At 67.9% G+C, this 54,295-nt stretch carries 60 protein-coding genes (2 of these 60 running past the window's edge); 30 read left to right on the top strand and 30 right to left on the bottom strand.

Annotation, left to right across the window (positions count from 1 at the left end):
- From ligD (AC3ANK_RS11300) to AC3ANK_RS11285, 4 genes are all read right to left on the bottom strand, one after another.
- On the bottom strand, positions 1-188 hold the 5' end (the start) of the coding sequence (ligD, locus tag AC3ANK_RS11300) for a non-homologous end-joining DNA ligase (protein ID WP_206860894.1). Its footprint begins 679 nt before the window's first position; 188 of the gene's 867 nt are visible here — the first part of the coding sequence; the start codon lies at positions 186-188; its stop codon lies beyond the left edge, outside the window.
- A gap of 28 nt (positions 189-216) precedes the next feature.
- On the bottom strand, positions 217-1,110 hold the full coding sequence (gene ku, locus AC3ANK_RS11295; protein WP_484171197.1) for a non-homologous end joining protein Ku: 894 nt from the start codon (positions 1,108-1,110) through the stop codon (positions 217-219).
- A gap of 97 nt (positions 1,111-1,207) precedes the next feature.
- Positions 1,208-1,738, bottom strand: coding sequence for a hypothetical protein (locus tag AC3ANK_RS11290; RefSeq protein WP_484171196.1), 531 nt, complete (start codon positions 1,736-1,738; stop codon positions 1,208-1,210).
- Positions 1,739-1,901: 163 nt separating this feature from the next.
- The gene (locus AC3ANK_RS11285) at positions 1,902-2,603 is read right to left on the bottom strand and encodes a pirin family protein (protein ID WP_484171195.1); all 702 of its coding nucleotides are present in this window, start codon (positions 2,601-2,603) and stop codon (positions 1,902-1,904) included.
- A gap of 117 nt (positions 2,604-2,720) precedes the next feature.
- On the opposite strand from AC3ANK_RS11285, the gene AC3ANK_RS11280 reads away from it, so the two are divergent.
- Positions 2,721-3,638, top strand: a complete 918-nt coding sequence (locus tag AC3ANK_RS11280; RefSeq protein WP_484171194.1) for a LysR family transcriptional regulator — start codon at positions 2,721-2,723, stop codon at positions 3,636-3,638.
- Between the two features lie 157 nt (positions 3,639-3,795).
- Here AC3ANK_RS11280 and AC3ANK_RS11275 read toward each other — a convergent pair whose 3' ends face one another.
- Both AC3ANK_RS11275 and ligD (AC3ANK_RS11270) read right to left on the bottom strand, forming a co-directional pair.
- Entirely contained in the window at positions 3,796-5,172 is a 1,377-nt protein-coding gene (locus tag AC3ANK_RS11275) for a S8 family peptidase (RefSeq protein ID WP_484171193.1), read from the bottom strand.
- A gap of 350 nt (positions 5,173-5,522) precedes the next feature.
- Positions 5,523-8,078: a DNA ligase D gene (ligD, locus tag AC3ANK_RS11270; protein ID WP_484171192.1), complete on the bottom strand. Its 2,556-nt coding sequence runs from the start codon at positions 8,076-8,078 to the stop codon at positions 5,523-5,525.
- A 167-nt stretch (positions 8,079-8,245) separates the two neighbouring features.
- Here ligD (AC3ANK_RS11270) and AC3ANK_RS11265 point away from each other — a divergent pair, with 167 nt between their 5' ends.
- From AC3ANK_RS11265 to AC3ANK_RS11250, 4 genes are all read left to right on the top strand, one after another.
- On the top strand, positions 8,246-8,875 hold the full coding sequence (locus tag AC3ANK_RS11265; protein ID WP_484171191.1) for a glutathione S-transferase family protein: 630 nt from the start codon (positions 8,246-8,248) through the stop codon (positions 8,873-8,875).
- Positions 8,872-9,693 carry a hypothetical protein gene (locus AC3ANK_RS11260; protein ID WP_484171190.1) on the top strand — a complete coding sequence of 274 codons (822 nt, stop codon included), beginning with the start codon at positions 8,872-8,874 and terminating at the stop codon, positions 9,691-9,693. The genes AC3ANK_RS11265 and AC3ANK_RS11260 overlap by 4 nt, the downstream gene beginning before the upstream one ends.
- 234 nt (positions 9,694-9,927) lie before the next feature.
- The gene (locus tag AC3ANK_RS11255; protein WP_206860886.1) at positions 9,928-11,559 is read left to right on the top strand and encodes a POT-type proton-dependent oligopeptide transporter; all 1,632 of its coding nucleotides are present in this window, start codon (positions 9,928-9,930) and stop codon (positions 11,557-11,559) included.
- Between the two features lie 21 nt (positions 11,560-11,580).
- Complete coding sequence (locus AC3ANK_RS11250) at positions 11,581-12,189, top strand: rhomboid family intramembrane serine protease (protein ID WP_206860885.1); 609 nt, start codon at positions 11,581-11,583, stop codon at positions 12,187-12,189.
- A 111-nt stretch (positions 12,190-12,300) separates the two neighbouring features.
- Here AC3ANK_RS11250 and AC3ANK_RS11245 read toward each other — a convergent pair whose 3' ends face one another.
- Positions 12,301-12,483: a hypothetical protein gene (locus AC3ANK_RS11245; RefSeq protein WP_206860884.1), complete on the bottom strand. Its 183-nt coding sequence runs from the start codon at positions 12,481-12,483 to the stop codon at positions 12,301-12,303.
- Between the two features lie 206 nt (positions 12,484-12,689).
- Here AC3ANK_RS11245 and AC3ANK_RS11240 point away from each other — a divergent pair, with 206 nt between their 5' ends.
- From AC3ANK_RS11240 to cfa, 5 genes are all read left to right on the top strand, one after another.
- Positions 12,690-13,349: a histone H1-like repetitive region-containing protein gene (locus tag AC3ANK_RS11240; protein ID WP_484171189.1), complete on the top strand. Its 660-nt coding sequence runs from the start codon at positions 12,690-12,692 to the stop codon at positions 13,347-13,349.
- Between the two features lie 106 nt (positions 13,350-13,455).
- On the top strand, positions 13,456-13,734 hold the full coding sequence (locus AC3ANK_RS11235) for a GNAT family N-acetyltransferase (protein ID WP_206860882.1): 279 nt from the start codon (positions 13,456-13,458) through the stop codon (positions 13,732-13,734).
- 257 nt (positions 13,735-13,991) lie between these two features.
- The gene (locus AC3ANK_RS11230; protein ID WP_206860881.1) at positions 13,992-14,705 is read left to right on the top strand and encodes a pseudouridine synthase; all 714 of its coding nucleotides are present in this window, start codon (positions 13,992-13,994) and stop codon (positions 14,703-14,705) included.
- Between the two features lie 83 nt (positions 14,706-14,788).
- The gene (locus tag AC3ANK_RS11225) at positions 14,789-15,670 is read left to right on the top strand and encodes a DUF3298 and DUF4163 domain-containing protein (RefSeq protein ID WP_484171188.1); all 882 of its coding nucleotides are present in this window, start codon (positions 14,789-14,791) and stop codon (positions 15,668-15,670) included.
- Positions 15,671-15,756: 86 nt separating this feature from the next.
- A complete protein-coding gene (cfa, locus tag AC3ANK_RS11220; RefSeq protein WP_484171187.1) occupies positions 15,757-16,884 on the top strand; it encodes a cyclopropane fatty acyl phospholipid synthase in 1,128 nt (375 codons plus the stop codon).
- Between the two features lie 163 nt (positions 16,885-17,047).
- Here the strand turns inward: cfa and AC3ANK_RS11215 are convergent, their stop codons facing one another.
- The 15 genes from AC3ANK_RS11215 to asnS all read right to left on the bottom strand — a co-directional run bounded on the left by AC3ANK_RS11215 (position 17,048) and on the right by asnS (position 30,222).
- The gene (locus AC3ANK_RS11215) at positions 17,048-17,734 is read right to left on the bottom strand and encodes a DUF2461 domain-containing protein (RefSeq protein WP_484171186.1); all 687 of its coding nucleotides are present in this window, start codon (positions 17,732-17,734) and stop codon (positions 17,048-17,050) included.
- Positions 17,735-17,886: 152 nt separating this feature from the next.
- The gene (sbcB, locus tag AC3ANK_RS11210; protein ID WP_484171185.1) at positions 17,887-19,329 is read right to left on the bottom strand and encodes an exodeoxyribonuclease I; all 1,443 of its coding nucleotides are present in this window, start codon (positions 19,327-19,329) and stop codon (positions 17,887-17,889) included.
- Between the two features lies 1 nt (position 19,330).
- The gene (locus tag AC3ANK_RS11205) at positions 19,331-20,698 is read right to left on the bottom strand and encodes an FAD-dependent oxidoreductase (protein WP_484171184.1); all 1,368 of its coding nucleotides are present in this window, start codon (positions 20,696-20,698) and stop codon (positions 19,331-19,333) included.
- Between the two features lie 82 nt (positions 20,699-20,780).
- Positions 20,781-22,070, bottom strand: a complete 1,290-nt coding sequence (kynU, locus tag AC3ANK_RS11200) for a kynureninase (RefSeq protein WP_484171183.1) — start codon at positions 22,068-22,070, stop codon at positions 20,781-20,783.
- 4 nt (positions 22,071-22,074) lie between these two features.
- Complete coding sequence (locus tag AC3ANK_RS11195; RefSeq protein WP_484171182.1) at positions 22,075-22,443, bottom strand: 5-carboxymethyl-2-hydroxymuconate Delta-isomerase; 369 nt, start codon at positions 22,441-22,443, stop codon at positions 22,075-22,077.
- Positions 22,444-22,453: 10 nt separating this feature from the next.
- Positions 22,454-23,464 (bottom strand): amidohydrolase family protein, encoded by a 1,011-nt coding sequence (locus AC3ANK_RS11190; RefSeq protein ID WP_206860873.1) that lies wholly within the window; start codon positions 23,462-23,464, stop codon positions 22,454-22,456.
- A gap of 16 nt (positions 23,465-23,480) precedes the next feature.
- Positions 23,481-24,011 carry a 3-hydroxyanthranilate 3,4-dioxygenase gene (locus AC3ANK_RS11185; protein WP_484171181.1) on the bottom strand — a complete coding sequence of 177 codons (531 nt, stop codon included), beginning with the start codon at positions 24,009-24,011 and terminating at the stop codon, positions 23,481-23,483.
- A gap of 2 nt (positions 24,012-24,013) precedes the next feature.
- The gene (locus AC3ANK_RS11180; protein ID WP_206860871.1) at positions 24,014-24,466 is read right to left on the bottom strand and encodes a RidA family protein; all 453 of its coding nucleotides are present in this window, start codon (positions 24,464-24,466) and stop codon (positions 24,014-24,016) included.
- On the bottom strand, positions 24,463-25,134 hold the full coding sequence (can, locus tag AC3ANK_RS11175) for a carbonate dehydratase (RefSeq protein WP_206860870.1): 672 nt from the start codon (positions 25,132-25,134) through the stop codon (positions 24,463-24,465). Before can ends, AC3ANK_RS11180 begins: the two co-directional genes overlap by 4 nt.
- Before the next feature lie 5 nt (positions 25,135-25,139).
- Positions 25,140-26,564 carry an aldehyde dehydrogenase gene (locus tag AC3ANK_RS11170; RefSeq protein WP_484171180.1) on the bottom strand — a complete coding sequence of 475 codons (1,425 nt, stop codon included), beginning with the start codon at positions 26,562-26,564 and terminating at the stop codon, positions 25,140-25,142.
- Positions 26,565-26,683: 119 nt separating this feature from the next.
- Positions 26,684-27,469 carry an SDR family oxidoreductase gene (locus AC3ANK_RS11165; RefSeq protein WP_484171179.1) on the bottom strand — a complete coding sequence of 262 codons (786 nt, stop codon included), beginning with the start codon at positions 27,467-27,469 and terminating at the stop codon, positions 26,684-26,686.
- A 1-nt stretch (position 27,470) separates the two neighbouring features.
- Positions 27,471-28,106 (bottom strand): FMN-binding negative transcriptional regulator, encoded by a 636-nt coding sequence (locus tag AC3ANK_RS11160; RefSeq protein WP_484171178.1) that lies wholly within the window; start codon positions 28,104-28,106, stop codon positions 27,471-27,473.
- An 8-nt stretch (positions 28,107-28,114) separates the two neighbouring features.
- Positions 28,115-28,423, bottom strand: a complete 309-nt coding sequence (locus tag AC3ANK_RS11155; protein ID WP_206860866.1) for a hypothetical protein — start codon at positions 28,421-28,423, stop codon at positions 28,115-28,117.
- Positions 28,420-28,725 carry a hypothetical protein gene (locus tag AC3ANK_RS11150; RefSeq protein WP_206860865.1) on the bottom strand — a complete coding sequence of 102 codons (306 nt, stop codon included), beginning with the start codon at positions 28,723-28,725 and terminating at the stop codon, positions 28,420-28,422. The genes AC3ANK_RS11155 and AC3ANK_RS11150 overlap by 4 nt, the downstream gene beginning before the upstream one ends.
- 96 nt (positions 28,726-28,821) lie before the next feature.
- A complete protein-coding gene (gene asnS, locus AC3ANK_RS11145; RefSeq protein WP_484171177.1) occupies positions 28,822-30,222 on the bottom strand; it encodes an asparagine--tRNA ligase in 1,401 nt (466 codons plus the stop codon).
- Between the two features lie 117 nt (positions 30,223-30,339).
- On the opposite strand from asnS, the gene AC3ANK_RS11140 reads away from it, so the two are divergent.
- Positions 30,340-30,678, top strand: coding sequence for a HesB/IscA family protein (locus AC3ANK_RS11140; protein ID WP_206860863.1), 339 nt, complete (start codon positions 30,340-30,342; stop codon positions 30,676-30,678).
- A gap of 142 nt (positions 30,679-30,820) precedes the next feature.
- Positions 30,821-32,377, top strand: coding sequence for a fumarate hydratase (locus AC3ANK_RS11135; protein ID WP_484171176.1), 1,557 nt, complete (start codon positions 30,821-30,823; stop codon positions 32,375-32,377).
- Between the two features lie 385 nt (positions 32,378-32,762).
- Here AC3ANK_RS11135 and AC3ANK_RS11130 read toward each other — a convergent pair whose 3' ends face one another.
- The 3 genes from AC3ANK_RS11130 to AC3ANK_RS11120 form a co-directional block, all read right to left on the bottom strand.
- Entirely contained in the window at positions 32,763-33,719 is a 957-nt protein-coding gene (locus AC3ANK_RS11130; protein WP_206860861.1) for a patatin-like phospholipase family protein, read from the bottom strand.
- A 116-nt stretch (positions 33,720-33,835) separates the two neighbouring features.
- Complete coding sequence (locus AC3ANK_RS11125) at positions 33,836-35,005, bottom strand: phospholipase A (RefSeq protein ID WP_484172869.1); 1,170 nt, start codon at positions 35,003-35,005, stop codon at positions 33,836-33,838.
- Positions 35,006-35,075: 70 nt separating this feature from the next.
- The gene (locus tag AC3ANK_RS11120; RefSeq protein ID WP_206860860.1) at positions 35,076-35,561 is read right to left on the bottom strand and encodes a DUF456 domain-containing protein; all 486 of its coding nucleotides are present in this window, start codon (positions 35,559-35,561) and stop codon (positions 35,076-35,078) included.
- Positions 35,562-35,777: 216 nt separating this feature from the next.
- On the opposite strand from AC3ANK_RS11120, the gene AC3ANK_RS11115 reads away from it, so the two are divergent.
- A complete protein-coding gene (locus tag AC3ANK_RS11115) occupies positions 35,778-35,987 on the top strand; it encodes a cold-shock protein (protein ID WP_206860859.1) in 210 nt (69 codons plus the stop codon).
- Positions 35,988-36,132: 145 nt separating this feature from the next.
- On the opposite strand, the gene AC3ANK_RS11110 is transcribed toward AC3ANK_RS11115, so the two are convergent.
- Complete coding sequence (locus AC3ANK_RS11110; protein WP_206860858.1) at positions 36,133-36,615, bottom strand: glycine zipper 2TM domain-containing protein; 483 nt, start codon at positions 36,613-36,615, stop codon at positions 36,133-36,135.
- A gap of 146 nt (positions 36,616-36,761) precedes the next feature.
- The gene (locus AC3ANK_RS11105; protein WP_484171175.1) at positions 36,762-37,196 is read right to left on the bottom strand and encodes a hypothetical protein; all 435 of its coding nucleotides are present in this window, start codon (positions 37,194-37,196) and stop codon (positions 36,762-36,764) included.
- 79 nt (positions 37,197-37,275) lie between these two features.
- Between AC3ANK_RS11105 and AC3ANK_RS11100 the strand changes: the two genes are divergently transcribed.
- Positions 37,276-38,124, top strand: a complete 849-nt coding sequence (locus AC3ANK_RS11100; protein ID WP_484171174.1) for a tRNA threonylcarbamoyladenosine dehydratase — start codon at positions 37,276-37,278, stop codon at positions 38,122-38,124.
- On the opposite strand, the gene AC3ANK_RS11095 is transcribed toward AC3ANK_RS11100, so the two are convergent.
- Entirely contained in the window at positions 38,121-38,888 is a 768-nt protein-coding gene (locus tag AC3ANK_RS11095) for a TatD family hydrolase (RefSeq protein WP_484171173.1), read from the bottom strand. The two genes, AC3ANK_RS11100 and AC3ANK_RS11095, sit on opposite strands and share 4 nt — an antisense overlap.
- 6 nt (positions 38,889-38,894) lie before the next feature.
- Positions 38,895-39,107 (bottom strand): DUF6116 family protein, encoded by a 213-nt coding sequence (locus AC3ANK_RS11090; protein WP_206860854.1) that lies wholly within the window; start codon positions 39,105-39,107, stop codon positions 38,895-38,897.
- A 163-nt stretch (positions 39,108-39,270) separates the two neighbouring features.
- Here AC3ANK_RS11090 and AC3ANK_RS11085 point away from each other — a divergent pair, with 163 nt between their 5' ends.
- The 6 genes from AC3ANK_RS11085 (at position 39,271) to asnB (ending at position 46,875) form a co-directional block, all read left to right on the top strand.
- Positions 39,271-40,077, top strand: coding sequence for a glycine zipper 2TM domain-containing protein (locus AC3ANK_RS11085; protein WP_305062066.1), 807 nt, complete (start codon positions 39,271-39,273; stop codon positions 40,075-40,077).
- A gap of 153 nt (positions 40,078-40,230) precedes the next feature.
- Positions 40,231-41,394, top strand: a complete 1,164-nt coding sequence (locus tag AC3ANK_RS11080; RefSeq protein WP_484171172.1) for an acyl-CoA dehydrogenase family protein — start codon at positions 40,231-40,233, stop codon at positions 41,392-41,394.
- A gap of 13 nt (positions 41,395-41,407) precedes the next feature.
- Positions 41,408-41,965 (top strand): GNAT family N-acetyltransferase, encoded by a 558-nt coding sequence (locus AC3ANK_RS11075; RefSeq protein ID WP_484171171.1) that lies wholly within the window; start codon positions 41,408-41,410, stop codon positions 41,963-41,965.
- A complete protein-coding gene (locus AC3ANK_RS11070) occupies positions 41,962-42,603 on the top strand; it encodes a glutathione S-transferase family protein (protein WP_484171170.1) in 642 nt (213 codons plus the stop codon). Before AC3ANK_RS11075 ends, AC3ANK_RS11070 begins: the two co-directional genes overlap by 4 nt.
- Positions 42,604-42,660: 57 nt before the next feature.
- Positions 42,661-44,928 carry a thiamine pyrophosphate-dependent enzyme gene (locus tag AC3ANK_RS11065; RefSeq protein WP_484171169.1) on the top strand — a complete coding sequence of 756 codons (2,268 nt, stop codon included), beginning with the start codon at positions 42,661-42,663 and terminating at the stop codon, positions 44,926-44,928.
- Between the two features lie 3 nt (positions 44,929-44,931).
- Positions 44,932-46,875: an asparagine synthase (glutamine-hydrolyzing) gene (gene asnB / locus AC3ANK_RS11060; protein WP_484171168.1), complete on the top strand. Its 1,944-nt coding sequence runs from the start codon at positions 44,932-44,934 to the stop codon at positions 46,873-46,875.
- Between the two features lie 103 nt (positions 46,876-46,978).
- Here asnB and ygfZ read toward each other — a convergent pair whose 3' ends face one another.
- Positions 46,979-47,848, bottom strand: coding sequence for a CAF17-like 4Fe-4S cluster assembly/insertion protein YgfZ (gene ygfZ / locus AC3ANK_RS11055; protein WP_484171167.1), 870 nt, complete (start codon positions 47,846-47,848; stop codon positions 46,979-46,981).
- Here ygfZ and AC3ANK_RS11050 point away from each other — a divergent pair.
- The 10 genes from AC3ANK_RS11050 to lolD all read left to right on the top strand — a co-directional run.
- A complete protein-coding gene (locus AC3ANK_RS11050) occupies positions 47,843-48,034 on the top strand; it encodes a DUF1674 domain-containing protein (protein WP_320415164.1) in 192 nt (63 codons plus the stop codon). The genes ygfZ and AC3ANK_RS11050 overlap by 6 nt on opposite strands.
- 88 nt (positions 48,035-48,122) lie before the next feature.
- Positions 48,123-48,530 (top strand): succinate dehydrogenase, cytochrome b556 subunit, encoded by a 408-nt coding sequence (sdhC, locus tag AC3ANK_RS11045; protein ID WP_484171166.1) that lies wholly within the window; start codon positions 48,123-48,125, stop codon positions 48,528-48,530.
- Entirely contained in the window at positions 48,527-48,925 is a 399-nt protein-coding gene (gene sdhD / locus AC3ANK_RS11040; protein WP_206860847.1) for a succinate dehydrogenase, hydrophobic membrane anchor protein, read from the top strand. The genes sdhC and sdhD overlap by 4 nt, the downstream gene beginning before the upstream one ends.
- A gap of 4 nt (positions 48,926-48,929) precedes the next feature.
- The gene (gene sdhA, locus AC3ANK_RS11035) at positions 48,930-50,720 is read left to right on the top strand and encodes a succinate dehydrogenase flavoprotein subunit (RefSeq protein WP_157030483.1); all 1,791 of its coding nucleotides are present in this window, start codon (positions 48,930-48,932) and stop codon (positions 50,718-50,720) included.
- Positions 50,721-50,735: 15 nt separating this feature from the next.
- A complete protein-coding gene (locus AC3ANK_RS11030) occupies positions 50,736-51,518 on the top strand; it encodes a succinate dehydrogenase iron-sulfur subunit (protein WP_206860846.1) in 783 nt (260 codons plus the stop codon).
- Positions 51,519-51,596: 78 nt separating this feature from the next.
- A complete protein-coding gene (locus tag AC3ANK_RS11025) occupies positions 51,597-52,019 on the top strand; it encodes an MAPEG family protein (protein ID WP_484171165.1) in 423 nt (140 codons plus the stop codon).
- Positions 52,016-52,270, top strand: coding sequence for an FAD assembly factor SdhE (locus AC3ANK_RS11020; RefSeq protein ID WP_206860844.1), 255 nt, complete (start codon positions 52,016-52,018; stop codon positions 52,268-52,270). Before AC3ANK_RS11025 ends, AC3ANK_RS11020 begins: the two co-directional genes overlap by 4 nt.
- Before the next feature lie 25 nt (positions 52,271-52,295).
- Entirely contained in the window at positions 52,296-52,670 is a 375-nt protein-coding gene (locus AC3ANK_RS11015; protein WP_484171164.1) for a hypothetical protein, read from the top strand.
- A gap of 6 nt (positions 52,671-52,676) precedes the next feature.
- A complete protein-coding gene (locus AC3ANK_RS11010) occupies positions 52,677-53,921 on the top strand; it encodes a lipoprotein-releasing ABC transporter permease subunit (RefSeq protein ID WP_206860842.1) in 1,245 nt (414 codons plus the stop codon).
- Positions 53,914-54,295, top strand: partial view of a lipoprotein-releasing ABC transporter ATP-binding protein LolD gene (lolD, locus tag AC3ANK_RS11005; RefSeq protein WP_484171163.1) — the 5' portion only. It continues 341 nt past the right edge of the window; only the first 382 of its 723 coding nucleotides appear in the window; the start codon lies at positions 53,914-53,916; its stop codon lies beyond the right edge, outside the window. Before AC3ANK_RS11010 ends, lolD begins: the two co-directional genes overlap by 8 nt.

The raw sequence follows: 54,295 nt of genomic DNA, 5'->3' as shown, positions 1-54,295 counted from the left end.
TGCTTCTGGAAGAAGCAAGAGCCCGCCAGGCCATCGGGGCAACGCACCAGCGAGAGCGGGCGGCGCACGAGTTCCGGCAGCATCCATCGCGACACCGCGCGGTAGTAATCGGCGACGTCGGCCTTGGTGATCGCCGCGTCGGGATAGACCACGCGATCGGGACTGGTGAGCCGGGGCGTCGTGGACATGCGTCAGCACCGCATGCGGGCGGCCCCGTCAGGCCGACTTGCGCCCCGTGCGCTTGCGCGCGGTGGTCTTCTTCGCCGCGGTTTTCTTCGCCGCCTTCTTGGCCGGCGCGGGCTTTCCGCCGCCCTTCTTTTCCAGGCTGCGCTTGAGCAGGTCGGCGAAGTCGATGACGTTGGTGGCGGCGTTCTCGGGCAGGTTGTCCTCGTCGGTCGCGGCCTTGCGCACGACGTTCTTGGACTTCACCCGATCCTCGATCACCTTCGACAGCCGTTCGCGGAAATCGTCCTTGTAGTCCTCCGGCTTCCAGTCCGAACTCATCGACTGGATGAGCTGCTTGGCCATGTCGATCTCGCGCGTGGTGATCTTCCATTTCTCCAGGCTGCCCTCGGGCAGCTTGTAGTCGGCCGGATCGACGAGTTCCTGCGCGAACCGCAGGATCAGCAGCATCAGCGCTTCGTCCTTCGGCACCACGGCGGCGAGGTATTCGCGCGTGCGGATCACCACGCGGCCCACGCCCGCCTGGCCGGTGCGCTTGAGCACCTCACGCAGCAGCACGTAGCCCTTCTCGGCTTTCTTGCCCGGTTCGAGGATGTAGGGCTTCTCGAAATACTCCGGACCGATCGCCTCCAGGTCGACGAAGGTGTCGATGTCCACCGACTCCTTGTGGTCGGGCGCGGCGTTGGCGATGTCGGATTCCTCCAGCACGACGTAGCTGCCCTTGTCGTACTCGAAGGCCTTCACGATTTCCTTCCACGGCACTTCCTCGCCGGTCTCGGCGTTGACGCGCTCGTAGCGGATCGGCGCGTTGTTGCGGCTGTCGAGCATGCGGAAGGACAGATCGACGCGGCGCTCGCCGGTCATCAGTTTCACGGGGATGTTGAGCAGACCGAACGACAGCGTGCCGGTCCAGATGGGGCGGGCCATGGGACACCTCTATCTACCGGATGGATCAGGCCGGAGGACTAAGGACTTTCCGGGGAACGGCGTCGGCGGGCGGTGAAAGCGCCCGCCGCCGGGACGTTCACCCCTCGCGCTGCGCCCGCAGGGACGGCGCCAGCCGCCGGGCCGCTCCGCGCACCCGCCATGCCTGCCACGCGACGGCCACCAGGTAGGCCACGAAGGCGCTGCCGATGGGCCCGAACAGGCGCGGGTCCTCGGGCCCTGTGGCGTAGGGGGAGCCGAGCGGGAGGCGGGTCAGCGTCTCGACGAACGCCGGGATGAAGTGGAAGAACAGCGCGGTGACGTAGAGCAGCGGTGCTGCATACGCGGAAAGACCGCCCAGGGCCCGGCGGCGTTCCGCGAACCAGCCCAGCGCGAGCACCACCAGCGTGAGCACGCTGAGCACGTGCGGCGCGCCGAATCCGCCGCGCCGGAAGATGAAGAGCCCGGTGATCGCGGCGCCGATCGTGAACCAGAAGAACACCGCGCCGGCGCGCGAAGCCACGCGGATTTCGCGATGCAGGACGAGCGCGGCGAAGCCGGCAAGGGCGCCGACGATCGCGATTGCGGTGTGCAGCGCACCGAAGGCGGTGATGTCGAGCAGCTCGAGCATGACGTTTACCTCGCGGGGAAGGGGGCCGCCGGCGGCGGTCCCTCGGAGGAGAACGCGAAAGCGCGGATGGAACGGCACAAAGCGGTCGAACGGGCTGGAAAACGCGAAAGGCCCCTCTCCGGAAGGAGAGGGGCCCCGGTGCTCATCTTGCGACCGGCGGCGCTTACGGCGCCGAGTCCACCAGCACGACTTCGGCGTCGTCCAGCGCCTTCACGGTGATCGCGCCTTCGTTGCGGATCGCCGCGCCGTCGCGGGCTTCGAGCCGCACGCCGTTCACCTCGATCGCGCCCTTGGCCGGCACGAGGTAGCCGTAACGGTTCTCGCCGAACGCGTATTCGGCCGTTTCGCCGGCGCCCAGGGTCAGGCCGAGCACCCGTGCCTGCGCGCGGATCGGCAGCGCGTCCTCGTCGCCGGCGATGCCGCTGGCCAGCGTCACGAAGCGCCCGGAACGCTCGCCCTTCGGGAACGGCTTGCTGCCCCAGGTCGGCGCGCCGCCGCGGGCGTCGGGGATGATCCAGATCTGGAAGATCCGCGTGGTGTCCGGTTCCAGGTTGTATTCGGCGTGCTGGATGCCGGTACCCGCGCTCATCACCTGCACGTCGCCGGCGATGGTGCGGCCCTTGTTGCCCAGGTTGTCCTGGTGGGTGATCGCGCCATCGCGGACGTAGGTGATGATCTCCATGTCCGAATGCGGATGCGGCGGGAAGCCCGTGTTCGCGGCGATGGTGTCGTCGTTCCACACGCGCAGCGCGCCCCAGCCCATGCGCGCCGGATCGTGGTAGCTGGCGAAGGAGAAGTGGTGCTTGGCATCGAGCCAACCGTGGTTGGCTCCGCCGAGGGAGTTGAACGGGCGACGCTCGATCATGACCTTGCTCCGGAGTGGGTGGATTGCGTGGGGCAAACGATAGGCGTCCGACGGCCTGCTGGGAATGGAACGAATCGAATATGATCGTTTCCGTTTTATGCATGATGGGGCGCCACCATGAAACTGCCCGACCTGGAAGCCTGGGCGATCTTCGCCAAGGTCGCCGAAACCGGCTCCTTCGCCCGCGCCGCGAACGAGCTCAACCTCTCGCAGGCCACCGTCTCCAAGGCGATCACGCGGCTGGAAACGCGCCTGAAGACGGTGCTGTTCCATCGCACCTCGCGGCGCATGTCGTTGACCGAAAGCGGGCGCGGCGCGCTGGAACGCGCCAGCCGCATCCTCGCCGAAGGCGAGGCCGTGGAGGCCGAAATCACCGCGCAGGCGGCCAGTCCGCGCGGCACCGTGCGCATGGCGGTGCCGATGTCGTTCGGCATCGAACACCTCGCGCCGGTGTTGCCGGAATTCATGGCGCGCTATCCGGACGTCTCGCTCGACGTGGATTTCGACGACGGCCTGGTGGATCTGGTCGGCGGCGGTTTCGATCTGGCGCTGCGCATCTCGACGCTGGCCGATTCGAGCCTGCTCGCGCGACGGCTGTGCGGCGTGCGCATCGTGCTGGTCGCGTCGCCCGCCTATCTGGATGCGCATGGACGTCCGCGTCATCCGCGCGAACTGGCGCAGCACAGCGCGCTGTTCTACACGCTCTCGCGCTTCGGCGGTGCATGGCGGTTCCATCACAAGCGGCACGGCGATTTCTCGATCAGCGTCAACGCGCCGCTGCGCGTGAACAACGCCGAGGCGCTCAATCCGGCGTTACTGGCGGGATTGGGTCTCGCGCTGCAGCCGGAGTTCCTGGTGTGGCGCGAACTGAAGGCGGGCAAGCTGGAAGTCGTGATGCCCGAGTGGTCGCCGCCGCCGATTGCGCTGCACGTGGTCACGCCACCCGGTCGGGTGCGTCCGGCGCGCGTGCAGTTGCTGATCGAGCATCTGCTGCGGAAATTCGAGAAGGCGCCGTGGGCGGAGCGTCCGTCGTGAGCTTCTGTAGTCCGGGTAAGCGAAGCGCAGCCGGGAGCTGTCACGCTCGACCCGGGTGCGCTTCGCTTACCCGCGCTACAAACGCGGCATCGCGGGGGCGTGCGTGATCGCACGCCCGGCCCCTCTCCCGACGGGAGAGGGGCCTTGGAGCCTCACGTCACGGCGTGAGCGACAACGCATTCGTCGCGGTGATCAGGCCCGAGCCCGTCGCGTTCGCGCCCCAGCATTCGTTCACCGGCGGGCCCGAAGGCTGCGAGAGCAGGGCGCATCCCGGCGCCAGCGGGATGGCGGCGGTCGTGAGGATGTCCTCGACGTCGGCCTGCTCCAGGTTCGGGTTCTTCTGCAACATCAGCGCGGCGATGCCGGCCACGTGCGGGGAGGCCATCGACGTGCCGCTCAGGTAGAAGTACGACGTCTTGCCGCTCTGCAACTGGTACGGGCCGACCACCCACGAGCCCGGCGCGGCCACGTCGAGATCCTGTCCGGCGAGCGCGCGGCTGGAGAAATCGGCGATGTGGAAATCCGTCGACGTGGTCGGATCGGCCACGTCGTCCGCGTTCCACCAGTTGCCCGGATTGCCGTCGGCGCCCGGTTTCCACTGGCCGTTCCAGCCCGACGCGGCGACCGAGATGACCGGCGCGTACGCGCCCGGATAGCCCATGCCCGCGTCGCCCTCGTTGCCGGCGGAGGCGACGATGACGACGCCCTGCGCGATCGCATAGTCGATCGCCGCCTTCTCGGCCGCATCGAGCACCGAACCGCCCAGGCTCATGTTGATCACCACCGGCGAGGAGCCGAGCGCGCCGCTGGCCTTCAGGTTGGCGACGTAGACGATGCCCGCGGCGACCACCGACGACCAGCCCGAACCGTTCTGGTTCAACACCTTCACCGGGATGACCGTCGCGCGCGGCGCGGTGCCGTTGATCGGCGTGCCGTTGAGGCTGTAGCCCAGGATGGTGCTGGTGACGTGCGTACCGTGCGAGTTCTGGTCGTGTTCCCACTTGTTCGGCGGTTCCGACACGTTGCCCTGTTCGCCGCCGCCGCCGTTGAAGGCCGTGGCGAACTGCGTGGCGATGCGTTCCTGCGGGAAGTACTGGCGCCAGGTATCCAGAAGGCCGGTGTCGAGCACCGCGACGTACACGCCGGCACCGTCGTAGGCGGCGGTGCGTCCCATGCCGAAGTTGGTGACGTCGACCGCGTCCTGGTCCCAGGTGCTCAGGCCGTTGGCGAAGTTGGTCGCGCTGACCGTGTCCACCGGGCTGCCCTTGCGCTCGGCATCGGGATTGGCGGCGAGGACGAAGGGCAGGGCGCGGATCGCGGCGAGCTGGCTTTCGGTGGTCTTGAGCGTGACCAGGTCGATCTCGGCCACCACTTCGCGAACGGTGCCGTACGTGCCGAGCCTGGACAGGGTGGCGGCGGTGGGATCGCCATTCAGGAGGACGTTGACGCCGATCTGGCGCGAACCGGAGGCGGCGTGCGCGGCGGCGGGCAGGGCGCAGGCCAGGGCGAGGACGCTCAGGGCTTTGTTGATCACGGGTGGATCTCCTCGGAGTGGGCCCGCGGAAGCGGGCCGGAACAGGGTTGCCCGGAGCAAACGCGACGACGACGGCCGACAGGCCGTCCGCATCCCTGTGGAGTTCCCCCTCCGAAAGCGTGCGCATCCGGACGGCGGAGGATGCGCGCGGGTTTGTGAGGGATGTGTGGAGTGGCGGTTGGAATCGCGTGAAAGGGGTTGGTGAATCGGGGCTCGATGGCTGAGCGCCGGCGACGGTGCTGCTTCGGTAGCCCGGGTAAGCGAAGCGCACCCGGGTTAGAGAAACGACCGCGCCCCGGGTGCGCTTCGCTCACCCGGGCTACAAAGGGAACCAGCACCTCCCTGGAGATCTAACCCCCCGCCGAAAACCTCGAAAGATTCTGTTTCACCCGCTCGATCCCCGCCCACGGATCCTTCCTGCGCCGCTTCAACCGCGCGGGCACGTCGGCGATCGTGAACGCGTCGCCGCGCTTGAGTTTCGACAGTTCGCTCCACGCCAGCGGCATCGACACCGGCGCGCGTGGGCGCGCGCGCAGGGAGTACGACGCCACCGCCGTCGCGCCCCGGCCGTTGCGCAGGTAGTCGACGAAGATGCGCTTGTTGCGCAGGCGTTTGGTGGAGACCGAGAGGAACCGGTCCGGCTCCGATTGCGACATGACTTCCGCGAAACTCTGCGCGAACGGCTTCACCAGCGACCATTCGCAGCCGGGATTCAGCGGCACCACCACGTGCAGGCCCTTGCCGCCGGTGGTGCGCAGGAAGGATTCCAGCTCCAGTTCCGCCAGTCGCTTGCGCACGTCCACGGCGGCGCGCTTGACCTCGGCGAAGGGCACGTCGGGGCCGGGGTCGAGGTCGAACACGATGCGGTCGGCGCGGTCGGGATCGTCCGCGTGCGAACCCCACGGATGGAATTCGAGCGCGTTGAACTGCACCAGTTCCATCAGCGCGGCCTCGTCGTTCACCACCAGGTAGTTCGCGTTGTTGCCGGCTTCCTCCTTCAGGCGCACGAATTCGACCAGTTCCAGCCCGGGCGTGTGGTGTTTCTGGAAGAAGCACGGTTTGTCGGTGCCGGCCGGGCAACGGATGATCGACAGTGGACGCCCGGCGATTTCCGCCAGCAGGTGGTCGCGCACGGCCGCGTAGTAGTTGGCGACGTCGAGTTTGGTGTAGCCGTCGTCCGGATAGAGCACCTTCGTCGGGCTGCTGAGCTTCGGCGGCGTGCGTGCGGTGTTCGCCGTCTTCCTCGCTGTTTTTCCTGCGCGGGCTTTCGTGGCCTTCGCCGCTTTCGACGGAGAGGTTTTCGACGAACCCCGATCGCTGTCCGCAAGATCCTCGACGCTCTTGTCGTCGCGCACCGATTTCAGCGACGGCTGCCGCAGCAGTCCCTGGCCGCCGATGCCGCGGAAATTCACCTCCACCACGAAGCGCGGTTCGAACCATTTCGCGCTGCGCAGGTCGGTGTCGTTTTCGGGCACGTGCACGGTCGGTTCCTTCGAGCCGCCGCGCCCCAGGCGTTTGCTGATGTCCTTGATCAGCGTGTCGGAAAAACCGCTGCCGACGCGACCGACGTAGGCCCACCCGTGGCGTTTGTCCGGCGTGGCGAGCAGCAGCGAGCCGAAGCCGCTGCGGCTGCCCTTCGGCGCGGTCCAGCCGACCACGGCGTACTCGTCGCTGTGCAGCGCCTTCGTCTTGCGCCAGTCGTCGCCACGGCCGGAATGGTAGGGACGATCGACGCGCTTGGAGATGATGCCTTCGAAGTCCTGCTGGCCCGCGAGTTCGAACGCCTGCTCGCCATCGCCCACCGCGTGCGAGCTGTAGGAAAGATGGCGCGTGCCTTCGCCCAGCAGTTCCTCCAGCAGCGCCTTGCGTTCGATCAGCGGCGCGCGCGAGATGTCCACGCCGTCGATGTGCAGCAGGTCGAACAACGCGTAAGACAACAGGCCCTGGCGTTCGCCCGACAGCGTCGCCTGCAAGAGGTTGAAGTCGTCGCGCGTGCCGCTACCGGCGATGAGTTCGCCGTCGAGCGCAGCGGATTTCACGCCCAGCGCTTCGATCGCGCCGGTGATTTCCGGCACCTTCCCGGTCCAGTCCAGCGCGTTGCGCGACCAGAGCTTCGCTTTTCCTTTCGCGACGGTCGCGACGATGCGGTAGCCGTCCCATTTGATTTCGTGCAGCCACTGGTCGCCGGCCGGCGGCGCGTCGCCGAGCCTGGCCAGTTGCGGCGCGAAGAACTCGGTCGGCGCGGCGCCCTTGCGCGCGCCGGTGAGCTTCATCGCGGCTCTCGCCCAGTCGCGGCGACGGCTCGCAGTGTGCACGGGCACTTCGGTTTCGCGCTTGCGCCTGGTCTTGCCGCGACCGGCGCGCTTGGCGTCTTCCTCCGGCGGCGGCGTGACGTCGGCGAGCAGGTCGTCGGCTTCCAGCGTGCCGGCGTATTCGTCCTTGTCCTTGAACAGCAGCCACTGCGGCTGTCGCGCCGGCTTGCCCGAGCGCACCAGGTGCCAGCCGCCCTTGAGCTTGTCGCCGAACAGTTCGAAGCGCAGGTGGCCCTTGGCGAGCTGTTCCTCGGGATCGAACTGCGTCGCCCACACGCCATGGTCGAACTGCGCGACGTGTCCGCCGCCGTAGTGGCCCTTCGGGATCTCGCCTTCGAATTGCGCGTAATCGACCGGATGGTCCTCCACCTCGACCGCCATGCGCTTCACGTTCGGGTCGTAGCTCGGCCCCTTCGGCACGGCCCAGCTTTTCAGCGCGTCGCCGATCTGCAGGCGGAAGTCGTAATGCCGCCGGCTCGCGTGGTGCAGTTGCACGACGAAGATGGCGCGTTTCCCCTGCGGCAGGCGCTTGCCGGGTTCGGGCTCGCGGGTCTTGGTGAACTGCCGTTTGCGGCGGTATTCCGTCAGGCTCATTGCATGGCACGCGGCACGTGGAGCGTTCACCTTCCGCCCGCGCGGGTGGACGTGGCGCGAAAGGCGGTGAGCGGGGCGCCGTGATGCCCTGCTCACTTCCTGCTCCTGCGAACGCACTCCTGCTCCACGCCCGTGCGATCATTCCGGCTCATTCGGGGGAATGCCGCATGTACCGTCTCTACTACTCGCCGGGAGCGGCGAGCCTGGTCGTCCATTGGCTGCTGATCGAGCTGGACGTCGTGCACGAACTGGCGCTGGTCGACACGAGCGCCGGGCAGCAGAAGAGCGCCGACTACCTCGCGCTCAATCCCAACGGCGTGGTGCCCACGCTGGTCGCAGATGGCCAGCCGCTCTACGAGGCCGCCGCGCTGGTGCTGCACCTGGCCGACCGCCATCCGCATGCGGGGCTTGCGCCGGCGCCGGGCGATCCGAAGCGCGGCGCGTACCTGCAATGGGTGCTCAACCTCGCCAACACGCTGCAGTCGCCGCTGCGGCTGTGGTGGTATCCGCAGGACATCGACGCCGAGCACACCGACCGCGTGCAGGACGGCGCGCGTCGCCGCATCGAGGCGGCGTGGGACCGGCTCGACGCGCATCTGGCCGCGAACGGGCCGTACCTGCTCGGCGATGGCCCGAGCGCGGCCGACTTCTACCTGACGATGCTGATGCGCTGGACGCGCAACATGCCGCGCCCGGGCCACGCGTGGCCGCATCTGGCGAAGCTGGCCGAACGCATGAAGGCGCGGCCGTCCTTCCGCACGCTGTACGAACGCGAGGGGCTGACCGAATGGGCATGAGGATTCGCGCCGCATCGCGTGCGGCGTTGGCGACGATGTGCGCGATGGGTGCGCTGCTCGCCGCCGGTTGCAAGGAAGCGCAGGACATCCGCGAGGAACTGGGCTGGAGCAAGCAGCCCGACGCTCCGCCGCCCGCGCCGGCGGTGAGCCTGGAGGATCGGTGGGTGCCGGCCGATGCGGCCGTCGCCGACGCCTCGCAGGCGACGTGGGCGACGCGCTGGTGGCAATGGACCGGCCGCTTCGACGGGCAGCCGCCGTACGCCGACCGGGACGGCAGCCGCTGCGCGCAGCACCAGGACGGACCGGTGTGGTTCCTCGCCGGGACCGACGGGGCGTTCGATGCGGTGCGCACCTGCGCGATCCCCGCCGACCGGCACGTGTTCGTTCCGCTGATCGCCTGGGCCGTCGCCGATGCTGGGTCCGGAAGCGCGGCGCCGTGCACGCAGAAGCAGCAGCGTGCGGCGAATTTCGTCGAGCACGTATTCACCGGGCTGGTGCTGCTGGACGGTCGCCCGGTCGGCCAGTACCAGCGGATGCGCGTGGCGGGCGGAGAGTGCTTCACGGTGACGACAGGCGAGGCCGCCGTGGCGACCGACGGTTACTGGCTGATGCTCAAGCCGCTGCCGCCGGGGCAGCACACGCTGGCGATCGCCGCCGGGTATCGCGAAGGGCCGCGCCAGTCGCTGCAGAACTTCCAGTACACGCTGGAGGTGCAGGGCGTCGATGCGCCCGATGCGGACGCGGTCGCGCAGGAGGACGGCGAAGGCGGGGTCGACGATGCGGCGGATCTGGCCGATGAGGTGGAGGCGGTGGAGTAGGGGCCGGATCGCCGCCAGGCAAGAGCGGCTGCAGTCGCGTCGAGGCTTGGCCCCGCCCGCGCGGAGGCGACGAACAGGATCAGCACTTCGCTTGCCGCGCCCCCCTTGCTACTCTCCGGGCACGGCGGAGTGTGAGCTCCGCCTGTTTTTTGCCCGTCGCCGGGCGATCGCGTGGTGGGCGCCGTCCCGCCGGGGCGAACCGGGCGCGGCGATCACGAGCACAGGCAGAACCGGATGACGATTCCCGCGACCGCAGCCCCGGCCGAAAGCAGCTCCAGGCTTCCGCGCCAGATTCCCTACATCATCGGCAACGAAGGCTGCGAGCGCTTCAGCTTCTACGGGATGCGCAACATCCTGGTGCAGTTCCTGGCGAGCAGCGTGCTGTTGGCCTACCTGCCCGAGGCCGAGCGCGCGGGCATGGCGAAGGAGGTCTTCCACACCTTCGTCATCGGCGTGTACTTCTTCCCGCTGCTGGGCGGCTGGCTGGCCGACCGCTTCTTCGGCAAATACCGCACGGTGCTGTGGTTCTCGCTGATCTACTGCGCCGGCCATGCGTGCCTGGCGCTGTTCGAGAACCACCGCACCGGCTTCTACACCGGCCTGTTCCTGATCGCGCTGGGCTCGGGCGGCATCAAGCCGCTGGTGGTGTCGTTCGTGGGCGACCAGTTCGACCAGACCAACAAGCACCTGGCGCGCAAGGTCTTCGACGCCTTCTACTGGATCATCAACTTCGGCAGCTTCTTCGCCTCGCTGCTGATGCCGATCTTCCTGCGCGAGCTGGGACCGGCGGTGGCGTTCGGCATCCCGGGCGCGCTGATGTTCATCGCGACCTTCATCTTCTGGCTGGGCCGCGGGCAGTACGTCAACGTGCCGCCGGCCTCGTCCGATCCGGACTCGTTCCTGCACGTGGCGCGCACCGCGCTGATGAAGCAGGCGCCGGGGCAGGGGCGCGGGGGCTACCTGGTGGCGATGGCCGGCTTCGCGCTCGCGGTGGGGCTGCTGCTGGGCTGGGCGGTCCACGCGACGGTCGGGCTGTCGTGGTGGCCGGAATCGTTCGGCTTCGTCATCTCGGCCTGCCTCGCGCTGGGCGTGATCATCGCTTTCGGCGGCATCGGCACCTCGATGCAGCTCGACCGCGCCCGCGGCACGCATCCCGACGCCGCCGTGGACGGCGTGCGCGCGGTGCTGCGCATCCTGATCGTGTTCGCGCTGACCACGCCGTTCTGGTCTCTGTTCGACCAGAAGGCCTCGACCTGGGTGCTGCAGGGCAACCAGATGGCGATGCCGCATGACGCCTGGTGGTGGCCGAGTTTCATCGTGCGGGACGCCGCGCAGATGCAGGCGCTCAACCCGGCGCTGGTGATGCTGCTGATCCCGTTCAACAACCTGGTGCTGTACCCGGCGCTGCAGCGGATGGGCTTCAGCCCCACGCCGCTGCGCCGCATGGGCGCGGGCATCGCGTTCTCCGGTGCGGCCTGGATCATCGCCGGCATCCTGCAGCTGTGGATCGACGGCGGCGACCCGGTCTCGCTGGCATGGCAGATCCTGCCGTACGCGCTGCTGACCCTCGGCGAGGTGCTGGTGTCGGCCACCGCGCTGGAATTCGCCTACAGCCAGGCGCCGCAGGCCATGAAGGGCGTGATCATGGCCTTCTGGTACCTCGCCAGTACGTTCGGCAGCCTGTGGGTGCTGCTGACCAACGCGGGCGTGCGCAACGAGGCGGTGATGTCGCACATCGACGCCACCGGCCTGAGCGAGAACGCCTTCCTGATGTTCTTCTTCGCCGGCTTCGCCTTCCTCGCGGCGGCGGCGTTCGCGCTCTACGCGCGGCGCTACCCGATGCAGGACAACTACCGCCGCACCTGACGCAGACCGGAACCCGAACCGATGCTGACCTTCGCCCTGATCGCCGTGACCGTGCTGGTGTCGTGGCTCGCCTTCCAGCGGCCGGCGCTGCTGGACCGCCTGATCCTGTGGCCGCCGGCGATCGACCGTAAGAAGCAGTACGACCGCCTGGTGACCCACGGCTTCATCCACGCCGACTGGTCGCACCTGCTGTTCAACATGATCACGCTGTACTTCTTCGGCCGGCAGATCGAGGAGGTGATGGCGAAGCTGATCGGGCCGCTGGGCTTCGTGCTGTTCTACCTGTCGGCGATAGTCATCGCGATCCTGCCGACGTACCTGCGCCACCGGCACGACGCGCACTACCGCAGCCTGGGCGCCTCCGGTGCGGTGTCGGCGGTGCTGTTCGCCTTCATCCTGCTGTCGCCGTGGTCGCTGATCATCGTGTTCTTCCTGCCGATGCCGGCCATCCTGTACGCGGTGGCGTACGTGGCCTATTCGATCTGGATGGACAAGCGCGGCGGCGACAACATCAACCACAGCGCGCACCTGTCGGGCGCGCTGTACGGCGTGCTGTTCATGCTGCTGATGGAGCCGCGCATCGGCCCGTATTTCCTGCAGCGGTTGATGAGCCCCTCGTTCGGGGGCTGATGCCGGGGCGGCTCCAAGTCACGGGTTCGGCCGAGCGCGGATCGACCGGTTTCGATCGCCTGCATTCGAACCGTGTCGGAGGGCTCCTCGCCGGAGCCCGGAGTGCGGCGGTCAGGCCGCGACGCGCGCGGTGTCGGCCTCGGCGTCGCCGTAGGTCTGCAGCAGGCGCGAATAGACTTCGGCGTCGATCTGGGCGGTTTCCGTCGTCTGACGGCCGCTGCGTGCGAGCTCGTACAGGCGGGACATCAGGGCGTCGTCGCTGAGGTGGTTCGTCGTCAGGTGATGCACGGTCATGGGGTGTCCTCCGTGGCGCATTTCCGGTAATCGATCACGCAGATTCCGTGCCACACGTCTGCAAGCGGGTTTGCGCGCCCGAAGGTGACGCAGTCCGTCATAAGCCGCCGCCGTGCGTTGGCCGGGGCTGACGCGGGGCGGCGCTCACCCGGCATGAATGCCGCCCGTGGTAAGCCGGACCTCCCGATGACGCCAGGAGTCCAGGCATGGCGATGAGGAAGGCCGGCAAGAAGACCACGGCCCGCAAGGCGGCCGGCAAGACGGCGAAGAAGACCGCGCGCAAGACCGCCACGAAGAAGGCGACCGCGAAGAAGGCGAGCGCCAGGAAGGCGGTGAAGAAGACCGCGAAGAAGACCACGACTACAGCCGCGCCGAAGAAGGCCGCGACGCGGAAGACCGCAACGAAGAAGGCAGCAGCGAAAAAGGTCCCGGCGAAGAAGGCTGCCGCGACCCGCAAGTCGGCCGCGAAGAAGGTCGCCGCGAAGAAGGCCTCCGCCCGCAAGGCCACCGCGAAGCAGGCCGCGAGTGCCCGCAAGGCGCCGGCCCGCAAGACCGCCGCCGAAGGCACCGCACGCCGAACGCCGCGTCGCGCCGCCGGCGCCGGGCGTCGGCAGAAGATCACCCCCGAGCAGGCGCTGGCCAACACCCGCGAGCTGCTCGCCGCCAAGCAGGAACGCGAGCAGCAGGCGCCGCCGTGGCAGCAGTTCGAGGCGAACCACGGCCATGGCGGGCACCCGGGCGCGATGTCCGACAGCGCGGCCGAGAAAGCCCAGGAGCTGCACAACGCCGAGATCCGCCTGGAGGGCAACCAGGGTCACATCAGCGCCCAGGACCGGCGCAACCAGGGCAAACGCGACGCGCGCTGAGGCGCGCGTCCGTGCCCATGCGGCGAGCGCGCACCTCCGTGGACGCCACGCTTCCGCGCCACGCGCCTGCACGCGATGATGGCGCTTCCTTTCCGCGGGCCACGCCATGACCACGCACGAAATCGCGCACGATCCGGCTTCCGGTGTTTTCTCCACCAACGTCGACGGCGAGGTCGCGCTGCTCGAATACCGCCGCGAAGGCAACCGCATGGAGATCATGCACACGGGCGTGCCGGACGCGATCGGTGGTCGCGGCATCGCCGGGCAACTGGTGCGCGCGGCGTTCGAATACGCGAAGGCGCAGGGCTGGCACGTGCATCCGCGCTGCAGCTACGCGGCGGCGTGGGTCGAGCGGCATCCGGAATACAACCAGTTGCTGGTGTAGCGCTGGAGGAACTAGGAACGAGCAACCAGAAACGAGTGGTAGCGGTGCTCCTACGCGTTTCTGGTTCCTCCACGCCCTTTCAGGGCCGGAAGCGGCGCTTCCGCGGCGGCAGGCGCCGGTTTTCGACAGCCCGCCGGGAACGCCGCTCTTCCGGCCCTTTCACGCCCGGCGCCCGTTGCGGCGTGCGTGAGAGGCCAAGGTGTGACAGCATTCGCGCCCCGTCCCCCGACACCCGCGCCGCCCAGGCGCCAACGCGCATGCGCCTGAACAAGCACATCAGCGACACCGGCTTCTGCTCGCGGCGCGAGGCCGATCGCCTCATCGCCGAAGGCCGCGTCACCGTCAACGGCCTGCGCGCCCGCGTCGGCGCCGAGGTGGGCGAGGGCGACGAGGTGCTGGTCGACGGCCAGTCCCTGAAGGTGCGCGTCGCGGCCAAGGGCAAGCGCCAGCACGTCTACATCGCGCTGCACAAGCCGGTCGGCGTCACCTGCACGACCGAGTCGACGGTGAAGGGAAACATCGTCGATTTCGTCGGCCACGAACGCCGCATCTTCCCGATCGGCCGCCTCGACAAGGATTCCGAAGGCCTGATCCTGCTCACCAGCAACGGCGACATCGTCAACGAGATTCTGCGCGCCGAGAACAAGCTCGAGAAGGAATACCTGGTCGCGGTGAACCACGCGGTGACCGACGAATTCCTGCGCGGCATGGCGCGCGGCGTGCCGGTGCACGGCCAGACCACGCTGCCGTGCAAAACCGGACGCCTGAACAAGTTCGGTTTCCGCATCGTGCTGGTGCAGGGCCTGAACCGGCAGATCCGCCTGATGGCCGCGCATTTCGGCTTCCGCGTGAAGCAGTTGCTGCGCGTGCGGATCGGCAACGTGAAGCTCGGGCACCTCAAGCCCGGCCAGTGGCGCAACCTCACGGACGCCGAACTGCGCGGACTGCTGCCGCAGCGCGAGAACTGGTGATCGTCGACGGCGATCGTTAGCCGGGCGTGATTCGAACATCACGCCGCCGCCGCTAACCTGCGGCGCATGACAAGGGATTGCCCATGAAGCGACTGCTCCTGTTGTGTGCTCTGGCCGCGGCGCTCGCGGCGTGCAAGCGGGAACCCCAGCCCGCCACTCCTGCCGCCACCCCCGGCACGCCTGCCCAGGCGCCCGGCGAGCCCGCGATCGTCGCGCCGGCCGGCGTGAAGCTGGAAGACGTGTCCGAATCCACGTCGGACTACATCGTCGGCATCAGCTACCAGGTGTCCGCCGAGCAGTACCCGGGCCTCGCCGCCGAACTGAAGAAGTACGCCGACACCGCGCGCAACGATCTGGTCGAAGCCGCCAAGGCGCGCAGCCAGCCGGGCGGCGCGACCAGCGCACCGTACGACCTGTCGCTCAGCTTCACCGAACTGATGCACACGCCGGACATCGTCGCCGTCGCCGCCGACGGCAGCAGCTACACCGGCGGCGCGCACGGAGCGCCGCTGATCGCGCGCTTCGTGTGGCTGCCGAAGCAGAACCGCATGCTCACGGCGCAGCAGCTGATCCCGTCCGCCGAAGGCTGGACCGCCATTTCCGACCACGTGCGCGAACAGCTCCACGCCGCGCTCTCGCAGCGCGTGGACGCCGACGACCTGCCGCCGGAGGAACGCGCCCAGGTCGTGCAGAACGCCTCGAAGATGATCGACGACGGAACCCAGCCCGACCCCTCGGACTTCGCGCTGTTCGAACCGATCGCGGCGCCGGACGGGCGCCTGGCCGGGCTGCGCTTCGTGTTCGCGCCCTACCAGGTCGGGCCGTATTCGGACGGCACGCAGACGGTCGAGGTGCCGGTGGACGTGCTCGCGCCGCATCTGGCCCCGGAATACCGGCCGCTGTTCGCCGCGCCGCCCGCCGCGCCGGCGCCGCCCGTCTCGAACCCGCCGCCCCCGGCGCGTTAGCGGGGCGACTCCTGCTCCCTGCTAGGATCGTCACCGTCCGGCCTCGGCGCCGGACGCACATCGACGTCCACCCCGCCGGAGCCGCCATGTCCGCATTGCGCAGTCGGGTCGAAGCCCTGTTGTCGCTGGCCGATGTCCGCCTCGATGGCGACCGGCCATGGGATCTCCACGTCGAAGACGATCGCCTCTACGCGCGCGTGCTCGCACAGGGCTCGCTCGGGCTGGGCGAGTCGTACATGGACGGCTGGTGGCGCGTGCCGTCTCTCGACGGGCTGCTGTACCGGCTGCTCGCCGCGAACCTGGACCAGAAGGTGCGCGGGCTCGGCGTCATGATCGACGCGCTGCGCGCGCGCCTGACCAACCTGCAGAGCCGCCGGCGCAGCTTCGAAGTGGGCGAGCGCCATTACGACCTGGGCAACGACCTGTACCGCGCGATGCTCGGCAAGCGCCTGGTCTACAGCTGCGGCTACTGGCGCGACCGCGAAGGCCGGCGGCTGGAGGACCTCGACGACGCGCAGGAAGCCAAGCTCGATCTGGTTTGCCGCAAGCTCGGGCTGCAGCCGGGCATGAAGGTGCTCGACATCGGCTGCGGCTGGGGCGAGGCGCTGAAGTTCGCGGCCGAGCGCTATGGTGTCAGCGGCGTGGGCGTCACCGTCTCGCGCGAGCAGGCGGCCTTCGCGCGCGAGTTGTGCAAGGGGTTGCCGATCGAGATCCGCCTGCAGGATTACCGGGAACTCGACGAGCGTTTCGATCGCGCGTTCTCGCTGGGCATGTTCGAACACGTCGGCGTGAAGAACTACCGCACGTACTTCGAACTCGCGCATCGCTGCCTCGGCGACGACGGCATCTTCCTGCTGCACACCATCGGCACGAACCGCTCGGTGAGCCATACCGATCCGTGGATCGGCAAGTACATTTTCCCGAACTCGATGCTGCCGTCGGCCGCGCAGATCGCGCAGGCGAGCGAGGGGCTGTTCGTGCTGGAGGACTGGCACAATTTCGGTGCCGACTACGACCGCACGTTGCAGGCGTGGCGCGCGAACGTCGAACGCGCATGGCCCCAGCTGGACGCACGCTACGACGAGCGCTTCCGCCGGATGTGGCGGTTCTATCTGTCCGCGTCGATGGCGACGTTCCGCAGCCGGCATTCGCAGCTGTGGCAGCTGGTGCTGTCGCCGAAAGGCGTTCCGGGCGGATATGTGGCGCCGAGGTAATTTGCTGTAGCTCTTGTAGCCCGGGTAAGCGAAGCGCACCCGGGGAGGCATCGGGTGTGGCAGCGTTCCCCCGGGTGCGCTGCGCTTACCCGGGCTACAACACCGGGGCTACAACACCGGGGCTACAACACCGGGGCTACAACACCGGGGCTACCGCACCGCGCTAGAACTCAAGATCCAGCGCCGCGCACAGGTAGTCGACGAACTTCGCCATCCCGCCCAGATCCGTCTCGAGCGTCTTCAACAACCGCGGCCCCATCATCGTGGCGTCCTCGATCATCCGATACGCCACGAAGTTCTTGCGCTTGAGGTCGCCGGCGAACTCGAAGTCGTCGGGGAATCCGCGCGGCATGCGCGTGAGCACCTCGCTGTCGTCCAGGTCGAAGCGGCGACGGAACTTCGCATCGTGCGCGGCGGCCTTCCAGCTGCCTGGATTGTCGAGGATGAAATGGCGCACGCGACGCAGCGTGTCCGGCTGCGGATGCCACAGGCCCGCGCCGACGAAGCAGTTGCCCGGCTGGATCTGCACGTAGAACGACGGCGCCTCGATCTGGCGCCCGCGTTCGTGGAACAGCCGCGCGCCCTGCCAGGTCTTGTAGGGCGTCTTGTCGTTGGCGAAGCGTGTATCGCGCTGGATGCGGAACAGCGAACCGCCCAGCCCCTTGGGCTCGGCGCGATAGTGCGGGCTCACGCCGGCGAGCACTGGCTGGAGATCGGTCAGCAGACGCTGGAACGGCTCGCGCACGTGCGCGTCGTAGTCCGCCTTGTGCGCCTGGAACCAGGCGCGATCGTTGTTGCGCGCGATGCCGCGCAGGAACTTGAAACTTGCTTCGCTGAAATAGGTGGCCATGGTGCGTTGTTCCGGGAATCTCGGATCTGTCTGGGGTGCTCGGCTGGGGGGGCTTGAAGCGAGGGACGGGAATGGAGGAACGAGAAACGAGACAGGCGAGGCGCGCCTCCTGGCTTCTCGTTCCTTGGCACTCGTTCCTGCGCGTCCGTCGGCTATCGCAGGCTCGCCGCGATCTCCCGGCCCCATGCCTCCAGCTGATCGAGCAATACCTGTTTCGCCGTGTCCTGCGCGTGGAGGGCCCGCAGCATGCCGATCTCCTCCGCATAGCGCGCGAAGCTGTATTCCGACGCGCCCGATTCGTCGTACAGCCGCCAGCGGCGGTAATCGTTCCAGCGCGCCCATTCTTCCGCGTCCAGCGTTTCCGGCCAGTTGCGTGCGCGGTAGCGGAACAGCATCTCCGGCAGGCGCGCGTCGCGGAAGGGGAATTCCGCCAGCCCCAGCGCTTCCGGCGGCGTCGTGCGCACCTGCGGGAACAGGCGCTTGTCGCCATCGCCGATGAAGCCGTCGTACAGCGAGGCATCGACGTCGGACGGCAGGCGCTCGCGCTCGACGGCGAAGACCTGTCGCACCTTTTCCACCAGCGCCGGGCCGGCCTCGCGGATGCGCGCGGCGCGTTCCTCCGCGAGCAGCGGATCGATGCACAGGCGATCGAAATCGGGGCCGCGCAGGTGATCCCACGCGACCAGCGCCGGGCAGCGGTTGGTGTGCACTTCCTTCAAGGCGATGCGCGATTCGCCTTCGGGCAGGTCGATCGCGCGCACGTACAGGCGTTCGGCGATGCCTTCCGCGCTGAGGTGCAACAGCGGTTCGGGATCCTGTTCCAGATCGAACACGATCACGCGGCTGTCGATGCGCGGATGCCGCGCCACCGGCAGCACCGGCGCGGCGCACAGCCGGCTCGCCGGGAAGCGCTGCGAGACGTGCAGCACGGGCTTCATCGCGATCGTGTCGAGCAGGCTCGACGCATAGCGCTTGTCGCGCAGGCGCAGCGCGTAATCCCACAGGCGCGGCTGCGCGGCCTTGAGCGCGCGCGCCAGGCCGATCAACGCACGCACGTCCGACAGCGCCTCGTGCGCGTCGCCGATGCGAACGCCGTTGGCTTCGGCCAGATGCTCCAGCTTGAACGAGGTCGCGCCGTCCTCGCGTCTGGGCCACGCCACGCCGTCGGGCCGGATGGCATGCGCGAGCCGCAGCACGTCGAGCAGGTCCCAACGCGAATTGCCGCCGCGCCACTCGCGTTCGTACGCATCGAAGAAGTTGCGGAACAGACCGTGGCGCACGAACTCGTCGTCGAAGCGCAGCGAGTTGTAGCCGACCGAGCACGTTTCCGGCCGCGCCATTTCCTCGAAGATCAACGCGAACGCCGCCGCCTCGCCCATGCCTTCGCGCAATGCGTGCTGCGGCGTGATGCCGGTGACCATGGTCGCGCCGGGCGAGGGCAGCAGGTCGTCGGCGGGACGCACGAAGACGCTGATCGGCGTCTCGATCTGGTTCAGGTCGCAATCGGTGCGGATCGCCGCGAACTGCGCGATGCGGCTGGTGCGCGGATCGGCGCCGAAGGTTTCCAGGTCGTAGAAAAGAAAACTGCCCGCCACGTCACGCGTCCACCGGCAGCGGCGACAGACGTTCGCGCACGACCGCATCGACCGCAGTCCAGTCGAGCGTGTCGAGGGAATCGTGACCGCGCGTGAGTTCGACCAGCAGCTCGCGCTGCTGCCGCCCGCGCTCCAACGCCACCGCGTACGGGATGCGGTGGAACGTCACCATCGCGTAGCGCGGCATGAAGCGTTCGGGATGACGTTCGGCGAGGGCGCGTTCGAGCGCGCGCTGCAGCAGGTAATCGTCGTCGTCGACGCGATCGCGCATTTCCAGGTAGTTCTCCAGCGCCATCTGCTGGATCGCGCGCGCATTGGGCAGTCGGTCGGCCTGGAACGCGGCGAACGCCGCCGCGCGATCGGTGTGCGCGTCGAGCTGTTCGGCGAGCGCGACGCAGTCCTCGAACGCGCAGTTCATGCCTTGCCCATGGAACGGCACCATCGCGTGCGCGGCGTCGCCGAGCAGCACGGCGCGGCCGTCGAGATGCCAGCGGTCGAGGTAAAGCGTCGCGAGGATGCCGGTGGGATTGCGTTCGAAATCGCGCTCGAGATCGGGAATCAGCGGCAGCGCGTCGACGAAATCGCGCTGGAACAACGCGCGTGCGTCTTTGCCGTCGTGCACGTTCGCGAAACTCGGGTCTCCTTCGTTCGGCAGGAACAGGGTGACGGTGAAGGTGCGTTCGTCGTTCGGCAGCGCGATGCACATGTAGCGGCCACGCGGCCAGATATGCAGTGCGTTGGGTTCGATGCTGAAGCCGCCGTCCGGCGCGGGTGGGATCTCCAGTTCCTTGTACGAATGCCCGAGCGACTCGGTACGTTCGCCAAGATCGACCTGCTTCGCCATCGCCGCGCGCAGCGCCGAGCCCGCACCGTCGGCGCCGACCAGCGATTCGAACGTCGCGCGGTGCGTGCTGCCGTCGCGCGGGTCGGTGAAGGTCGCGATTCGCGCGTCGAAGTCGACGTCAGACAGTCCGCGATCGAAATGCAATCGCGCGCCGGCGCCTTCGGCGATGTCGAGCAGGACAACGTTGAGTTCGCCGCGGTGCACCGACCAGATCACTTCGCTGTCGTCGCGGCCGTAACGCTGCAGGTCGGTGCGTCCGTCGAGGAAATGCACCATGCGCCCGCGCATCATCACCGCGTGCTCCATCACGGCGTCGTCGGCGCCCGCGAGTCGCAGCGCGTGGCGGCCGCGTTCGGCCAGCGCGAGGTTGATCGAGCGCCCGCCGCCGTAGCCCTGAACGCGCGGATCGCCTCGCTTCTCGTACACGTCCACGCGCCAGCCGCGCTGCACGAGCAACGTGGCGAGGACCGCGCCCGCGAGGCCGGCTCCGATGAGGGTGATGTGGCGGTTGTCGGATGTCGTCACGTTCCATTCCTAATGCTGTCACTCCCGCGCAGGCGGGAATCCAACTGCCAGCCCACCGCAGGATCGTACGAAGGCAAAGCGCTCAACGAGCGTCCCGCCAGCTTTCGACTGCCCGCACGAACCGCAACACATCCGCATGCGTGTTGTAGAGCGGCGCCGGCGAGATGCGGATCACGTCGGGTTCGCGCCAGTCGCCGAGCACGCCCCTGGTGGCGATGTAATCGAACAGTGCGCGCCCCGCGTCGCGGCCGGTGAGACCGCGTCCGCCGATCACGCGCAGCGACAGCTGGCAGCCGCGTTGCGCGGGATCCGCGGGCGTGACGATCTGCAGCGTGCCGTCCAGGCGCTGGCGGATCAGCGCTTCGAGATATCCCGTAAGGCGCAGCGACTTCGCGCGCAGCGCCGGCATGCCGGCGGCGTCGAACAGCTCCAGCGACGCGCGCAGCGGCGCCATGCCGAGGATCGGCGGATTGCTCAGCTGCCAGCCGTCGGCGCCCGGCGTCGGCACGAAGTGCGGGCCCATGCGGAAGCGCGTGCCCTGTTCATGCCCCCACCAACCGGCGAAACGCGGAACGTCGCTGTGCGCGTGACGCTCGTGCACGAAGCAGCCCGCGACCGCGCCCGGCCCGCTGTTGACGTACTTGTAGTGGCACCACACGGCGAAGTCCGCGTCGCTGTCGTGCAGCGCGAGTTCGAGATTGCCGACCGCGTGGGCGAGATCGAAACCGCACACCCCGCCGTGCTCGTGCGCCAGTCGTGCGATGCGCGCCAGATCGAACGCCTGTCCGGTGCGGTACTGCACGCCCGGCCACAGCACGAGGGCGACGCGTGCAGCGTTCGACGCGATCGCGTGTTCGATCGCCTCCATCGATGTCGTGCCGTCCTCGCGATCGGGCTGCACTTCGATCAGGTCCGTCGCCGGGTCGAAGCCGTGGAAGCGGATCTGCGATTCCACCGCGTAACGATCGGACGGGAACGCGCCGGCCTCGATCAGGATCGCGGGCCGTTCGCGCGTGGGGCGGTAGAAGCTGACCATCATCAGGTGCAGGTTCACCGTGAGCGTGTTCATCGCCACCACTTCCAGCGGCTTCGCGCCGACCAGTCGCGCCAGCGATTCGCGTACCAGCTCGTGATACGGCATCCACTGCGCCTGTCCGGTGAAGTGGCCTTCGACCGCTTCGTGCGCCCACTTGTCCAGCACCTCCTCGACGTGCGCTCGCGCGCCGCGCGGCTGCAATCCAAGGGAATTGCCGACGAAATACGCCTGGTCGGCGCCGTCGTGTCGTGGAATGAGGAACTGCGTGCGCATCGAACGCAACGGGTCGGCGGCGTCCTGCGCGAGGGCGTGGGAATCGGAGTACAGGTCGGTCATCGGGTCAGTCGTTGGGCGCGTCGATCACGCGCTTGGTGTAGGTGCGCGCGTCGAGTTCGTCGACCTCGACGCACAGTTGCGTGGACGGCGGGCAGTCCGTGAGCACGGACGAGAGCGCGGCGATGATGATCTCGGCGAACGCCTTGCGCGTGGCATCGTCGCGACCGGGGAGCACCTTCAGCTGCACGTGGATGAACGCGCGGCCGGTATCGGCGGTGCCGACGCGGTAATCGTCGAGCCGCAACGCGCGGCTCTTGATGGCGTGCTCGTCGAAATGCCCGCTGTCGGCGAGGCCCTGGTTGATCGCGCGCAGCGCCGTGGTCGGATTGAATTCCGCGAGGTTCACCGTGTACTGCAGCGTGACATGCGGCATGTGCGTGGTCTCAGGCGAACCGCGCCATCGAGAGTCCCAGCCATTCCAGCGCGGTGCCGTGGTACAGGCGCGCGCGCTCGGCATCGGTCAGCTCGAGCGCGGCGATGCCGGCGCCGGGTTCCTGTTCGCCGAGCGGGAAGGGGTAGTCGGTGCCGAGCATCACGCGATCCACGCCGCAGGTATCGAGCAGGTACCGCAACGCGCGCGGATCGGCGACCCACGAATCGAAGAACAGCTGGTCGAGGTATTCGCGCGGATTGCGCGGATTGTCGGTGGCGACGAGGTCCGGCCGCATGTTGAAGCCGTGTTCGATGCGGCCGATCGTGTACGGGAAACTGCCGCCGCCATGCGCCATGCAGACCTTCAGGTTCGGCACGCGTTCGAGCACGCCGCCGAAGATCAGGCAGCATGCCGCGCGCGACTGCTCCGCCGGCATGCCGACCAGCCACGGCAGCCAGTACTTCGGCATCGTCGCCGCGCCCATCATGTCCCACGGATGCACGAGGATCGCGGCGCCGAGTTCGCCGGCCGCCTGAAAAAAATCGAACAGCTCCGGCGCGTCGAGGTTCCAGTCGTTGATGTGGCTGCCGATCTGCACGCCCTGCAGGCCGAGCTGGTCCATGCAGCGTTCCAGTTCCTGGATCGCCAGTCGGGGCGATTGCAGTGGCACCGTGCCGATGCCCGCGTAATGGCGCGGGTATTCGCGGCAGGCTTCAGCCATGTGCTCGTTGAGCGCCTGGTGCAGCTCCAGCGCATGGTGCGGCTTGGCCCAGTAGCTGAACATCACGGGCACGGTGCTGATCACCTGCACCTGCACGCCGAAGCGCGCGTAATCGTCGATGCGTTCCTGCGGGTCCCAGGTCTTCGACCAGATCTCGCGGAAGAACTTGCCGTCCTTGTAGATGCGGTGGCGCCCGTCCTCGGTGTGGTGGATCACCGGGAAACGGTCGTCGCCGTACTTGCGCGCCAGGTTGGGCCAGTCGCGCGGAAGGTAATGGGCGTGGGTGTCGATCTTCAGCATGCGCGATGGTGCGTCCTCAGGTATCCGGCATCACGTACTTCGACGGCGCCGGGTTCAGGTGCCCGCACTCACGGCACGTGCGATGTTCGCGCGAGGCGTAGAAGCGGTCGAACACCGGCGGGAAATCCGTTTCGATGTTGCGCAACGGGAAGAACTCCTCGTACAGCTTGTGGTTGCAGCGTTCGCAGAACCACATCAGGCCTTCGAGTTCTTCGGGGCGGCGGCGCCGTTCGATCACCAGTCCGATCGACTCCGGCATGCGCTGCGGCGAATGCGGCACGCGCGGCGGCAGCAGGAAGATCTCGCCGGCCTTGATCGGAATGTCGCGCGCCTTTCCGTCCTCCTGGATGCGCAACACCATCTCGCCTTCGAGCTGGTAGAACCACTCGGCGCCTTCGTCGAAGTGGTAGTCGGTGCGCTGGTTCGGGCCGCCGACGACCATCACGATGAAGTCGCCGACGTAGATCACCTTGTTGCCCACCGGCGGCTTGAGCAGATGGCGGTGTTCCTCGATCCAGGCGTGCAGGTTGATCGGGCCGGGCAGCATGGTTACTCCGATGCTCCAGAGGAGGACGGCGCGCCGCGCACGACGGCGGTGCACTTGAGTTCGATCGCGATCGGCGTCGGCAACGCGGTGATGCCAAGCGTGGTGCGGCACGGCGCGGTGTCGATGTCGGGGAAATACTCGGCCCAGACGGCGTTGTAGGCCTTGAAGTCGCGCGCCATGTCGGTGAGGTAGACGGTCACGTCGACCAGGTCCTCCCAGCGCGCACCGCTGGCTTCGAGAACCGTGCGCACGTTGGCGAAGACCGCGCGCGTCTGCGCGTCGATGTCGTACGCGATCAGCCGCCCGTCCGCGTCGTGCACGTTGCCGACGATCGCGTTGCTGGCGGGATCGCGCGGGCCGATGCCCGAGAGGAACAGCAGCTCACCCACGCGCCGCGCATGCGGATACTGGCCCACGGGCCTCGGTGCGGCGTCGGCGCGGATGACGTCGTTCATCGCGGCGAATCCCCGCGGAAGCCGTTCACGCGCTCGATCGCGCCCTTGTACAGCGCGTCGAGCGAGTCGTACGAATCGACGTTGATGCCCATGTCGTGCACCAGGCCGTTGCGCAGGCTGTAGACCCAGCCGTGCACCGACAGCTCCTGGCCGCGCGTCCATGCGTCGCGGACGATCGTGGTCAGGCACACGTTCTGCACCTGTTCGATCACGTTGAGTTCGCACAGACGGTCGTGGCGTTCGCTTTCGTGCGCGTGTCCGATGCAGCCGTTGTGCTTGTCGGCCACGTCGGACACGTGGCGCAGCCAGTTGTCCGCAAGCCCGACGCGATGGCCATGCAAGGCCGCATGCACGCCGCCGCAACCGTAATGGCCGACGACGAGGATGCGCTTGACCTTCAGTACGTCCACCGCGAACTGGATCACCGACAAGCAGTTCAGGTCGGTGTGCACGACGACGTTGGCGATGTTGCGATGGACGAACACCTCGCCCGGCGCCATGTCGATGATCTGGTTGGCGGGCACGCGCGAGTCGGAGCAGCCGATCCACAGGTATTCCGGCGCCTGCTGCAGCGAAAGGCGCTGGAAGAAGCCGGGGTCTTCGCGCTGGATCCGTTCGGACCATTCGCGGTTCTTCTCGATGAGTTCGGACAGCGGGTTGGTTGTCATCCAATTCAATCCAGTTGCAGGCCGACGTTCTTGGCGTCGGTGAAAAACCGCATGGCCTCGAAGCCGCCTTCGCGGCCGAGACCGGACGCGCCCGAGCCGCCGAACGGCGTGCGCAGGTCGCGTTGCAGCCAGGTGTTGATCCAGACCATGCCGGCGCGCAGCTGCGCGGCCAGGCGATGCGCGCGGCGCAGGTCGCGCGTCCATATGGACGCTGCGAGGCCGTACTCGCCCGCGTTGGCGAGCGCGAGCGCGTGGGTGTCGGTGTCGAACGGTTGCAAGGTCACGACGGGGCCGAAGATTTCCTCGCGATTGCTCGCGCAGTCCGGGCCGAGGTTCTCGATGACGGTCGGCGCGACGAACCAGCCGGGGCGATCGAGCGCCGCGCCGCCGCACAGCACCTTGCCGCCTTCCTCGCGCGCACGCTGCAACGCGTTCATCACCTTGTCGAAGTGCGCGCGGGACACGAGCGGGCCGAGCTGGTTGTCCTCGTCGATCGGATCGCCCACGCGCAGCTGCTGCGCGCGTTCGACCAGCGTGTCGCGGAACTCGGTGTAGATGCCGCGTTCGACCAGCATGCGCGAACCGCACAGGCAGATCTGCCCGGAATTCTGGAACGCCGAACGGACCAGCGTGTCGAGGTGATCGCGCCAATCGCTGTCGGCGAAGACGAGCGTCGGATTCTTGCCGCCGAGTTCGAGCGACACCTTTTTCAGCAGCGGACCCGCGATGCCGGCGATGCGGCGGCCCACGGCCGTGCTGCCGGTGAAGGAGATCGCCTTCACGCGTGCATCCGTGACCAGCGGTTCGCCGACGTCCGGACCCAAGCCGTGCACGATGTTGAGTACGCCTTTGGGAAAGCCGATTTCTGCCGCGAGTTCGCCCAGCATCGTCGCCGTTACCGGCGTCACTTCCGACGGCTTGGCGACCACCGTGTTGCCGGCCGCGAGCGCCGGCGCGATCTTCCACGTGAACAGGTACAGCGGCAGATTCCACGGCGAAATGGTGCCGACCACGCCGAGCGGCTGGCGCAGCGTGTAATTCAGGCCGGCCTGGCCGTGGTGCGATTCGCTGGCGAACTGCGTGGCCGCGTGCGCGAAGAAGCGCAGGTTGCTGATCGCGCGCGGGATCTCGGCTTCACGCGCGAGCTTGATGGGTTTGCCGCCGTCGCGCGATTCGGCGTGGGCGAAGTCGTCGAGCTTGGCTTCCAGCGCGTCGGCGAGTTTCTCCAGCCAACGCGAGCGTTCGCTGTGGGGCAGGGCGGACCAGGCGGGGAAGGCGGCTTCGGCGGCGCCGATCGCGGCGTCGACATCGGCGGCATCGCCGAGCGCGACGTCTGCGTAGGCCTTGCCGTTCGCCGGATCGAACACTTCGCCCCACCGACCCGACGTCGGCTCGCGTGGTTCACCGGCGATGAAGTGGCGAAGGCGCATGGGGCTAGCTTAACAGTGCGGGTGGGACGTGCTGATCAGTATGGTGGTGTCCCGCACTTTGCCGCCGGTCCGGAACACCATCCGCCCCGACCCTTCGCTTGAAGGGAAGGGCTTTCACGTCACAGCGACCGGGTCCGTCCGCCGTCCACCGGCAGGTTCACGCCAGTGATGTACGAGGCCGCCGGCGAACACAGGAAAGCGATCGCCGCGGCGGTTTCCTCCGGCCGCGCGAAGCGGCGCATCGGGATTTCCGACACCATCTTCTCGAACACGTCCTCGCGGCTGCGGCCGGTCTTGGCCGACGTGTTGTCGATGATCTGCTCGATGCGCGGCGTTTCGGTCGAACCCGGCAGCACATTGTTGACGGTGATGCCCCTGGGCGCGAGTTCCGTCGCCAGCGTCTTGGCCCAGCTCGCCACCGCCCAGCGCGTGGTGTTGGACACGCCCAGGCCCTGCAGCGGTTCCTTCACCGACGTCGAGATGACGTTGACGATGCGGCCGTAGCCATCGCGCTCCATGCCGGGCACGACGGTTTCGGCGAGCACGTGGTTGGCGATGAGGTGCTGGCGATAGGCCGCTTCGAACGCCGCGATCTCGGCGCCGTGCACCGGGCCGGGCGGCGGACCGCCGCTGTTGTTGACCAGCACGTGCACCGGCGTGGCGGACACCAGCGCCTGCACTTTCGTGCGCAAGGTATCGGTGTCGGCGCTGTCGACGGCGATCCAGCCGTGTGTCTGGCCCTTGTCGGACGCGAGCGTGCCGACGAGTTCGCGAAGGCGCTCTTCGCGGCGCGCGAGCAGGGTGACGTTCGCGCCGAGTTCGGACAGCGCCCGCGCCGCCGCGAGGCCGATGCCCTGGCTGGCGCCGCAGACCAGCGCGTGCTTTCCGGTGAGGTCGAGGTCCACGTCAGTCTCCCTTGGATTCGATGGCCATGCGGTCGCGCATCAATGCCGCGGTCTCGCGGCTGGCTTCGCGCGATTGCGCTGCCAGCTGCGAAGCCACCGATTCGCGATTGCCCATGGGGTGGTTCTGGCTGAGCTTGAACTTCAGCGCGATCTCGTTCGCGACGAAGCGGAAACCGACGATGCCGCGCAGTTGCCGGCGAAGATCGTCGCGTTCGAATTCGAAACGCCAGTCGCCGCCGACGGTGGCTTCGTGGTCGATGCTCAGTCCGTCGACGACGTCGGCCAGCGCGCGCTCGTCGTCGAACGTCGACAAGGTGCCGCGCAGGTGCGCGACCGCGTAATTCCACGTCGGTACGCGGGCGGCGGCTTCCTTGTCGGGATACCAGCCGGGCGAGACGTAGGCGTGCGGGCCGTGGAAGATCGCCAGCGCGGGGCCGGCGTGCGTCGCCTGCGGATTGGGGCGCGCCCAGTGGCCGATCAGTTCGACGCCGTTCCCGTTGCGTCGATACAGCACGGGAAGGTGGCTGACGGTCGGCTCGCCATCGCGCACGGTGATCAGGGTGATGAAGCGATCGCGTCGCGCCAGTCGGTCCAGCGCTTCGAGATCGTGTTCGGCGAAGGCGCGGGGCAGGTACATGCGGTCGCTCAGTGGCGCAAGGGAAGCTGCTGGACCATCTGCGGGCGCAGCACCTCGAGGCCTTCGCCGCTGGGCGGCGCGAGTTCGTCGAGCGAGAAGCCGCGTTCGCGCGCATCGTCCTCATCGAGGCCGTCGAGCGCGACGAACTCCGCATCCATCAGTGCGGCGCGCGCACTGTCCTCGCTGTCGTACGGCTGGCTGATGCCGTCGCTGTCGAGCACCTCCGCGGTGCCCGCATCGAGCACGCGCAGGCGCGCCCAGATCACGGTGCGGCCGATGGTCGCGATCCACCACTGGTCGTTGACGTTGTCGTTCATCCGATCACCACCGCAAGCAGCCAGAGCAGGGCGGCGCACACCAGGCCGCCGATGATGGTCAGCAGCGAGATCCGCGCCGGACTCGCCAGACCGTTGAGGTTGCCGTCGTTCGCCGTCAGGTAACCGCGACGCAGCAGCCAGCGCCAAGCCGACGGCCGTGCGAACGCGCCTTCGCCCAGCTGCGATTGCAACTGCGGATGGCGGTCGCGGATGTGCACCAGCGACAGCGGCCAGAAGATCACGAACGCGCAGAAGCCGGCGATGGCGATGGCGACGAAGAGCAGGGAGAAGAAGAGGATCATTGATTGCCGTGATTCGTAATTCGTGATTCGTGATTCGAAAGGCGGGCGGTGTGCTGTTACGGATCACCCATCCCGAATCACGAATCACGGCTTCGATCAGAACTCCGCATGCCCCGGCGCACGCGGGTACGGGATCGCGTCGCGGATGTTGGAAAGTCCGCACACGTACACGACCAGGCGCTCGAAACCGAGGCCGAAACCGGCGTGCGGCACGGTGCCGTAGCGGCGGAAATCGCGATACCAGCCGTAGTGCGCCGGGTCCAGGCCGAACTGCGCCATGCGCGCGTCCAGCATGTCCAGGCGCTCCTCGCGCTGGCTGCCGCCGATGATCTCGCCGATGCCCGGCGCCAGCACGTCCATCGCGGCGACGGTCTTGCCGTCGTCGTTCAGGCGCATGTAGAAGGCCTTGATGTGCTCGGGATAGTTGGTGACCACGACCGGGCGGCCGACGTGTTCCTCGGTGAGCCAGCGCTCGTGTTCGGTCTGCAGGTCCAGGCCCCATTCGACCGGGAAGTCGAACTTCCTGTCGGCCTTCTGCAGCAGCTTGATCGCGTCGGTATATTCGATGCGCTCGAACGGCGCGTTGACGAACGACTCCAGGCGCGTGATCGCGTCCTTCTGCACGCGCTCGGCGATGAAGGCCATGTCGTCGGCGCGCTCGGCGAGCACGGCGCGGAACATGTACTTCAGGAATTCCTCGGCGACGCGCGCGTCCTCGGCCAGGTCGGCGAAGGCGATTTCCGGCTCGATCATCCAGAATTCGGCCAGGTGGCGCGTGGTGTTGCTGTTCTCGGCGCGGAAGGTCGGACCGAAGGTGTAGACCTTGCTCAGCGACAGCGCGTACGCCTCGACGTTGAGCTGGCCGGACACGGTCAGGAAGGTTTCCTTGCCGAAGAAGTCGCGACTGAAATCGATCTCGCCCTTCTCATCGCGCGGCAGGTTCGCCATGTCGAGCGTGGAGACGCGGAACATCTGGCCGGCGCCCTCGGCGTCGGACGTGGTCACGATCGGCGTGGAGATCCAGTAGAAGCCGTTCTCGTGGAAGTAGCGGTGCGCGGCCTTGGCCAGGCAGTCGCGGATGCGCGTGACGGCGCCGAACAGGTTCGTGCGCGGGCGCAGGTGGGCGACTTCGCGCAGGAATTCCAGCGAGTGCGCCTTGGGCTGGATGGGGTAGGTCTCCGGGTCCTCGACCCAGCCGACGACCTCCAGCCGGCTGGCCTGGATCTCGAACGCCTGGCCCTGGCCCTGCGAGGCCACCAGCGTGCCGGTGGCGACCACCGCGCAGCCGGCGGTGAGGCGCTTCACCTCGGATTCGTAGTTGGCCAGCTCGGCCGGCACGACGACCTGGATCGGCGCGAAGCACGAGCCGTCGCTGACGTTGACGAAGCTGAGCCCGGCCTTGGAATCGCGCCGGGTGCGTACCCAGCCGCGGACCGTGACTTCGCCACCCGCCGGGATCTTGCCCGCGAGCGCCTGTTCGACGCTGACCACCGTCATGCCTTGAATCCTGCCCGTGCCGGGCCAATGTGGGGAAAGGCCGGAGTTTACCGAACGTCCGGCATCGCGTCGCTATAATCCCTTGTCGTAACCCATTGATGTAGCCGGAGTCCCCGAATGGCCGTCACCCTCGCTCCCGCCGCTCTCGACCGCGTCCAGCGCTATCTCGTCGAATCCCCCGACGCGATCGGCCTGCGCTTCGGCGTGACCCGCACGGGCTGTTCGGGCTGGCAGTACAAGGCCGACCTGGCGCGCTCGCAGGGCGCCGACGACACGATCTTCGAGCAGGACGGCGTGCGCATCTACGTCGACGCGCTGAGCTTGCCTCTGGTCGACGGCACGCAGATCGACCTGGTGAAGCAGCGCCTGGGCGAGCAATTCCTGTTCCGCAACCCGAACGTCACCGCCGAATGCGGCTGCGGCGAGAGCTTCACCACCAAGGCCGACGCGGCCTGATCCAGCGGTCCCGGACGTCCCGGGACGTCCGGCCGGACGCAGCGTTCCGGCCGCGCGGCCGCATCCACGACGGGGCCCGCCGGGCCCGACGGGCTAGAATGGCGGTTCCGCCGCCAGCAAGCCCGCCGAGAGCACGCCCGCCGTGAGCAACACCGCAACGCAGCCGTTCGCCGCCAGCCAGCCCGTCTCGATCCGCCAGGAAGACCTGATCCAGTCGATCGCCGACGGCCTGCAGTACATCAGCTACTACCACCCCGTCGATTACATCAAGCACCTCGCTGCCGCCTACGAGCGCGAGGAATCGCCGGCGGCGAAGGACGCCATCGCCCAGATCCTGATCAACTCGCGCATGTGCGCCGAGGGCCATCGCCCGATCTGCCAGGACACCGGCATCGTCACCGTGTTCCTCGAGATCGGCATGAACGTGCGCTGGGACGACGCCACGATGTCCGTCGAGGACATGGTCCACGAAGGCGTGCGCCGCGCGTACAACCATCCGGACAACAAGCTGCGCGCGTCCGTGCTGGCCGATCCGGCCGGCAAGCGCACCAACACGAAGGACAACACGCCGGGCGTGGTCAACGTGAAGGTCGTGCCGGGCAACAAGGTCGACGTGATCGTGGCGGCGAAGGGCGGCGGTTCGGAAGCCAAGTCCAAGTTCGCGATGCTCAACCCGTCCGACTCCATCGTCGACTGGGTGCTCAAGACCGTGCCGACCATGGGCGCCGGCTGGTGCCCGCCGGGCATGCTCGGCATCGGCATCGGCGGCACCGCCGAGAAGGCGATGCTGCTGGCGAAGGAATCGTTGATGGAGCCGATCGACATCACCGACCTGCAGGCGCGCGGCCCGTCCAATCGCGCCGAGGAACTGCGTCTGGAGCTGTACGAGAAGGTCAATGCGCTCGGCATCGGCGCGCAGGGCCTGGGCGGTCTGACGACCGTGCTCGACATCAAGGTCAAGGATTACCCGACGCACGCGGCCAACCTGCCGGTGGCGATGATCCCGAACTGTGCCGCCACGCGCCACGCGCACTTCACGCTGGATGGCAGCGGCCCGGTGATGCTCGATCCGCCGTCGCTGACCGACTGGCCGGAGCTCACCTACGACGCGTCGAAGGGCCGTCGCGTGAACCTCGACACGTTGACGAAGGAAGACGTCGCCAGCTGGAAGCCGGGCGAGGTGCTGCTGCTCAACGGCAAGCTGCTGACCGGCCGCGACGCCGCGCACAAGCGCATGGTCGACATGCTCAACAAGGGCGAGCCGCTGCCGGTCGATCTGCGCGGCCGTTTCATCTATTACGTCGGCCCGGTCGATCCGGTGCGCGATGAAGTCGTCGGCCCCGCCGGCCCGACCACGGCCACGCGCATGGACAAGTTCACCGAGCAGGTGCTCGCGCAGACCGGCCTGCTGGGCATGGTCGGCAAGGCCGAGCGTGGCCCAGCGGCGATCGAGGCCATCCGCAAGCACCAGTCGGCCTACCTGATGGCGGTCGGCGGTGCGGCGTACCTGGTGTCCAAGGCGATCAAGGCGGCGAAGGTCGTCGGCTTCGCGGACCTGGGCATGGAAGCGATCTACGAGTTCGAAGTGCAGGACATGCCGGTGACGGTCGCCGTGGATTCGACCGGCGAATCGGTGCACAAGACGGGGCCGCGCGAGTGGCAGGCGCGGATCGGGAAGATTCCGGTGGTGGTGGAGTAATCCCGCCCGCGCGGATGCTTGAGCCCCTCTCCCGTAGGAGAGGGGTGAGGTGAGGGGAGGGGCGCGCGATGCGGACGCACTCGCGATGTGCAGTTTCCCCGCGGCGGAGACCAAGCTGGACTCCAGCTTTCGCTGGAATGACGAATGTTGCGGATCGAGCGACAGCCTGGATCCCGCCTTCGCCGGAATGACGGCTACTTCGCAGGTTTTGTAGCCCGGGTAAGCGAAGCGCACCCGGGTCAAGCGTGACAGATCCCGGGTGCGCTTCGCTTACCCGGGCTACAAGAGCTGGAGCCCGGCGTTCGCCGGGATAACGGTTCCCCAAGCGGAATGACGGTTCCTCGTGCGCGGAACAGCGCCCGTGAACGCGAAGCAGCCCTGACCGCTACACCCGCGCCACCAGCCCCGCCAGCGTCTTCCGCGTCTCCTCGCGCAGCAGGTAATCCGTCGCCATCGCCTCCAGCGCCGCGACGTTCGTCTCGCTCACGTCGTCCAGGTCGTCCAGGCCGGTGAGCAGCTCCGCCTGGAGACGGAAATAGCCATCGCCGATGAGATGCCGCGCGATGTAGTCCACCGCATCGGTGTTGCCGTCGAACAGCACGTCGATGATCGGGATCGCCCATTCCACCGCGCCCCATTCCTGCGCGGATTTCAGGTCGATCGGACGGCTGCGTTCGCCGGTGCCGACCGACAGCACGACGAGGTTCTGCGCACTGTCCACGCGCGCGTCCTTGCGCATCGCCTCGGCGATCGCGCATGCAGTCGGATTGTTGGCGACCACGCCGCCGTCGATCATCGCGCGCTTGCGTCCTTCCACCGTCATCGCGTGCGCGGGGAAGTACGTCGGAGCCGCCGACGAGGCGCGGCAGACCTCCCACATCCGCAGGTCCGCGTGTTCGGGCTTGAAACTCTTGAACACGATCGGCTTGCGCGCGATGGTGTCGTAACTGGTGATCAGCAGCGGGATCTTCGACTGCCCCAGCCGCGTGTCGCCGAACACCGCCTGCAACACGTCCTCGAGCCCCTTCGCGTCGTAGCGCGGTGCCGACACGCCCTGCGTGAACATGCGCCCGGCGCGCGACCACAGCCGCTGCGCCATGCCGGGAAAGATCATGTGCCGGTGCTGCCGGTACAGCTGGGCGAGCTGCGCCGGCGACAGGCCGACCGCCAGCCCGCAGCCGACGATCGCGCCGGTCGAACTGCCGGCGAGCAGGTCGAACGACTTCAGCAGTCCGGGCTTGCCCGCGCGGACCAGTGCGTCCTCGACGCCGGCCAGCCAGAGGCAGCTGACCAGCCCGCGAATGCCGCCGCCGTCGAGCGACAGGATGCGTCGCATGTCCATCGTGGCTTCTCCCTGCACGCGATCTCCAAGGATCGCCATGATGGGACAGCCCGTTCGCCCAGATTGCGACAAGGCGCACGCCACGTGCGATCAGGCGCGCGCGTGGCGGGTTCCGTTCAGTACCACTCCAGCAGCGAAATCCCCAGGCCGATGTACGTCGCGCGATGGTTGTAGTCGATCAGGCTCTCGCCGTAGCCGTCGAACACCTGCACGTGGCCGCGCAGGCTGCGGCTGATCGGGAAACCCCAGTCGAACTGCACCGCACCGTGCGAGCGGTCGCCGCCGCGCAGCGAATGCCGGCCCATCAGCGAGAACTGGTGCCCGCCGTGCACGTACACCAGCGTCGCGTCGCCGCGGCCGACGTAGTCCTCGATGTCGCGGTTGTTGTCCTCGCTGGCGCTTTCGTCGACGCGCCACCACGGGCGCACGGTCAGCGCCCAGTTCTCGCGATCCAGGCCGATCATGCCGATCACGCGGTTCCAGCTGCGCGAAAGCGGATCGGCGCGGCCGTTGGACTGGTGGTTCACGCCGATGCCGAGCAGCCGACCGTTCCAGCCGCCGAGGCGGTAATTGTTGCGGAAGGTCAGCATGACCTCCGGCTCGTAGTTCGTCTCACGGAACGGGCGCGAGGTTTCCGGGCTGTAGACCTGCCAGCGCGAAGACTGCGTGTAGGCCAGCCACAGGTCGCCGTTGTCTCCGAAGATGTTCTCCCACGCCTTGGTCTTGAAGCTGAGCTGGAACTTGGATTCCAGCGCATCGACTTCCAGCGGCGTGGTCACCGTGTTGTTCGGATTGGGCGAGGTCGGCGTCTGGTTCGTGTCGGTGGTCCAGAACGCCGGCAGCAGGTACACCGGCTTGTAGGCGCGGAAGTTGAAGACGCCGAGCTTGGAGTCCTTGGCGAGTTCCCACCGGCTGTCGAGCAGGGAACCCTTGCCGGCGTTGGCGATGGCGCGCTGGAGCGTGTCCTCCATCGGATACAGGTCGCCGCCGGCCGCGGGCGGTGCGGTGCCGGGCACCACTTCCTCGGCCAGTTCGAGGTTCTGCTGGATCGCCCTGGCTTCCTTCGCCGCGATGTCCGCGCCGCGGGTGTCGCGACCGGCGCGGCCGAGCGCGGCGTCGTAGCAGGCCAGCCGGTCGGAATCGACGTTGATCGACACGCAGGCCTCCGGCGTGGCCGGCGTGGCGGGTGCCTGCGCCAGCGCCGCGGCGGGCGAGGCGGCGGCGATCAGGAGCAGGCTGTGGCGGGCGAGGGAAGGGCGATCGCGCGGGGCTTCGTGCCAGTGCATCGGCATGGGGGACTCGCTGGGGGAGGAATGCCGGCCAGTGTCGCATCGCAACACGGCGGAAGATGAAGGGTCAGAGAATCCAGGCCAGCGCGAACAGTCCGACCATTGCGAATGCCAGGCCGAGCTTGAGCACCACGCCCAGCACGATGCCCAGCCAGGTCCCGAAGCCGACCTTCGCCGCCTTGCGCACTTCACGACCGTGAAGGAGTTCGCCGCCCAGCGCCCCGAGGAACGGCCCGGTGAACAGGCCGATGGGTCCGAAGAACAGGCCCGCGAAGGTGCCGACCATCGCGCCCGCGACGGCGAGCCGGCTCGCGCCGACGCGCTTGGCGCCGACGGCGGTCGCGAGGAAATCGATGACCACCGACACGGCCGTCAACAACCCCAGGATCACCAGCGGGAACCAGCCCACGTGCTGGAAATTTCCGGCCCAGGCGGCCAGCAGCATGCCGCCGAATACCAGCGGCAGGCCGGGCAGGGCGGGCAGCACGGTACCGGCCACGCCGACCAGTACCAGCACCCCCGCCAGGACGTACCAGAGCACCTGAAAATCCATCGTTCTATACCCCTTGCCGACACCCACTTTGCCCGGATTGCATTTTCACCAGACCCGGGTTACGTTGCGGACGCTGTGTTTGCCATGGTCACCGTGAATCGTGGCCCGATGCGGTTGATCTTCGATCCGCTACATCGTTGCACCTCGCTTCCTCCTTGCAACCAGCACGTGGCGTGCCACGTTTTCAACCCGCAACGTTCCAAGGAGTAAGTGCCAATGTCAGGTCGTGAAACCGGTACCGTCAAGTGGTTCAACGATGCCAAGGGCTTCGGCTTCATCAGCCGCGAGAATGGCGAGGATGTGTTCGTGCACTTCCGCGCGATCCAGACCCAGGGCTTCAAGAGCCTGAAGGAAGGCCAGAAGGTTTCCTTCACCGTCGTGCAGGGCCAGAAGGGCCTGCAGGCCGACGCCGTCCAGCCGCTCTGATCGCAGCTGCTCCGATGGTGGAGCGCCGCGGTCGCGCCTCGACGCGACAGCCATGAAAAACCCGGCGCAAGCCGGGTTTTTCTTTTTCGGACCTTGCCGGTGAATCCGCAGCGCGCCGTCCGAAGACGCGATGCGGCGGCAGCGGTTACTGCGCCCAGGCCTTGCCGTCGTGCACGCGCACGTAGGAACCCTCGCGGATGTTGCCCAGGTCGCGCTGCGTGACCACGGTGGTGCGCCCATCGTTCATGCGCACGTAGACGTTGTACGACGCGCCGGTGGTGTTCTTCTGGATCGCGTTGCCCGCGAGCGCGCCGCCGACCGCACCGGCTGCCGCGGCGACGTTCTGGTTGCCCTTGCTGCCGCCGGTGTGGCGGGAGATCTCGTGGCCGGCGACCGCGCCGACGATGCCGCCGAGCACCGCGCCGGTGGCGTTGGGCGCGCTGCTGCCGGTGGTGACCTGTTCGATGCGCGTCACGGTGCCGCAGTCGTAGCACTGCGCGGGCGCGGAGCTGTAACCGCCGCCATAGCTCGGCGAAGTGCTGTAGCCCGGCGACGACGTGGCGCAGCCGGCGAGGGCGATCGTGGCGGCAGCGGCAACGCCGAGCAGACGGACGTTCTGGATATTCATGCGCGACTCCTTTCTGGAGGTGGGATGGCCGGGCGTGACAGCCCCGTCGCCATGGCGGTCACGCTAGACGCGGCGCGGTGAACTGCCGATCAATGTCGACACCACGCGCGCCGCGGCTTTCCGGATCGTTCAGCCACTGCAAAGCGTCAGCGGAAATCCTGATGGCACGCCTTGCAGGATTCGCCGACGTCGGCGGTCGTGGTCGCGACGCCCGCGCAGTTGAGCGGCGGACTCGCCAGTGCGGCGTCCAGTCGTGCCCGCATGCGGCTGGCGTGCTGGGCGAAGCGCTGGTCGTCGGCAAGGTCGGGGAACGCCGGCTCCAGGTCGTCGGCCATCGTGCGCAGCGCCTTGATGTGCGGCAGCACGTCGGTGGCGGCGCAGCGGTTCTGATCGACCTTCTGCTTCAGCTGGCCAAGGTGCCACTGCTGCACGTGCATCACGCTGCCATGGAAATGGTCCCTGCGCGCATCGATGGCGCGCATCGCCATCACCGTGGCGACCACGCCGACCACCAGGCCGACGAGGAACAGGAACAGATATCGCGATGCATGGCTGCGCGTACCGCTGGGCTGGGTATTCATGCCTGGCTCCTTGGAAAATCGCGGCACGATACCACGCGCGGCGAACGGCCCCGGCGCGTGCGGCGCTTACAATGTCGCCATGACGACGTCCACCGCCCCCGCGCAGACCATTCCCGAACACGCGCTCGATCCCGCATGGCTCGAACGCTTCGCCGGCGTGGATCGCCTGTACGGCAGCGGCACCGTCGCGCACTTGGCCGGCTGCCGCGTCGCGGTGATCGGCATGGGCGGCGTGGGCTCGTGGGTGGCCGAGGCGCTGGCGCGCACGGGCGTGGGGCACCTGACGCTGATCGATGCGGACGACCTGTGCGTCTCCAACACCAATCGCCAGTTGCCGGCGCTGGCCGGCCAATACGGACGCGTGAAGGTGGAGGCGATGGCCGAACGCAGCCGCGCCATCAACCCGCAGATCACGGTGGAGGCCATCGCCAGTTTCGTCACGCCGTCGAACCTGGAGGAAATGCTCGATCGCGGCTTCGACCTGGTGATCGACGCCTGCGACAGCTTCCGCACGAAAGTGGTGATGGCGGCCTGGTGCCGGCGCCGCAAGCTGCCGCTGATCGTGGTCGGCTCGGCGGGCGGGCGCACCGATCCGACGCTGGTGCGCGTGCGCGATCTCTCGCGTACCGAGCACGACGCGATGCTCGCGCTGGTGCGCAAGAAGCTGCGCGGCGAATTCAATTTTCCGAAGAACGCCGACCGTTACTTCGGTATCTCGGCGATCTACTCGCTGGAGAACGTCAAATACCCGCAGCCCGACGGCACGGTGTGCGGCATCCGCCCGCAGGTGTCGGGCGATGCGGCGTTGAAGCTCGATTGCGGCGCGGGGCTCGGCGCAGCCACGCACATCACCGGCACGTTCGCGTTCGCGGCGGTGGGGCGCGCGCTGGAACTGCTGCTCAAGCGCAAGGGTGCATCGAAGGGTTAGGAGATCGCGAACAGCCGCATGGCGTTGGCGGTCGTCGTTCGCGCCACTTCCTCCGCGTCGATGCCGCGCAGTTCGGCGATCGTCTGCGCGACCCGGGTGATCCGCGCCGGTTCGTTGCGCTGGCCGCGGTGCTGCGAATCGGGCTGGTCCGGGGCATCGGTCTCCAGCAGCAGGAACTCCAGCGGCATGCTCGCGGCCAGCTTGCGCAGGCGGTTGGCGCGCTCGTACGTCACCGGACCGCCGAGGCCGAGCAGGAAGCCCAGTTTCCACAACTGCTTCGCCTGCTCCCGGCTCCCGGAAAAGCTGTGCACCACGCCGCGCAGCCCGCCCACGCGACGGATCGAGGCGATCACCGCGTCCACTGCGCGGCGCGCGTGCACGATCACCGGCAGGTCGAAGTCGCGCGCGAGTTCCAGCTGGCGTTCGAAAACCTGCTGCTGGCGCTCGCGATCGAGCCCTTCGACGAAGTAATCGAGTCCACATTCGCCGACCGCGACGGGGCGTTCGCGCTCGAGCCAGCCGCGCAGTTCGTCCAGGTGCGCATCCTCGTGCCGGTCGAGCAGCAGCGGATGCAGGCCGTAGGCGGCATGCAGGCCGTCGTCCCGTGCGCAGACCTCGCGCAGCTTCGGCCAGCCGGCGGCATCGATGGCCGGTACGATCTGGTGCCGCACGCCAACCTCGTGCGCGCGCGCGATCACTTCATGGCGATCGCGGTCGAACTCGTCGACATCGAGATGACAGTGGGTGTCGACCAGCGACGGCATGCGCGCTCAGCGCTGCGCCGGCGGGGGCAGCGGTTCCTTGCGCTTCTTCCAGCTCGCCAGCAACAGGGTGCCCAGGCCGAGCAGCAGCTCGTCGGCGAGCGGGATGAGGTCGGGCACGACCAGGTCCACCAGGAACAGCGCCGCCGTGACCAGGAACAGGCGGGGGAAGCTGAGCTTCGACAGGAAGGCGAGCAGCGGCGGCGTGAGTGGGGACGGCATGGCAGATACAGTTTGACGGCGGTCTCAATGACGCTAACACGGCCGCCCGGACCGGTTCACAATTTCGACAGCTTGATGTTAAAAAATCGGCGGCCGTTCAGCTTTCCAGTGGTCGAATGGCGCCATCCAACAACGCGGGCACGCCCCGCCGCAGAGGCCTGAGATGAACAAGAACATGCTCGCCGTCGCCCTGGCTTCGCTGCTCGTCGGCGGTGTCGCAGTGGCCGCATTCAACAGTTTCGGCAACAAGGACGCCGCCCCGGCCGCGACCGCCGATGGCCAGCTCCTGCCGGGCCAGGAAGGCGATGTCGCCGCAGACGGCGCCATCGGTTCCAACCAGGTCGAATACGCCGACGTCACCAACGTCCAGTCGATCACCGAGAAGGAAAAGCTCTACGCGACGGTGATCGGCACCGACGCCATCCGCGAGACCAGCACCACCTCCACGCCGCGCGAAGTCTGCGAGGACGTGGTCGTGCAGGAACGCGCCCCGGAACGCGACGGCAACGTCGGCGGCACCGTGGCTGGCGCGGTGATCGGCGGCCTGCTGGGCAACCAGGTCGGCGGCGGCAACGGCAAGAAGGCCGCGACCGTCGGCGGCGCGGTGGCCGGTGGCTTCATCGGCAACCAGATCGACAAGCGTCACGTCGGCGGCAAGGTCACCAGCCGCACCGAGCGCCAGTGCCACACCGTTTCGTCCACGTCCGAATCCTCGCGCGTGGTCGGCTACAACGTGACCTACCGCAATCCGGACGGCACCACCGGCACGATGCGCACCGACAGCAAGCCGGGCAGCCGCATCCTGCTGGGCGACGAGGACAAGGTCGTCGGCTACGACGTGACCTACCGCTACAACGGCGCCGAGCAGACCATCCGCATGGACGAGCGCCCGGTCGGCGGTCGCCTGCCGGTCATCGATGGCCAGGTGGTCACGCAGACCGCCTCCGCCGCGGGCCCGACGCGCGGCTGATCCACACCGCATGCAAGACCCGAAGGAGCCGGAGCGATCCGGCCCCTTTTTCTTGCCCGACGGGAAAATCCCCGGCGCTGCAAGCGTTTACGTGGCCTTACCCGCATCGCGGGGCGCCCGTACAATGGCGGTCTTTCCCAAGTCGAGTGCGCCATGGCCCTGCATCCGTACGACCTTTACGACGTTCGCTCGCTGCTCACCGAAGAGGAGCGCGCCGTACAGGACACGGTGGCCCGGTTCACCGACGAGCGCGTGATCCCGATCATCGGCGACGCCTTCGACCAGGGACGCTTCCCGAAGGAACTGGTCGGCGAGATCGCCGAACTCGGGCTGCTGGGTTCCTCGCTGCCCGAGAAGTACGGCTGCGCCGGCCTCAACGCGGTCAGCTACGGCCTGATCTGCCAGGAACTGGAACGCGGCGACAGCGGCATCCGCAGCTTCGTCAGCGTGCAGTCTTCGCTGTGCATGTACCCGATCTACGCCTACGGCAGCGAAGAGCAGCGCCAGCGCTGGCTGCCGGACATGGCCGCCGGCAAGGTCATCGGCTGCTTCGGCCTGACCGAGCCGCACGGCGGTTCCGATCCGGCCAACATGAAGACCAACGCGCGCCGCGACGGCGGCGACTGGATCCTCAACGGCTCCAAGATGTGGATCACCAACGGCAACCTGGCCGACATCGCCATCGTCTGGGCGCAGACCGATGAGGGCATCCAGGGCTTCATCGTCGAGAAGGGCATGCCCGGTTTCGCCGCGCAGGAAATCAAGCACAAGATGAGCCTGCGCGCGTCGGTCACCAGCTCGCTGTTCTTCGACAACGTGCGCGTGCCCGATGCGAACCGCCTGCCGAACGTGAAGGGCCTGAAGGGGCCGCTGGGCTGCCTGACGCAGGCGCGTTACGGCATCACCTGGGGCCCGATCGGCGCGGCCATCGCGTGCCTGGACGAGGCGCTGAACTACACGAAGGAACGCATCCTGTTCGACCGCCCGGTCGCGGCGACGCAGAGCGCGCAGATCAAGATGGCCGAGATGGCGCGTCGCATCACGCTGGCGCAGCTGCTGGTCGTGCAATTGGGTCGCCTGAAGGACGCGGGCACGATGCAGCCGGCGCAGGTTTCGCTGGCGAAGTGGAACAACTGCCGCATGGCCATCGACATCGCGCGCGAATGTCGCGACCTGCTCGGCGGCGCGGGCATCACCACCGAACACGCCGCGATCCGCCATGCGCTGAACCTCGAATCGGTCATCACCTACGAAGGCACGGAAACCGTGCACCAGCTGGTGATCGGCCGCGAGCTCACCGGCATCAACGCGTTCTGATCCGGAGCCGGCGATGCAGCTGGGTCCGACACTGGAAACGCAACGCCTGATCCTCCGCCCGCCGCAGGCGGAGGATTTCGAGGCGTGGGCCGCGTTCAAGGCCGATGAGGAAACCTGCCGCCACATCGGCGGTACCGAACCGCGTGCCGCCGCGTGGCGCAACTTCGCCGCGATGATCGGCGTGTGGCACCTGAAGGGCTTCGCGATGTTCTCGGTGATCGAGAAGGCGAGCGGGCAGTGGATCGGCCGCGTCGGCCCGTGGCAGCCGGAAGGCTGGCCGGGCACGGAAGTCGGCTGGAGCATCGTGCGCGATCGCTGGGGCCGCGGGTACGGCCCGGAAGCGGCGACCGCCACCATCGACTGGGCCTTCGACACGCTCGGCTGGGACGAGGTGATCCACACCATCGCCCCCGAAAACACCAACTCGAAAGTCGTCGCCGCCAAGCTCGGTTCGACGCTGCTGCGCATGGGCCGCCTGCCGGCGCCGTACGACACGAAGGACATCGAAGTCTGGGGCCAGTCGCGTGAACAGTGGTTCGCACGACGCGAACGCGAGGGGATGAAGCGATGATCACCGTCTACGGCTATTCCAGTTCCGGCAACTGCCACAAGCTGCGCCTGCTGCTCACCCAGCTGGAACGCGAGTTCAAGTGGGTCGAGGTCGACAGCACCATCGGCGAAACGCGCACGCCCGGCTACCTCGCGAAGAACCCGAACGGCAAGGTGCCGATGATCGAAACCGACGACGGTCGCATCCTGACCGAGTCGAACGCGATCCTGTGCTGGCTCGCCGAAGGCACGCCGTTCTGGGCCGGCGACGCGTTCGCGCGCGCGCAGGTGCTGAGCTGGCTGTTCTTCGAGCAGTACAGCCATGAGCCGTACATCGCGGTGGCGCGTTTCATTCGCGGCTGGACGCAGCTGGAGTCCCCGCGTCGCGCGGCACTGCCGCAACTGCGCGAACGCGGCAACCAGGCGCTCGCCGTGATGGAACAGCATCTGAAGTCGAACGAATGGTTCAGCGGCGAGGCCTATGGCATCGCCGACATCGCGCTGTTCGCCTACACCGCCGTCGCCGATGAAGGCGGCTTCGACCTGTCCGCATATCCCGGCGTGCAGGCGTGGATCGAACGCGTGCGCCAGACGCCGCGTTTCGTCGCCATGCCGACGCCGCCGGTGGAAGTCCTCTCGCGCCTGGCGCTGCCGGACTGATCGCACGCACACGCATTTCGCCCGCGCATTCTCGGCGCGGGCCCTCCGGAACCGACCATGTCCCTGATCCCCAATCCCATCCCCGCGCGCATGAAAGGCCTCAACCGGGCCGAGATCTGCGACGTCAACTTCAGCGAGTTCGTGAAGGCCTGGAGCGGCGACGTCCACGCACGTCCCGCCGCCGGCGCGCCGATCCTGCCGGGCAGCGAACTCGATGCGCAGGGTTTCCGCGAACTCTTCGAATCGCAGCTGATCAGCCGCCACCTCGACCTGATGGCGCGCGTGCTGCGCGTGCAGAACAAGGTCTTCTACACGATCGGTTCCAGCGGACATGAAGGCAACGCGATGGTTGCGCGCCTGACGCGCCATACCGATCCGGCGTTCCTGCATTACCGCTCAGGCGGCTTCATGGCCGAGCGCTTCCGCAAGCTGCCGGGCATGGATCCGGTGATGGATTCGGCGCTGAGCTTCGCCGCGAGCGCGGAGGATCCCGCGTCCGGCGGCCGTCACAAAGTGTGGGGCAGCAAACCGTTGTGGGTGTTGCCGCAGACGTCGACGATCGCTTCGCACCTGCCGAAGGCGCTGGGCACGGCGGTGGCGATCGAAGTGGGCAAGCGACTCAACCACGCGTTGCCGATTCCCGCCGACAGCATCGCGATCTGCTCCTTCGGCGACGCCTCCGCGAACCACGCCACCGCGCAGACCGCGTTCAACGCCGCCGCATGGACCGCCTACCAGAAGCTGCCCGCGCCCGTGCTGTTCGTGTGCGAGGACAACGGCATCGGCATCTCGGTGAAGACGCCGGGCGGCTGGATCGCCAACCGCTTCCGCAACATGGACGGGCTCGATTATTTCGCCGCCGACGGTCTCGATCTCGCGAACGGTTATGCCGACGTGCAGCGCGCCGTCGAACACTGCCGCACGACGCGCCGCCCGACGTTCCTGCACCTGCGCACCACGCGCATCATGGGCCACGCGGGCACGGATTTCGAAATCGAGTGGCGTTCGATCGAGGAACTGTGCGCGGTGGAAGCGACCGATCCGCTGCTGCGTTCGGCGGCGATCGCGCTGGAATCGGGCCTGATGTCGAAGGACGAGGTGCTTGCGCTGTACGAAGCCACGCGCAGGAAGTGCTTCGCGGCGGCCGAGGAAGCCGATCGTCGCCCGAAGCTCGACAAGCTCGAGGACGTGATCGCGCCGCTCGCGCCGTACACGCCGGCGAGAGTGCGGGCCGAAGCGCAGCGAGCCGATTACGCGGAGCGCCGCCTCGAAGTGTTCGGCAGCGAAGCGAAACTGCCGGAGAACCAGCCGCCGCGCCATCTCGCGATCCAGATCAACAACGCGCTGCACGACATCTTTGCGAAGTACCCGGACACGCTGCTGTTCGGCGAGGACGTCGCGCAGAAGGGCGGCGTCTACACGGTGACCAAGGGCCTGCAGAAGGCCTTCGGCCCGCGCCGCGTGTTCAACACGCTGCTCGACGAGACGATGATCCTGGGCATGGCGCAGGGCTTCGCCAACGTCGGCATGCTGCCGATCCCGGAAATCCAGTACCTCGCGTACTTCCACAACGCCTGCGACCAGATCCGCGGCGAAGCGGCGTCGCTGCAGTTCTTCAGCAACAACCAGTATGCGAACCCGATGGTCGTGCGCATCGCGGGCCTGGGTTACCAGCGCGGTTTCGGCGGGCATTTCCACAACGACAACTCGATCACCGCGTTGCGCGACATCCCCGGCCTCGTCGTCGGCTGCCCCTCGCGCGGCGACGACGCGGCGACGATGCTGCGCACGCTCACCGCGCTGGCGAAGGTGGACGGGCGCGTCAGCGTGTTCCTCGAGCCCATCGCGCTGTACATGACCAAGGATCTGTACGAGCCTGGCGACGGCCAGTGGCTGACGTCGTATCCGAAGCCCGACGAAGCGATGCCGCTCGGCGAAGGCCGCGTGTACGGCGAAGGCAACAACGATCTTGTGATCTTCACCTACGGCAACGGCGTGCCGATGAGCCTGCGTGCGGCGCGGGCGATCGAGGCCAAGCACGGCTGGAAGGCGCGCGTCGTCGATCTGCGCTGGCTGGTGCCGCTCAACGAGACGTACATCCGCGAACAGGCGAAGACCGCCAAGCGCATCCTGATCGTCGACGAAGGCCGCCACAGCGCCGGCGTCGGCGAGGGCGTGCTCACCGCGATCGCCGAAGGCGGGTACGGTGCGCGCCCGTTCCAGCGCGTGGTCGGCGTGGATACGTACACACCGCTCGCGGGCGCGGCGTTCCTGGTGATTCCGTCGGACGACGACATCGTCGCCGCCGCGGACCGGCTGGCCTGACCCATGTGCGGACTCGCCGGCCTGCTGCGCCCGACCGCGGATCTCGATGCCGCGCGTCTGGACGCGCTCGCCGGCGCGATGGGCGATGCGCTCGAGCATCGCGGGCCCGACGACCGTGGCGTGTGGGTCGACGACACCGCGGGCATCGCGCTCGCGCATCGCCGCCTGAGCATCCTCGACCTGTCGCCGCTCGGCCACCAGCCGATGGCGTCGGAGAACCACCGCTTCGTCGCCGTCTACAACGGCGAGATCTACAACTTCGCCGAGCTGCGCGAAGTGCTGGTCGCACGCGGACACGTGTTCCGCGGCCATTCCGATACCGAAGTGCTGCTGGCCGCGGTGATGGAGTGGGGCGTGGAGGAGGCCGTGTCGCGTTGCAACGGCATGTTCGCGATCGCCCTGTGGGATCGCGAACAACGCTGCCTGTGGCTCGCGCGCGACCGCGTGGGCAAGAAGCCGCTCTATTACGGCTGGGCCGGCGACACGTTCGTGTTCGGCTCGGAATTGAAGGCGCTGTGGCGGCATCCGGAGTTCGACAACGGCGTCGATCCGGATGCGCTGGCGCTGCTGCTGCGGCTGGATTACATCCCGGCGCCGCATGCGATCCACGTCGATACGTTCAAGCTGCTGCCCGGCTCGCTGCTGCGCATCGATGCGGCGGAGGTCGCGCGTGGGCCGCGCGAACACGATCCCTCCCGCGATCAACGCCGTTACTGGGATCCGCGCAACCGCATGCTCGCCGCGCTGGCGCAGCCGTTCGCCGGCGACGCGTTGGAAGCGGAGAACCGCCTCGACGAAGTGCTGCGCGACGCCGTGGCGCTGCGCATGGTCGCGGACGTGCCGGTCGGTGTGTTCCTGTCGGGGGGTACGGATTCCTCCGTCGTCACCGCACTCATGCAGGCGCAGAGCCGGCATCCGGTGCGCAGCTTCACCATCGGATTCGAGCGCTCGCACCACGACGAAGCCCACCTGGCGCGCGAAGTCGCCGAGCACCTGCACACGCAGCACACCGAGCTGTACGTCAGCGGCGCTGATGCGCTCGGCGTCGTGCCGACGCTGCCGGCGATGTTCGATGAACCGTTCGCCGATGCCTCGCAGGTGCCCACCGCGCTGGTCGCGCGCCTGGCGCGGACGGCGGTGACGGTCGCGCTCTCGGGCGATGGCGGCGACGAGCTGTTCTTCGGCTACAAGCGTTACGAGCGGGCGCTGCGCAACTGGCGCTGGCACAGCCGGGTGCCCGGTTTCCTTCGGCACGCGCTGGCGCGCAGCGCGAAGACCCACGGCGAAGCCTCGCGCACCGGCGGTTTTGCAGCGCTGGCCGCGGAAATGGGCGCGCGTGGCATCGGCGACGTGTACCGGCAGCGCGTGATGCGATGGCGCGATCCGGAGGCGGTCGTGCCCGGCGCGAGGCTGCCGGAGACCTTCTACGACGAGCCCGATCCGTTGCGCGGCAAAGGCACGCCGGCCGACGCGATGATGCTCGCCGACTTCAGCGTGTACCTGCCCGAAGACCTGCTGTGCAAGGTCGATCGCACCAGCATGGCGGTGAGCCTGGAGGCGAGGGCGCCGCTGCTGGACTGGCGCGTGGCGGAGTTCGCGTGGTCGCTGCCGCTGGACTTCAAGCGGCACGCCTCTGGCAACAAGCACCTGCTCAAGCGCGTGCTGCGGCGGTATCTGCCCGACTCGATGGTCGATCGCGGCAAGCGCGGTTTCGGCGCGCCGGTGAGCGATTGGCTCAAGGGCGATCTGCGCCAATGGGCGGCGACGCTGCTCGATCCGGCGCGCCTGCGTGCCGAAGGGCATTTCGATGCCGATGCCGTGCACGCGCTGTGGCGGCAGTTCCTCGAAGGCGAGCGCAAATGGCATACGCACCTTTGGAACGTGCTGATGTTCCAGGCATGGCATGAGCATTGGCAGGCGCAGCGCCGCGCCATCCGCGCAGCCTGATCGCCCTTGTAGCCCGGGTAAGGCCGAAGGCCGCACCCGGCATCACCGTTCCGATCGCCGCACACCCCGGGTGCGCTTCGCTTACCCGGGCCACCAACGCGCGCTAGCGCGCCAATCCCTCGCGTAACGCCCGCTCGGTGACCGGCGCGCCGTTGACTCCAAGCGTAACCGCGTCGCGTTCCAGTGGCATCACCGCCAGCGCGAGATGACGCGCGCCGTCGACCGCCGAGGCCACGACTTTGCCCATCGCGACGGAACCCGCCGTCACGTCCTGGCCCGGCTCCAGCGCCGCATCGGCCGCCAACAACACGAGCCCGCGCTTCGCCTGCCCGAGAAAATGCGTGCGCGCGACGATCTCCTGGCCCGGATAGCAGCCCTTCTTCACGCTGAAAGCACGCAGGCGATCGAGCGACAACTGCTGCGGCGTCCAATGTTCGACCTGGGACGCTGGCAACCGCGGCAGGCCGTGTTCGAGGTCGTACGCGTGCCACGTCGCGGCGGCGGCCTCGTCGTGCGACACCGTCGCACGCGAAAGGCTCAAGGTGCGCGGAGCATTGATCGAGCCGACATCGAGCTCGAAGCCCGCGTCCTCGTCGCCGGTGAAGTTCGCGCCCGAGGCCGCCACCGGCGCGCCGAACCGCCCACTGGCATAAAGGTCTTCGCGCACCTGGATCCGTACCTTGCTGCGGAACACGAACCGCTGCAGCGCGGCTGCGAGTGCCGCCGCATCCGCGTCGGGCAGCACCAGCCAGACGGCCTCATCCGACCGCTTGAGCAAAGCGAACAGCGCGATCACGCGACCTTTGGGGGTCAACCAGCCGCTCCACTGCCACTGGCCGGGCTCCAGCAGCGCCACGTCGTTCATGAACTGCGCCTGCGCGAAGGCGGCCGCATCGCGACCTTCGAGCGTGATCAGGCGGTAGCCGGGAAGGGCGAAAACCGTGTCCGCCGTGGGTTGCGGGTTGTCATGCATGGGGGGCGGGACTTAACATTTGGCGCTGTGATGATAGGCCAAACCCCTCCCGGAACACTGCCGCCGCCTCCGGAACCGGAGCCGTCCAAGGACGACACGCAGGCAAAGGAACACGGCGGGCGCGAAGGGCCGGAACCAACCCGCTACGGCGACTGGGAAAAGAACGGCCGCTGCATCGACTTCTGACGCGACCGCCCGGCCTTCATCACTGACACCGCTGCAAACGCCTTCCCGCCACGCGGCACCGCCGCCCAGCCGAGAGACCGCCACGCTCATGGCGAACGAACCCCGCGTCCGCGAACGCCCCCTCTCACCCCACCTGCAGGTTTACCGCTGGCAGGTGCAGATGGTGACCTCGATCCTCCACCGCGCGACCGGCATCGTCCTCGTCGTGGGTAGCCTCATCGTCACCTGGGGCCTGCTCGCGCTGGCGGCCGGCCCGGAGTCCTGGTCGACCTTCACCGCCTTCAACCGCTCGGCGATCGGGTTCCTGATCCTGTTCGGCTGGAGCTGGTCGCTGGCCTACCACCTGCTCAACGGCATCCGCCACCTGGTGCAGGACGCCGGCTACGCCTACAGGATCGAATCCTTCGTGCGCAACAGCTGGTTCTCGATCTTCGGCAGCCTGGTGCTGACGGTGCTGATCTGGATCGTCGCGATGATGCAGCGGGGTGCCGCATGATCAAGCCGCACAAGCCCCACCTGCGCAATCCGCTGAAGAACGCCCGCGGCCTCGGCTCGGCGAAGGACGGCACGGGCCACTTCATCGTCCAGCGCGTCACCGCGATCGCGCTGATCTTCCTGGCGATCTACGCGGTCGGCCTGATCATCTCGATGATCGGCGACGACTACGCGACCGTGCGCGCCACCGTGGCCCATCCGTGCCACGCGATCCTGCTGACCGCCTTCAGCATCGCCACCTTCTGGCACGCCAAGCTCGGCGTGCAGGTGATCATCGAGGACTACGTGCACACGCCGTTCTCCGCGACCGCGCTGCACCTTCTGAACATCTTCGTGTGCGCACTCGCCGGCATCGCCAGCGTGCTCGCCATCGTCCGCATCGCGCTGGGAGCCTGACGCCGTGCCCGCTTACAAGATCCACGAACACACCTTCGACATGGTGGTGGTCGGCGCCGGCGGCGCCGGCCTGCGCGCCACCTTCGGCCTGGCCCAGAAGGGCCTGAAGACGGCCTGCATCACCAAGGTCTTCCCGACGCGCTCGCACACCGTCGCCGCGCAGGGTGGCGTTGCTGCCGCTCTGGCGAACATGGGCGAGGACGACTGGCGCTACCACTTCTTCGACACCGTGAAGGGTTCGGACTGGCTGGGCGACCAGGACGCCATCGAGTACATGTGCCGCGAGGCCATCCCGGCCATCATCGAACTGGAGCACTACGGCGTTCCGTTCTCGCGCACCGACGACGGCAAGATCTACCAGCGTCCGTTCGGCGGCATGACCACGCGTTACGGCGAAGGTCCGCCGGCGCAGCGCACCTGCGCCGCGGCCGACCGCACCGGCCACGCGATCCTGCACACGCTGTACCAGCAGTCGCTCGCGCACGACGCGCAGTTCTTCATCGAGTACTTCGCGCTCGACCTGATCATGGACGCCAACGGCGCCTGCCGCGGCGTGCTCGCGCTCGACATGGCCGAAGGCACGCTGCACCTGTTCAAGGCGCAGGGCACGGTGCTGGCCACCGGCGGCTACGGTCGCGCGTACTTCTCCGCGACCTCGGCCCATACCTGCACCGGCGACGGCGGCGGCATGGTGCTGCGCGCCGGCCTGTCGATGCAGGACATGGAATTCGTGCAGTTCCACCCGACCGGCATCTACGGCGCGGGCTGCCTGATCACCGAAGGCGTGCGCGGCGAAGGCGGCATCCTGCGCAACAGCAACGGCGAGCGCTTCATGGAGCGCTACGCGCCGAGCGTGAAGGACCTCGCCCCGCGCGACATGGTCAGCCGAGCGATGACGATGGAGATCCGCGAAGGCCGCGGCGTCGGCGACCACAAGGACCACATCCTGCTCGACCTGACGCACCTGGGGCCGGAAGTGATCCACGAGAAGCTGCCGGGCATCGCCGAGTCGGCCCGCATCTTCGCCAACGTGGACGTCGAGAAGCAGCCGATCCCGGTGATCCCGACCGTGCACTACAACATGGGCGGCATCCCGACCAACTACCACGGCGAAGTCGTGCAGTTGAAGAACGGCAACCCGGACGAAGTCGTCCCGGGCCTGTACGCCATCGGCGAAGCGGCGTGCGTTTCGGTCCACGGCGCCAACCGCCTGGGTTCGAACTCGCTGCTCGACCTGGTCGTGTTCGGCCGCGCCGTCGCCAACCGTGCGGCGGAAACGGTCAAGCGCGACGGCAAGCAGGCGACGCTCGCTTCCGATGCCTGCGACCAGGCGCTCGCCCGTTTGGACAAGCTGCGCAACGCCAACGGCGGTACGCCGACGGCGGTCATCCGCGACAAGATGCAGCGCACGATGCAGGCCGACGCGGCGGTGTTCCGCACCGGCGACACGCTGCGCGACGGTGTGACGAAGATGCGCGAGATCCATGCGTCCTTCGCGGACGTGAAGGTGAGCGACCGCTCGCTGATCTGGAACTCGGACCTGATCGAGACCTACGAGCTGTCGAACCTGCTCGACCAGGCGCTGGTGACGATCGTTTCCGCGGAAAACCGCACCGAGTCGCGCGGCGCGCACGCCCGCGAGGACTTCCCGGACCGCGACGACGCCAACTGGCAGAAGCACACGCTGTGCTCGGTCAACGAGCGTGGCGAAACCAGCATCGACTACCGCCCGGTGCACATGTACACGTTGAGCGACGACGTGTCCGTGGTGCCGCCGAAGAAGCGCGTGTACTGACCGGAGCGAGCAACCGTGGCCGAATTTACCCTCCCGAAGAACTCGCAGATCCAGAAGGGCCGCCACTGGCCGGCGCAGGGCGCCAAACAGGCGCGCACCTTCAAGGTCTACCGCTGGAATCCCGACGACGGCATGAACCCGCGCGTGGACACCTACGAGGTGGACATGGCGACGTGCGGTCCGATGGTTCTGGACGCGCTGATCAAGATCAAGAACGAGATCGATCCGACGCTGACGTTCCGCCGCTCCTGCCGCGAAGGCATCTGCGGTTCGTGCGCCATGAACATCGACGGCACCAACACGCTGGCCTGCACCAAGGCCATCGAGGACTGCAGCGCGGGCGAAGTGCCGATCTACCCGCTGCCGCACATGCCGGTGGTGAAGGACCTCGTGCCGGACCTGACGCACTTCTATGCGCAGTACGCGTCGATCCGCCCGTGGCTGCGCACGCAGAGCCCGTCGCCGTCGGATCGTGAGCGCCTGCAGTCGCCGGAAGACCGCAAGAAGCTCGACGGCCTGTACGAGTGCATCCTGTGCGCGTGCTGCTCGACCAGCTGCCCGAGCTACTGGTGGAACGGCGACCGCTACCTCGGTCCGGCGATCCTGCTGCAGGCCTACCGCTGGATCGTCGACTCGCGCGACGAAGACACCGGCGAACGTTTGGACGACCTGGAAGACCCGTTCAAGCTGTACCGCTGCCACACCATCATGAACTGCGCCCGCACCTGCCCGAAGGGACTGAACCCGGCGCAGGCGATCGGCGAGATCAAGAAGCTGATGCTGGCGCGCCGCGCCTGATCGCGGCCGCGGTGGAGTCGATACGGAAGAAGGCGCACGCAAGTGCGCCTTTTTTCCAGGAGCGATGGGGGTGAATGGATGGATGCAAAACTGATCTTCATGCCCGCGGCGGCGATGGTCGCGCTGACCTTCGCGGTGTGGTGCCGCATGTACGTCACGCGTATCGGGCAGATGAAGCGCGAGCGCATCCACCCGCAGGCCGTCGCGACCTCGGCGCAGGCCGCAGCAAGGCTGACCGACAGCTGCGCGGCCGACAACTTCCGCAACCTGTTCGAACTGCCGGTGCTGTTCTACGTCGCGCTCGTCGTGGCGGCCCTGACGCAGCAGGTGAACGTCGCGACGATCGGGCTGGCCTGGCTGTTCGTGCTGCTGCGCGTGGTCCACAGCGCGATCCACTGCACCTACAACAAGGTCATGCACCGCTTCTACGCCTACGTCGCCGGCGGCGTGGCGCTGTGGCTGCTGTGGGGCGCGATCGCGCTGGGATGGTGGCGCGCATGACGCAGGACCTGGAACGCGAGCTCAGCCGCCTGCGCTGGCGCAGCCGACGCGGCATGCGGGAACTCGACCGTCTTTTCGAGCGATATCTTGACCGTGCATGGCGGCAAGCTCCGGAGTCGGAACGGGTGGTTTTCCTACGTTTGCTGGAAATCGAGGACGATAAGCTCTGGCACTGGTTCATGGGACACGACACCCCCGCCGATGCCGAACTCGCCCAGCTCGTCGAACGCATCCGCAGCCTGCCGGCTTGAATGGCGGCCTTCGCGATGGCTCGCCTTGGCGCTGTGCGCCATTGGCGTGCTGGCCGCCCTGAGCGTGCTGTTGAGCGGAATGCCGGTGACGTTCGCCGTTCCGCTCGCGCTGACCGCAGCGGGGCAGGGCGTCCGTCTGGGGCGGCGCGAGGCGCGTCGACCGTCGCATCTCCTGACGATCGCCCCGGACGGGCGCGCCGCGCTGGACGGCATCGACATCTCCGATCTGCGCCTGCACTGGCGCGGCCCTTGGGCCTTCCTGCATTTCCGTGGCGCCGACGGGCGGTCCCGCCGGCTCGCCTGGTGGACCGATACGCTGGCGCCGCGCGATCGCCGTGAACTGCGGCTGGCCGTTCCGGTCCAACCGGCTGCGCAGTCCCGGCCTTCGATGGCATCCTAGCCCGCTATGTTCAAACCCATCCCCGTCGCCATCGGTCTGCGCTACCTGCGCGCCAAACGGCGTAATGGCTTCATCTCCTTCATTTCGCTGGCCTCCATCGCGGGCATCGCGCTCGGGGTGACGGCCCTCATCACCACGCTGGCGGTGATGAGCGGCTTCCAGCGCGAGATCCGCGACCGCATGCTGCAGATGGCCGCGCACGCGACCGTCAGCGCCTACGGCGAACCCCTGACCGACTGGCAGACCGCGGTCAGGCAGGCCGTCGCCGACAAGCGCGTGGCCGGTGCGGCACCCTACATCGAGAAGGAGGCGCTGCTCTCCGGCGCGCGCAACCAGCCGGCGCTGGTTCGCGGCGTACTGCCGGACCAGGAGGGCAAGGTCTCGGTGCTCGCCGACAAGATGGTGCAGGGCAGGCTCGATTCGCTCGCGCCGGGCAGCTTCAACATCGTGCTCGGCAAGGAGTTGGCGCTGTGGCTCGGCGTCGGCATCGGCGACAGCGTGGTGATGACCACGACCGACTTCCGCAGCACGCCCCTTGGTGCGGTGCCGCAGCTCAAGCGCTTCACCGTCAGCGGAATCTTCGAGGCCGGCTACAACGACTTCGACAAGGGCCTGGCCGTCACCAACATGCACGACATGCAGCGCCTGCTACGCATGGGCGAGGGCGTCACCGGCGTGCGCCTGCGCCTGCACGACATGGACCTGGCGTGGGACGTGGCGCGCGACCTGGCCGTATCGCTCGGTGGACCGTACCGTGTCAGCGACTGGACCAGCGAGAACGCCAACATGTTCCGCGCGCTCAAGATGGAAAAGACCATCATGGCGATCCTGCTGTCGCTGATCATCGCGATGGGCGCGTTCAACCTGGTCTCCTCGCAGGTGATGCTGGTCACCGACAAGCAGGCCGACATCGCGATCCTGCGCACGCTCGGCCTCACACCGGGCGGCGTCATGCAGGTGTTCGTCGTGCAGGGCACCCTGATCGGCGTGATCGGCACCGTCCTCGGCGTGATCGGCGGCATCGTTCTCACGCTCAACCTCGAACATATCCTCAAGGCGATCGAGGCCGTGCTAGGCGTGCAGTTGCTGCCCGAGGACGTCTACTACATCACCGGCCTGCCCACCGACCTGCAGGCCAGCGACGTGGCGATCATCGCCGCCGTCGCGCTCGTCATGGCGTTCTTCGCCACCATCTATCCCGCCTGGCGCGCCGCGCGCACGGCGCCGGCGGAGGCGCTGCGCTATGAGTGACACCATGCAGTCGACCAAGCACCAGGGCGAGGCGATCCGCGCCGAAGGCCTAGCGATGACCTACGCCGAGGGCAAGCTGCGCACGCCGGTGTTCGCGGGGCTGGACCTGGCCGTGCAGTCGGGCGAGACCGTCGCGATCCTCGGCGCGTCCGGCGCCGGCAAGAGCACGCTGCTGCACCTGCTCGGCGGACTGGACACGCCGACGGCAGGCGAGGTGTTCGTTGCCGGGCAGAAGATGAGTTCGCTCTCCGACGCGGACCGCGGCGCGCTGCGCAATCGCTCGCTCGGTTTTGTCTACCAGTTCCACCACCTGTTGCCGGAATTCACCGCGCTCGAGAACGTGATGCTCCCCGTGCTGCTGTCCGGCGCGCACG

The organism is Lysobacter sp. SCRH-1R, from assembly GCF_057747855.1.
Note: the sequence above shows the minus strand (reverse complement) of the source record. Positions and strands in the feature narration are given on the sequence as shown.

What these genes read in the sequence shown, in the direction of transcription:
- AC3ANK_RS11235 (WP_206860882.1), top strand. Translation starts at nt 13,456, where the DNA reads ATGACCACGCACGAAATCGCGCACGATCCGGCTTCCGGTGTTTTCTCC.
- kynU (WP_484171183.1), bottom strand. Translation starts at nt 22,070, where the DNA reads ATGACCGACCTGTACTCCGATTCCCACGCCCTCGCGCAGGACGCCGCC.
- AC3ANK_RS11250 (WP_206860885.1), top strand. Translation starts at nt 11,581, where the DNA reads ATGCTGACCTTCGCCCTGATCGCCGTGACCGTGCTGGTGTCGTGGCTC.
- AC3ANK_RS11065 (WP_484171169.1), top strand. Translation starts at nt 42,661, where the DNA reads ATGTCCCTGATCCCCAATCCCATCCCCGCGCGCATGAAAGGCCTCAAC.
- AC3ANK_RS11100 (WP_484171174.1), top strand. Translation starts at nt 37,276, where the DNA reads ATGACGACGTCCACCGCCCCCGCGCAGACCATTCCCGAACACGCGCTC.
- AC3ANK_RS11225 (WP_484171188.1), top strand. Translation starts at nt 14,789, where the DNA reads ATGAAGCGACTGCTCCTGTTGTGTGCTCTGGCCGCGGCGCTCGCGGCG.
- ku (WP_484171197.1), bottom strand. Translation starts at nt 1,110, where the DNA reads ATGGCCCGCCCCATCTGGACCGGCACGCTGTCGTTCGGTCTGCTCAAC.
- AC3ANK_RS11110 (WP_206860858.1), bottom strand. Translation starts at nt 36,615, where the DNA reads ATGAATATCCAGAACGTCCGTCTGCTCGGCGTTGCCGCTGCCGCCACG.
- AC3ANK_RS11245 (WP_206860884.1), bottom strand. Translation starts at nt 12,483, where the DNA reads ATGACCGTGCATCACCTGACGACGAACCACCTCAGCGACGACGCCCTG.
- cfa (WP_484171187.1), top strand. Translation starts at nt 15,757, where the DNA reads ATGTCCGCATTGCGCAGTCGGGTCGAAGCCCTGTTGTCGCTGGCCGAT.
- AC3ANK_RS11070 (WP_484171170.1), top strand. Translation starts at nt 41,962, where the DNA reads ATGATCACCGTCTACGGCTATTCCAGTTCCGGCAACTGCCACAAGCTG.
- AC3ANK_RS11130 (WP_206860861.1), bottom strand. Translation starts at nt 33,719, where the DNA reads ATGGACATGCGACGCATCCTGTCGCTCGACGGCGGCGGCATTCGCGGG.
- AC3ANK_RS11160 (WP_484171178.1), bottom strand. Translation starts at nt 28,106, where the DNA reads ATGTACCTGCCCCGCGCCTTCGCCGAACACGATCTCGAAGCGCTGGAC.
- AC3ANK_RS11215 (WP_484171186.1), bottom strand. Translation starts at nt 17,734, where the DNA reads ATGGCCACCTATTTCAGCGAAGCAAGTTTCAAGTTCCTGCGCGGCATC.
- AC3ANK_RS11285 (WP_484171195.1), bottom strand. Translation starts at nt 2,603, where the DNA reads ATGATCGAGCGTCGCCCGTTCAACTCCCTCGGCGGAGCCAACCACGGT.
- AC3ANK_RS11115 (WP_206860859.1), top strand. Translation starts at nt 35,778, where the DNA reads ATGTCAGGTCGTGAAACCGGTACCGTCAAGTGGTTCAACGATGCCAAG.
- sdhC (WP_484171166.1), top strand. Translation starts at nt 48,123, where the DNA reads ATGGCGAACGAACCCCGCGTCCGCGAACGCCCCCTCTCACCCCACCTG.
- AC3ANK_RS11195 (WP_484171182.1), bottom strand. Translation starts at nt 22,443, where the DNA reads ATGCCGCATGTCACGCTGCAGTACACGGTGAACCTCGCGGAATTCAAT.
- AC3ANK_RS11075 (WP_484171171.1), top strand. Translation starts at nt 41,408, where the DNA reads ATGCAGCTGGGTCCGACACTGGAAACGCAACGCCTGATCCTCCGCCCG.
- AC3ANK_RS11180 (WP_206860871.1), bottom strand. Translation starts at nt 24,466, where the DNA reads ATGAACGACGTCATCCGCGCCGACGCCGCACCGAGGCCCGTGGGCCAG.
- AC3ANK_RS11170 (WP_484171180.1), bottom strand. Translation starts at nt 26,564, where the DNA reads ATGCGCCTTCGCCACTTCATCGCCGGTGAACCACGCGAGCCGACGTCG.
- AC3ANK_RS11085 (WP_305062066.1), top strand. Translation starts at nt 39,271, where the DNA reads ATGAACAAGAACATGCTCGCCGTCGCCCTGGCTTCGCTGCTCGTCGGC.
- AC3ANK_RS11120 (WP_206860860.1), bottom strand. Translation starts at nt 35,561, where the DNA reads ATGGATTTTCAGGTGCTCTGGTACGTCCTGGCGGGGGTGCTGGTACTG.
- AC3ANK_RS11185 (WP_484171181.1), bottom strand. Translation starts at nt 24,011, where the DNA reads ATGCTGCCCGGCCCGATCAACCTGCACGCCTGGATCGAGGAACACCGC.
- AC3ANK_RS11280 (WP_484171194.1), top strand. Translation starts at nt 2,721, where the DNA reads ATGAAACTGCCCGACCTGGAAGCCTGGGCGATCTTCGCCAAGGTCGCC.
- AC3ANK_RS11025 (WP_484171165.1), top strand. Translation starts at nt 51,597, where the DNA reads ATGGATGCAAAACTGATCTTCATGCCCGCGGCGGCGATGGTCGCGCTG.
- AC3ANK_RS11095 (WP_484171173.1), bottom strand. Translation starts at nt 38,888, where the DNA reads ATGCCGTCGCTGGTCGACACCCACTGTCATCTCGATGTCGACGAGTTC.
- AC3ANK_RS11010 (WP_206860842.1), top strand. Translation starts at nt 52,677, where the DNA reads ATGTTCAAACCCATCCCCGTCGCCATCGGTCTGCGCTACCTGCGCGCC.
- AC3ANK_RS11020 (WP_206860844.1), top strand. Translation starts at nt 52,016, where the DNA reads ATGACGCAGGACCTGGAACGCGAGCTCAGCCGCCTGCGCTGGCGCAGC.
- AC3ANK_RS11125 (WP_484172869.1), bottom strand. Translation starts at nt 35,005, where the DNA reads ATGCACTGGCACGAAGCCCCGCGCGATCGCCCTTCCCTCGCCCGCCAC.
- can (WP_206860870.1), bottom strand. Translation starts at nt 25,134, where the DNA reads ATGACAACCAACCCGCTGTCCGAACTCATCGAGAAGAACCGCGAATGG.
- asnS (WP_484171177.1), bottom strand. Translation starts at nt 30,222, where the DNA reads ATGACGGTGGTCAGCGTCGAACAGGCGCTCGCGGGCAAGATCCCGGCG.
- AC3ANK_RS11255 (WP_206860886.1), top strand. Translation starts at nt 9,928, where the DNA reads ATGACGATTCCCGCGACCGCAGCCCCGGCCGAAAGCAGCTCCAGGCTT.
- AC3ANK_RS11090 (WP_206860854.1), bottom strand. Translation starts at nt 39,107, where the DNA reads ATGCCGTCCCCACTCACGCCGCCGCTGCTCGCCTTCCTGTCGAAGCTC.
- AC3ANK_RS11105 (WP_484171175.1), bottom strand. Translation starts at nt 37,196, where the DNA reads ATGAATACCCAGCCCAGCGGTACGCGCAGCCATGCATCGCGATATCTG.
- AC3ANK_RS11240 (WP_484171189.1), top strand. Translation starts at nt 12,690, where the DNA reads ATGGCGATGAGGAAGGCCGGCAAGAAGACCACGGCCCGCAAGGCGGCC.
- AC3ANK_RS11150 (WP_206860865.1), bottom strand. Translation starts at nt 28,725, where the DNA reads ATGATCCTCTTCTTCTCCCTGCTCTTCGTCGCCATCGCCATCGCCGGC.
- ligD (WP_484171192.1), bottom strand. Translation starts at nt 8,078, where the DNA reads ATGAGCCTGACGGAATACCGCCGCAAACGGCAGTTCACCAAGACCCGC.
- AC3ANK_RS11230 (WP_206860881.1), top strand. Translation starts at nt 13,992, where the DNA reads ATGCGCCTGAACAAGCACATCAGCGACACCGGCTTCTGCTCGCGGCGC.
- AC3ANK_RS11080 (WP_484171172.1), top strand. Translation starts at nt 40,231, where the DNA reads ATGGCCCTGCATCCGTACGACCTTTACGACGTTCGCTCGCTGCTCACC.
- AC3ANK_RS11265 (WP_484171191.1), top strand. Translation starts at nt 8,246, where the DNA reads ATGTACCGTCTCTACTACTCGCCGGGAGCGGCGAGCCTGGTCGTCCAT.
- AC3ANK_RS11050 (WP_320415164.1), top strand. Translation starts at nt 47,843, where the DNA reads ATGCATGGGGGGCGGGACTTAACATTTGGCGCTGTGATGATAGGCCAA.
- AC3ANK_RS11140 (WP_206860863.1), top strand. Translation starts at nt 30,340, where the DNA reads ATGGCCGTCACCCTCGCTCCCGCCGCTCTCGACCGCGTCCAGCGCTAT.
- AC3ANK_RS11155 (WP_206860866.1), bottom strand. Translation starts at nt 28,423, where the DNA reads ATGAACGACAACGTCAACGACCAGTGGTGGATCGCGACCATCGGCCGC.
- ygfZ (WP_484171167.1), bottom strand. Translation starts at nt 47,848, where the DNA reads ATGCATGACAACCCGCAACCCACGGCGGACACGGTTTTCGCCCTTCCC.
- AC3ANK_RS11290 (WP_484171196.1), bottom strand. Translation starts at nt 1,738, where the DNA reads ATGCTCGAGCTGCTCGACATCACCGCCTTCGGTGCGCTGCACACCGCA.
- sdhD (WP_206860847.1), top strand. Translation starts at nt 48,527, where the DNA reads ATGATCAAGCCGCACAAGCCCCACCTGCGCAATCCGCTGAAGAACGCC.
- AC3ANK_RS11190 (WP_206860873.1), bottom strand. Translation starts at nt 23,464, where the DNA reads ATGCTGAAGATCGACACCCACGCCCATTACCTTCCGCGCGACTGGCCC.
- AC3ANK_RS11260 (WP_484171190.1), top strand. Translation starts at nt 8,872, where the DNA reads ATGAGGATTCGCGCCGCATCGCGTGCGGCGTTGGCGACGATGTGCGCG.
- asnB (WP_484171168.1), top strand. Translation starts at nt 44,932, where the DNA reads ATGTGCGGACTCGCCGGCCTGCTGCGCCCGACCGCGGATCTCGATGCC.